The sequence below is a fragment of the Aeromonas sp. s8 genome (assembly GCF_040907785.1).
Taxonomy (GTDB): domain Bacteria; phylum Pseudomonadota; class Gammaproteobacteria; order Enterobacterales; family Aeromonadaceae; genus Aeromonas; species Aeromonas veronii.
In genome coordinates this window covers 1-57,671 of the sequence record NZ_JBFOCL010000038.1, presented here as the reverse complement: position 1 = coordinate 57,671, position 57,671 = coordinate 1, and the positions used below count along the sequence as shown (strand labels likewise).

The following is a 57,671-nucleotide window of genomic DNA, read 5'->3' as shown; positions in this document are numbered from 1 at the left end:
AGGGACTCTACGAACGGCAGGATGCCCTGCGCCTCGGTCTGCTGGCGGCCCTCAGCGGTGAGAGTGTCTTCTTGCTGGGGCCACCCGGTATCGCCAAGAGCCTGATTGCCCGCCGCCTCAAGCTGGCCTTTCACGACGCCCGCCATTTTGAATACCTGATGACCCGTTTCAGTACGCCGGAGGAGGTGTTCGGCCCCCTCTCCATTCAGGCGCTGAAAGAGGATGGCAAATATCTGCGCCTCACCACAGGCTATCTGCCGGAGGCTGAGGTGGTGTTCCTCGACGAGATCTGGAAGGCGGGCCCTGCCATCCTCAACACCCTGCTCACCGCCATCAACGAGCGGCAGTTTCGCAACGGAGACAGCCAGCACCCCATCCCGATGCGCTTGCTGGTGACTGCCTCCAACGAGCTGCCAGCGCCGGACAGCGGGCTGGAAGCGCTCTACGACCGGATGCTGGTGCGGATCTGGATGGACCGGGTGCAGGAGAAAGCCAACTTTCAATCCATGCTGGCCAGCGATGGCCACGCCCACCAGAACTTGCCGGAATCCCTGCAGATCCGGGGGGATGAGTACGAGCAGTGGCAGAGCCAGATTGAACAGGTGCGCCTGCCGGATGCCTGTTTCGAGCTCATCTATCAGCTGCGCCAGCAGCTCGACAGCCAGCTGGCCCATCGCTGCTATGTGTCGGATCGCCGCTGGAAGAAGGCGGTACGGCTCATCAAGGCGAGCGCCTTCTTCAATGGCCGCGATGAGGTCGCACCGGTAGATCTGCTGCTGTTCAAGGATTGTCTCTGGCATGACGAGGAGTCCCGCACCGCCCTGCTGGAGATGATGACCGAATTCTCCCGTCTCTACGGCTATCAGCAACTGGCGATGACCCGTCAGCTACTCGCCCTTCGGGATCAGTTCAAACAGCTCAAACAGAGCGTGGCCCAGCGCCTTTGCACAAAGGCCCGGCAACGCAAGCAGTGGTTTGGCCGGCGGGCTCGGGGCATCGAGATCCCGCTTGCCAATGCCAGACCCTTTGGCAAGCAGGTGCACTTCCATCTGCTCACCCCGGCGCCGCTGGATGGCAGCGATCCCGAACGTCTTACCCGCACCCTGGTGTTCGATCGCACCTTGCTCTCCCATTGGCATCCCACCGGTGAGGCGCTGGTGGGTTATGAGTTCGGCAACCCGAAAGAGGGGCATTACGAGCTGGTGCTGGACGATGAGCTGCGGCTGCAGGTGCTCGATATCCAGCGCCAGCAGATCCCGTTGGTGCTGATGGAGCGCAACGCCATCCCCGAGGTGGTGCTGGCGCCTTGGTTGCAGTCGCTCGACGAGCAGCTGGTTCAGGTCGGCAAGGTGATGCAGGAGCTCAAACAGCAGCGCAGCCTGTTCGAGCGTCACCAGCAGCACCTCTTTATCGCCCAGCGCTGGCTGCAGCAGGTGGAGGACAGCTTCTTCGTGCTGAACCGGGATCTCGAACTGCTGCGCAGCGAGCTGACCCAGTGGCGCGAGCGGTTGCCAAGGCTGGACGAGTAAGGAGCGCTCATGCTTGAGATCGGCATGCTGGATCTGGGGCTCCTGATTGGCGAAGGGGAGCTTGCGGGTGAGGTGGCGCTCCTGCTGGCGGCCTCGCCCAAGATTTCCGAATTTATCAAACGCTCCCCGCTACAGGGCAAGCTGCTGAAAAAGCGCCTGCATAGCTGGGGTGAGCAGCTTGGCGAGGAGATCCGTCACAAGCCGGTGCCGGTGGCGCTGGAGCAGGAGTACCTGCTCTATCAGGCACACCGGCAACTGCCGATGACCGAGCTGATTGGTCGTCTGCCAAGCCTGCTGGAGTCGCTGGAGCAGTACAGCCCCTTCGCCGGTGAGGCCAGATCCTTGGTGCGTCAGCTGACGGCCCACCCCACCGAGGGGCTGCGCCAGCTCTTTATCGACAAGTGGCGCGCCAGTCTGGTGGGGAGCCTGCTGCAACTGCAGCAGCAGATCGCAGAAGCGGAGCGGGAGAAGCAGCGTCAGGAGATTGAAGACCAGTTGCTGGCGAGCCGCACCCTGGCCGATGCCCTCGATCCCAACCAGATCTCCGCGGGCGGCCTTTGGGATCTGGCTCAGGGGCACTGGCACAAGCGCAGTCTGGTGCTGGTCAAGCAGTATGCCCGCATGTTGCAGCGCGAACCCTTGCTGGCGGAGATTGCCGGTCTGCTAGGGCGCAGCGAGCGGGATCGGCGGGCGCAGGAGCAACCTGTGCCGCCGGTTCAGGTGCTGGAGCTGGAGCCCGCTCCCAGCGACGATGTGCCGGACGATCTGGTGGGCATTCATCAGGCGAGCGATCTGATGCGGCTGCTGCCAAGCGAGGCGGTGATGCTGGGGCTACCGGAGCTGGAGCTGGAGTTCTACCGCCGCTATCTGGAGCGGCGTCTGCTCAGCTACCAGTCACGTGGCACCTTGCCGCGTCAACGCATCATGCTGCGCACTCCGGAGCAGGGGGGGCAGCAGTTGCAGCAGCGAGGCCCCTTTATCGTCTGCGTCGATACCTCCGGCTCTATGGGTGGATATCCCGAGGAGTGTGCCAAGGCGCTGTTTCTGGCGTTGCTCAAGGTGGCGATGGATGAGAAGCGCGGCTGCTACCTGATGCTCTTCTCCACCGAGGTGGCGACCCTCGAGATCACTGCAGATACCGGGCTGGACAAGGCGGAGCGCTTCCTCTCCATGAGTTTTCACGGCGGTACCGATCTGGTGCCCTGCCTGGAAAAAGCGCTGGCCAAGCTCGATGATCCCGCCTTTGCCAAGGCGGATGTGCTGGTCATCTCCGACTTTATCGCCCAGAGCCTGCCTCATCCCCTGCTCGATCAGATGAACCGCTATCGCCAGCGCCAGACCCGTTTTCACGCCGTCGCCATGTCCCGCCACGCCAAGCAGGCGCTGCTGCGTGTATTTGACAACAGCTGGCTGCTCGATTGCGGCCTGCGCGGCCGGCTGCTGCGGCGCTGGCAGCATCACTAGTGACCGGGAGGGGGAAACCCCTCTTGGTTGTTATCCCGCCTCCTCTTTTTCGCTGTGCGTCCCCGCTTTTATTCCAACACGATGATATCGCAGTAAAATGTGACTAGCCTGCCATTCGGGCTCTCTGTCCGGGTGATAGCCTTTACAACCATTGTTACAGGGGAAAAGATGATGATTTTCCGGCATCGGCTTGCCCGATGATCTTTCCCATTGATCCGGAGTATGTATGAGCCGACTTGCCTTGCTGCTGTTGCTGGCGGTGTTCGGGCTGGCAGCCAAACCCTTGTCCCCCGAGCAGTTGGAAAATGAACTGGGAGGGATGGAGCGGGTCTATCAGCCGATCGAGTTGCTGCGGGAGCGCCTTGCCCGTTTGCAGCGGGACGGCAACGCCTATCCGCCGTCGCAGCAGATGCGGATCAGTCGTCTGGCTTGCTGGGCCCAATCGGCCGATGACATGCAGGAGTCCCGAACCGCCATCGCCAATGCGGAGCGGATGCTGATCGTTGCGCGCGATCAGGGGAATGACGCCGCCGTGGCGGAGCTGACGATTTGCCGCGGCTGGTTCAATCAGCTGCTCGGCGAGGTAGCGAAGGCTCGTCACGATTACGATGAGGGGCTGCGGCTGGCAAGGGAGGCCGCCTTGCCGAAGCTGGAGGCGCTGGCGCTGGCCCGCCGGGGGGCCATGCTGTCTTTTCAGGGGGTCTCAGGCCAGGGGCTGATGGATCTCACCAAGGCGCACAATATCTATGAGCAGCTGGGGTTGCCCACCTGGTATCACCAGGCGCAGCTCGAGATTGCAGCCACATTTCGTCGTATGGGCCTCTATGCCGAAGCGCTCGCCACCCTCAACCGGTTGAGCGAACACTTTGCCAGAAGTCACGACGGGTTTGGCTCGGCAAGGCTAAGTGATCAACTGGCGATGGTCTATCTGCAGACCGGGCGTTATCAGGATGCGCTGGGCGAGCTTGAACGCAGTGCGGCCTTTTATAATCAGCCTCAATATCTGATTGAGCATGCCGAACGCATGGTGATGCAGGCTGAGGCTCTGCTCGGGCTGGATCGCCCCGCTGATGCCGGACGCTTGTTGGCACAAGCGGCGAAGGTGCTATCTCCCGACGTTGACCCCATCCTCCATGCGCATCTCGAGCTGGTGCGGGCGAGGCTGAGAGTCGAAGAGCAGGAACCGGCGCCAGCCTTGCGTGCGCTTGAGAAGATTGAGCCGATTTTGAAGGTGGAAGGGCACGTACGCTTTTTGCTCGAGCTCTACTGGGTACGCAGTCGGGCGCTCGAGTTGCAAGGCGACTATCCGGCGGCACTGGCCGCATTGCGGGAGCATCTGGTGCAGGAGCAGCGGCTCGATCAGCTGTTACGGGAACAGAGCACGGCCTGGGTTCGCGGCGAGTTCGAGCTGGCCCGTCAGGAGGGGGAGAACGAGCGACTGCGAGTCGAGCAGCAGTTGCAGCAGCAGGAGCTGGAGCAGGTCAAGGAGCGTCGTTTCTGGCTGCTGGTGGTGATGGTGCTCTGCGGGGTACTGGCGCTGCTGACGATGGGATGGCTGCTTGATCGCAACCGTCGGATGCGTCGTCTGGCCTTTACCGATGAGCTGACCGGCATCAACAATCGCCGTCGGGTGCTGCGGCAGGGCAGCGATATGTTGGCGCAGGCTCGCAGGCAGGGCTCGCCATTTTGTCTGCTGGTGTTCGATATCGATCACTTCAAGCGGATCAACGATACCCTGGGCCATCATCAAGGAGACAGGGTGCTGCAATGGGTCTCTCGGGCGGCAGATCGTCAGCTGCGGCACCAGGATCAGTTGGGGCGTACCGGCGGAGAGGAGTTCTTGATCCTGCTGCCGGATACCAGCCTTGAAGAGGCGTGCCGGGTGGCTGAGCGGATCCGTCACTCGGTCGCCAACCGGGCTCTGCCCGGCATGTCGTACCCGGTAACCATCAGTATCGGATGTGCCTCTCTGCGAGACGATGATCAGGATCTGGCGGCCTTGATCCAGCGTGCCGACAATGCGCTGTATCGTGCGAAAGAGGCGGGTCGCAACCGGGTGGAAACAGACGAGTGACGGGCTGGGTATTGTCACTCACCTGGGTGTCATCGCTATTGGGGAGCACACTGATACGGCGATGATGCTCGTCCCCTGCGCTCGTTCTTGCCTGCGATGACAGATTGGCAAGCGCGAGCGCAGAAGAGCGTCAGAAGGGCGTTATGCCCAGGCGCTGCCGCCATTGAGGTGAAGAACCTCACCATTCATGTTGTTATTGCTCATCAGGAACAGTGCGGCCTGCGCATAATCCTCTCCCTCTCCCAAGCGTTTCAACGGCAGGCTTTGCGCCACGGCAGCCACTTTTTGTGGGTCATTGCCCAGCGCTTTAAGCAACATGGGAGTGCGCATGGGGCCCGGGTTTATGACGTTGATCCGACGGGGGGTCAGCTCGGTAACCAGACTGTGAGCCAGCGTTTCAACAGCGCCAGCTGCAACGGCAGGGAGTGCTTTACCTAGTTGTGGGCGGCGCGTCACCATCCCGGACGTGAGCACGATGGAGCCGCGTTCTGACAGTTTGGGTGCTGCGGCGCGGATCGCATGAACACTTCCCCAGAATCGGCTGTCCATGTTGATTTTCAAATCCTCGATGGCAGCGGTGAGAAAGCTGCCTGGTCGCATGACGGCGGCGGTGATGACGAGATGATCCAGCGAATCCAGCTGGTTGAAAAAGTGATTGACGGAGTCGACGTCGAGAATATCCAGTTGATGGCCACTGGCATTTGCGCCCAGTTCAGCCAGTGCAGTGGCAAGCTGCTCACGGCTGGAACCGCCGATAATGACCTTGGCGCCTTGCTCGATCGCTTGGTGGGCGGTGGCCAGGCCAAGACCCGAGGTACCACCGATAATGACGATCTGTTGATTGTGCAGGGTGGAATGTTTCATGTAATGACCTCTCCATTATGTAGATACGATTTACATATTTGTAGCTGGATAGGGAAAGTCCAAGTATGAAAATTTATCAAGAGTGGTTGTTGCTGGCATGGGGAGGAGGCCAAGTCCACGTGGTCCGGATGCTGCCATCCGATTCGGAGTGTTTGATTTTCTGTTCAGTTGGAACCTGTGGAACGGCTGAGCGGCCAAATTATCATCTCTTGTCAGGCTGGGTATTTTTCACTCGCGCGGGTATAATGTCGCGCAATTTTGCTTTGACTCAGGCGAGAAGACCCATGTAACGCAACCCTCCTCCCTCTCTTCCACCAGGTTGGCAACACGCCAGCTGGCGTGGCTTTCGTTGCGTATACATGTGCCGTGAGCGGCATTCCGGATTTATTCCCACGGTGGCTGATGCCACCGCTCAATAGAAGAACGTTGAATTATGTCAGCTGAATTTCTGAGTGAAGTCTCCAAGAGACGCACTTTTGCGATCATTTCGCACCCGGATGCGGGTAAAACCACCATCACCGAGAAAGTCCTGCTGTTCGGACAGGCCATTCAGCGCGCCGGTACCGTCAAGGGCCGTGGCTCGGGCCAGCACGCCAAATCCGACTGGATGGAGATGGAGAAGCAGCGTGGTATCTCCATCACCACCTCGGTGATGCAGTTCCCCTATGCCGATTGTCTGGTCAACCTGCTCGACACCCCGGGTCACGAGGACTTCTCCGAAGATACCTACCGTACCCTGACGGCGGTCGACTGCTGCCTGATGGTCATTGACGCCGCCAAGGGTGTTGAAGACCGGACCCGCAAGCTGATGGAAGTCACCCGTCTGCGTGATACCCCCATCCTCACCTTTATGAACAAGCTGGACCGCGAAGTGCGCGATCCGATGGAAGTGATGGATGAGGTGGAGCGCGAGCTGAAGATCATGTGTGCCCCCATCACCTGGCCTATCGGCTGCGGTAAATCCTTCAAGGGTGTCTACCACCTCTACAAGGATGAGACCTATCTCTATCAGAGCGGTCAGGGCCACACCATCCAGGAGAAGCGGGTGGTCAAGGGGCTGAACAACCCGGATCTGGATGCCGCCGTCGGCGAAGATCTGGCTCAGCAACTGCGTGACGAGCTGGAGCTGGTGCAGGGCGCCTCTCCCGAGTTCGATCACGATGCCTTTATCGCTGGCGAGATGACCCCGGTCTTCTTCGGTACCGCACTGGGTAACTTCGGTGTTGACCACATGCTGGATGGCCTGACTGACTGGGCGCCGTCTCCCATGCCACGCAAGGCCGAGAGCCGCGAAGTGGTGGCGACCGAGGAGAAGTTCTCCGGTTTCGTGTTCAAGATCCAGGCAAACATGGATCCGAAACACCGCGACCGAATCGCCTTTATGCGTATCGTATCAGGCACCTACAGCAAGGGCATGAAGATGCGCCACGTGCGTATCGGCAAGGATGTGAACATCTCCGACGCCGTGACCTTTATGGCTGGTGACCGTGAGCAGGCGGAAGACGCCTTCGCCGGTGACATCATCGGTCTGCACAACCACGGCACCATCCAGATCGGTGACACCTTCACCCAGGGGGAAGATCTCAAGTTCACCGGTATCCCGAACTTTGCACCGGAACTGTTCCGCCGCATCCGCCTGCGCGACCCGCTCAAGCAGAAGCAGCTGCTCAAGGGGCTGGTCCAGCTCTCTGAAGAGGGCGCGGTGCAGGTGTTCCGTCCGCTGATCAGCAACGATCTCATCGTCGGTGCGGTCGGTGTGCTGCAGTTTGACGTGGTGGTTTCTCGTCTGAAGAGTGAGTACAACGTCGAGGCCATCTACGAGGCGGTCAACGTTTCCACCGCCCGCTGGGTGGAAGGGACCGACGTCAAGAAGTTCGAAGAGTTCAAACGCAAGAACGAGGTCAACCTGGCTCTCGATGGCGGTGACAACCTCACCTATATCGCACCGACCATGGTCAACCTGCGCCTGGCACAGGAGCGTCACCCGGACGTTGAGTTCCGCCAGACTCGCGAGCACTGATACTGCTTACCAAATCCCGCCAGATGGCGGGATTTTTTTATGCATCAAGGAGAGGTGATGGTTGAATCGATGAATCCTGCCTGCTCGGCTCTGGCTGAGGGTTATCTGTTATCCCTGCCGGTGGCTGCACGGGCTCGTCATGTCTCGGCGGACTACTTCTGTGCTGATGAACACAATGCCAACCTCTGTGCTTCGCTGGTGGTGGCAGGACGCAAGCGAGCGACCTGTAGCCTCGCTTACTGGTATCTGGAGAAGGGCAAGCGGATGCCGGAACAGGGGGACCTACTGGTGGTAACCGACTGGAGTGGTCAGCCCAAGGCGCTGGTTGAAATAGTCTCGGTCACCTTGTGCCGATTCGATGAGATTGATGCTGCGTTTGCCGCCGAGGAGGGGGAGGGCGATGGCTCTCTGGCTTGGTGGCACGAGGCGCACAAGGCCTTCTTCGAACGCGAGATGAAGGCGGAAGGGAGAGAATTTGATGAGCACGCCACGCTGGTGCTGGAGCGATTTCGGGTAGTGGCGCTGCCATAGTAAACAAAGCGGCAAGCAGGGGATACTTCTGCTTGCCGCTATCACTTTAGATCGCCAGGTCTAGCACCATACAGATCTCGCAATCCCCGTGGCCGGTGCAGCCAAGGGGGCCGGGCAGGTGTTCAAAGCCCAGTGATTCGTAGAGGCTGGTGGCTTCGCGCAGTACCTCAGTGGTCTCCAGATAGCAGCGGCGATAGCCCAAACTACGAGCGGCATCCAGTGCTTGCAACACCAACCGCTTGCCAAGGCCCAGTCCGCGCAGGGCGGGCATAAAGTACATCTTCTGCAGCTCGCAGACTCCCTCTTCTCCCGCCAATGGCGCGATACCACCACCGCCGAGGATGGAACCGTCCGGCCCTTCGATGACCCAGTAGCGACTCTTCTCCCCCTGATAGCTCTGGGAGAGGGTGTCGAGATTGGGATCGGATACCCCATACCCCTTGTCGGCGGTGAGGCCATATTCGGCCGAGACGGCGCGGATCACCAAGGCGATCTGGGCATTGTCCGCCGCCGTGATGGGGCGGATCTGGTAGCCCCGCTGGCGACGGGCGCGGGAGAGGGCGCTGCGATAGAGCCGCAGCCCTTGCCACAGCTGCTCCCGCTCGGGCAGGCTCAGCTGCGCCAGCATCTCTTCCATCGCCCCGTCCATCTCCCGGTGCAACTCCAGCAGCATCCCCTGACCGTTGACGGTGAGGCGGGCCTCCTTGCTGCGGCCGTCGGAGGGGTGCGGGTGCCAGCTGATAAGCTCCCGCTCGGCCAGGCGCGCCAGCGGACGGCTGGCGTTGGATTTGTCGATGTGCAGCTTTTCTGCCAGCTGCTGGTTGGTGGCCGGGGCGTTTTCCAGCTCGATCAGCAGGTGAGCCTCGATGGGGGTGAGGGCCAGATTGCCGCACTGCTGGGAGAGCATGCCGAGTTCGCGAACCAGATCGCGCGACAGGGCGCGCAGGGGACGGGGATCCATATCGTGGTTTCCTTTTTAGTTGTGCATGACAACTAAAATAGCGTAAAAGTTGTAATTCGCAACCTTTTGCTGTGATGACTTGCAGAATATGGGGTGAGCGGCAGCCCCGTTGATTGGGCTGCCGCAGGTGGGGCGGTCGTCAGGCGGCGGCTCTTATAGCGAGCTCCGGGCGGCGGGAGAAGCAGCGGGCGAGCAGCAACATGGTGGCGACGCCTATGGTGCCCAGCACCAGCCAGGGGAGGGCCGGTTGTCCCTGTTGCAGCGAGAAGTCATAGAGGGAGCCGCCGCCCACGTAGCCGGTCATGCCCCCCAACGCCAGTCCGAGGCGGCTGAAGCCCATGTAGCTGCCGCGGGCTGTGGGGTTGGCCAGCCGGGTCATCAGGGTCTCCCGGGCCGGTTCGCAGATGATGATCCCCAGATAGAAGCAGGCCAGCAGCACGAAGATGCCGGAGAGGGTGCTGACAAAGGCGACCAGCCCTATCCCCACCGTCATCAGCAGGATGCCTGCCATCAGTCGGCTCTCCAGCCGATAGCGCCGTTCGCTGAAACGGGCGATAGGGTAGAGCAGCGCCAGTGACAGCGCCGTTTCCAGGCTGTACATCCAGCCCACCGCCGTGGTGGTGCCGGAGAGCTGCTTGACCAGAATGGGGAAAATCAGCATCACCTGTACCCACAGCATGTAATAGCCGCTTAAGATCAGCACCAGTCGGCAGAAGGCGCGATCCGCCAGTACTTGTCCCAACCCTTCCCGCATCGGAGTCGGTTTGACCGAGAGGCGGTAGGCGGGCAGCAGGGTCCAGTTGCAGAGCGCCGCCAGGGTGAAGAGCCCGGCGCCCAGCAGGCAGACGTAGGTGAAGTCAAAGCGCAGCAGCCAGCTGCCTAGCAGGGCACCGGTGACGGCTCCCGCACTCTCCAGCATCATCAGCAGGGAGATAAAGCGGCCCCGCTCATGGGGGCGAGTAAATTTGATCACCAGTGCCGCCCGTGGCGGGTCGAACAGGCAACCGCCCAGTCCGGAGAGGAAGCAGGAGAAGATCAGCATGGCGCCGCTGTCGGCCCAGGCCAGGGTGGCAAAGCCGACGGCGCGCAGCAACATGCCGGTGACGATGAGCGGGCGGGCGCCGAAGCGGTCGGCAAGCGAGCCGCCAAAGATCCCCAGCCCCTGCTGGGTCAGCTGGCGCAGGCCGAGGGCCAGCCCCACCAGACCGGCCGCCCAGCCGAGTTGATCGACGAAGCGCAGGCTGATCATCGGCATCACCACAAAGAAACCCAGGATCACCAGTGTGGTATCCAGCGCCAGAAACCAGCGTCCCCAAAACCTCGCCCTATCGACCATAACGCCCTCTCATTCACAGATACCTTCATTCTGGAGAGGGTTTAGATATAGTGGTAGACGACAACTACCTATATTTCATATCAGGATTATTTATGTCTATGGATCTGGACGATCTGCAACTGCTGCTGGATGTGGCCGAGCTGGGCAGCTTCAGCCAGGCGGCGGCCATTCGTGGCTGGTCACAGCCGCTGGTGAGCCAGCGGATTGCCCAGCTGGAGGAGAGCCTCGGGGCACCGCTGTTTCAGCGTCATCGGCGCGGGGTGACGCCGACCCGTGCCTGCGAGGAGTTTCTGCCATCAGCCCGCTCTGCGCTGGCGATCCTGAGCGAAGGGCGGCTGGCACTGCAGGGGGCGCCTGCGCTGCCTTGTATCCGTCTCTCCAGCCTGCCATCCCTCACTTCGGTGGTGTTTGGCTCGTTATTGATGGAGCTGGTGGACGAGCCGTTCGAGATCCGCTGCACCACGGATCACTCCGGCGAGATCATGCAGTCGCTGCTGACCGGGGAGGCCGATATCGGCTTTGTACTCAAGCGTCCGCCGGTTGCGGGCCTGCAGATGGAGCTGCTCTGCTGCTCCCCCATTATCGCTATCGCCTCGCCATTGCATCCGCTGGCCGGTTGTCACGGCCTCACCTTGGAGGATATTGCCGACCAGCGGCTGGCGCCTCAGGTATGGGGGCCGGGGTGTGACGTCTTTATCCAGCAGTTGCGGCGGCTGCGGCGGGCCGCCAGCCCCCTGCATGCGGTGCAGCCGGCCAGTGCGGCGCGCGATCTGGCGCTGGAACACGGGTTTATCACCCTGATGCCGGAGCTGGCCATCAAGCGGGATCTGGAGGTGGGGCGGCTGGTCAGGCTCGATGTGCGCAATCTGCCGCAGGAACATTGGGATGTGATGATGGCGTGGCGCGGTGGCAAGCGGCCCAACCCGGCCCGGGAAACCGTGTTGGCCACCGCCCGCACGCTGGCGAAACGGTGGCGTAATGAGTAGAACGATGCGGGACAAGGCCCGCATCGGGTGGATCAGTAGCTGGCCTTGAGGGTCACGCCACTGAACGCGGAAAACCCTGACAGCTGCACATGCCAGGTGCCCGCCTTGGGATTGGTGAACGAGCAGCTTTCGTTATTGCCCCCCTTGTAGGGGCGGCAGTCGTAACTGCTGCTGGTGGGGGCGCTGCCAAAGCGGACGTAGAGGTCGGCATCTCCGGTGCCGCCACTGCTGCTGATCTGCAGCGACCTGGTGCCCGCCGGTACGTTCAGGGTGTAGTTGAGCTTGCCACCCTTGCTGGCGGCGAGGTTGCTCACCGGCACGCCGTTTTGCAGCACGTTGTCGCTTGGTGGCGGCGTGGTGCCGCAGCTGGCATCGACCCCGACGGTCTGGAAGGCCCGTGCCACATCCGCCTGACTGTAACCCAGGTCGGCGGTCGCCCGGCTGACGCCGCAGGCCCCTTGCTGGTAGTTGGTGTTGGCGCCCCAGTAGAGGCGGTTGGCCAGCAAGAAGACTTCAAATGCCTTGCGGGTGTTCCAGCCGCTGCTGGTGGCGAGCAGGTAGAAGGCGCGGTTGTAGACCCCGGAGCTGTGGTGTACATCCATCCCCTCCTGATAATCCGCGGCATGGCCGATGGATCTGCCATCCCGGGTCGGATCCTCGAAGTAGCGCAGGGAGCCGTTGCCCTTGAAGATCTGGGCGCCGACCAGCCAGTCGTTGCTCCCCTTCATGTAGAACTCGGCCGCTTCACCCGCCATATCGGAGAAGGCCTCGTTGATGCCGCCGGATTGTCCTGAATAGATCAGCCCGGAGTTCTGTTCGGTAAAGCCGTGGCTTACCTCATGGGCCGCCACATCGAGGCTTACCAGCGGGTGGAAGGTGGTAGCGCCGTCACCAAAGGTCATCTGGCTGCCATCCCAGAAGGCGTTCTCGTAATTCTTGCTGTAGTGAACCCGCATCTTCAGTTTGAAGGTGAGGGGCGCCGTGTTGTACCAGTTGCGGTACATGTCGAACACCACGTTGCCGAAGTAGTGGGCGTCGTTGAGGGGCGAGTAGGCGCCGTTGATCTCCTTGACCCGGTTCTCCGGACAGGTGAACTGGTGGATGGCCCCGCCTGAGGTGGCGTGGTTGAGGTTGATGGTATCGACGTTGGGGCTGGTCATCCGGCAGTTGTCATCGACGATGAGTGGGCCAAAATCGGTGCCGTAGAAATATTTGCCGGTCTTGATGTTGCCCCCCGGGCCGCTGGCGTCCTTGTGGTTGATCCCCTCCCAGCGTTTGAGCTCCTCACCGCTTTGGGCATCAAGAATGACGAAGGGGCGGCTTGGCTTGTCACCTTCGGCGATGAAGGAGACCTGATAAACCAGCCGGGCCAGCCCGTCCTCATCTTGCATCACGTAGAGTTTGACCTGCTCGTTGCTCCCCTTGCTGCCCGCCTTGGCCTTGCTGGCGGCATCCTGTGGCGAGAGGGCGGCGGCCGGGCTTGCCACATCCTGATCGATCTGGCGCAGCATGCGCCCGCTGGCCTGTTGCAGCTGGCCGTTCAGGCTCTTGTCAGCCACCACCACCTGACCCATTACCGGGATGCCGTTCCAGACCTGCTCGTAGCGGATCCGCTGCTGGCCGTTGGGCAGTTTGACCACCCGCACCTGACGAAACTCGCCATCTTCCAGCTGCAAGGTACCACTCGCGGCACTGAGGCCTGTCATGGCCCGGATGCCGTTTGCCGTTACGTTGATCTCTACCTCTTGCGCCGCCAGTGCGGCGCTTCCCCAGCAGGCCAGCGCAACGGCCAGATAAATTCTATTCATCTCTTCTTTCCTTAAATCGATGAGGTTGATAAACCGACCGAAGGTCGGGCGTTTTGAAGCTAGTGCCGGTGGGGGAAAGTGCCCCCTGTCAAAAGTGACAGCGCAGCACAAAGGGGGAGCAGGATCTGCCAAAGTGCCGTTTGTGGGCATTTATCGGCGTCATGTGGAGAGCATTATCCGGTTTCAGACACCCACCCTCCTCTTTTGAGGGAGGAGAGTTCGCGCGCTGTCACCCTCTGCGAAGCCTGCCGGAGGGGGCCGTAAAAGTGGCTGGCGCGGCCAGTGGCGATTGGCTACATTGGGTGCTGGTTCGCGATTTGATCACTGATTTGAAAGGAGAATCCCATGTTTTCATGGCAGTTGGACGACGAGCTTGCGCTGCTCTTCTTGCAGCCCGATATGGCGAGCGAACTGTTTGCCCTCTGCAATGACAACCGGGAGTACCTCTCCCAGTGGCTACCCTGGCCGCCACTGATCCAGCGCCCCGTCGACAGCACCCTCTTCATTCGCAGTGCCATCGAGAAGTTCGCCCGGGGCGAGGGGCTCACCACCGCCATCGAGTATCAGGGGGAGGTGGTGGGGGTCATCGGTTACAACAGCATCGATCACGACCTTGGCAAGGTGGTCATCGGTTACTGGCTGGCGGAGCGCTGGCAGGGTAACGGCATCATCACCCGGGCCTGTCAGGCCCTGATCCACCACGCCTTCGAGGAGATGGGGATGGAGAAGGTGGAGATCAGCGCTGCCACCGATAACGAGCCCAGCAGAGCCGTCTGTGAGCGGCTCGGGATGCAGCTTGAGGGGGTGACCCGGCGCGCAGAGCGGCTGGGCAACCGGATTGTGGATCACACCCACTACAGCTTGCTGCGCGATGAGTGGTTAAGGCAGAGGGAGTCCTGATGGCGCTGCCACATATCAAGACGGCCCGCACCCACCTGACCATACTGTCGCCGGATCAGGCCCCTATGATGCTCGACTTCTACCGGCGCAACCGCGACCACCTTACCCCCTGGGAGCCGCTTCGGGACGAGCACTTTTACACCCTCTCTTACTGGCATGCCCGGCTGCAGGACAGCTACAGCCAGTTCTTCAACGGCACCGGCGTCAATCTGGTGGCCCTCGATCCGGCTGGCGAGCGGGTGATCGCCACCTGCAACTTCAGCAATATCCTGATGGGGGTCTTCAAGGCGTGTCATCTGGGCTATGCCATCGACCAGCAGTACCAGGGGCAGGGGGTGATGAGAGAGGTGCTGTCAGCCGCCATTGACTACCTGTTTCGCGAGCACGATCTGCATCGCATCATGGCTTGCTATATGCCTGCCAATCAGCGCAGTGGCGCCTTGCTGGAGCGGCTCGGCTTCGAGCGAGAGGGATTCGCGCGGGCGTATCTGATGATCAATGGTCGCTGGGAGGATCACATCCTCACCTCGCTGATTAATCCGGCTCCCTGATTGTCAGATAAAAAAACGGGCCCGAAGTTGCCTTCGGACCCGTCTTCGAATGAGGTGCAGGCTTAGTTGGCCTTGGCATCGCTCACTGCAGCTTCAACCTTGGTAGCTGCTTCGGTAGCAGCTTTTTCTACGGTTGCAGTCGCTTCGGAGGTGGCCTTCTCTACGGTAGAGGTGGCTTCGCTAGCGGCTTTTTCTACAGTGGCAGCAACTTCGGCGGCCGGAGCAGCAGCAGGAGCGGCAGCTTTTTCTTCTTTCTGACCGCAAGCAGTCAACATCAGACCCAGGATACCGGCTACCAGTACTTTGTTCATGTGCATTCCCTCAAATAAATATGGAGAGATGGTCTGTGCAACCATCACAGCGCCCACCGTTGCCCGGTATTGAAACAAGAAGCCGGGAGGCAGCAGGCGGGCGCAATATAGCCCCATTAGTTACCGATGAAAACGGATATCACAATGACATTTTTTCGTGCCGTGGATAAAAAGCTCCACTGCAACGACTGATATCAATACAAGATGCCGTTAAATGACACTAATTGCACAATAAAACACCACTTTGCTGCCATCTTGTGGCGATTTAACAAGGTCAAGGTTGGTCAATAGCGGCCGATGACCCGCACCTTAGTCAGACAGCTTCTGACAGGGCAGCCGTTTTCCCTCAAGGTGGCTCTGACGGGCCAGATCCAGCAGTGCCATCACCGCCAGCGCTTCACTTGCTGGCACCGGGTTGCTTCCCTCGTCCTTGATGGCGGCGCAGACACCGCGATAGTAGGCGCCATAATCCCCCGCCTCACCCACCACGCTCTGCTGCTGTAACTGACCATCGACAATGCGGCTGAGCTGACCGGGTTCGCTATCCATGCCCCAATCCGCTGCCGGTGGCCGCAAGCCCTGCTTGAGCTGATCTTCCTGCACATCCATACCGAATTTCACGAACGAACCCTGGCTGCCGTGGACGATGAAACGCGGCATGGTGGCCGAGACCAGACAGCTGCCATGCAGAATAACCCGCAGAGCACCGTAACCCAGCACCACATGGAAGTAGTCGTCCGCTAGTGCGCCGGGGCGCTGCTCGGCCAGATCGGCCTGCAACCAGTCCGGTTGGCCGAACACCTGCAATGCCTGATCCAGCACGTGAGGGCCGAGATCGAACCAGAGGCCGGAACCCGGGCCACCCGCTTCGCGCCAGCGCTGGCGCACTTCGGGGCGATAGCGATCGAAGTGCGATTCGAACTGGGCGATCTGCCCCAGCGTCCCCTCGGCAATCAAACGGCGCACGGTAAGAAAGTCTCCGTCCCAGCGCCGGTTGTGGAAGATGGTGAGCAGCCGCTGCTGCTTTTCGGCCAGCTCGACCAGTGCTTTCGCCTCGGCCAGATCCAAAGCAAAGGGCTTGTCGATCACCACATGTTTGCCTGCCAGCAGCGCCTGGCGGGCCAGAGGATCGTGGGTGTCGTTGGGGGTGGCGATCACCACCAGATCGACGGTCTCATCGCTCAGTACCTCCTCCAGTGAACCGACCCGGCAGCCGGGCAGATCGGCCTGCACCTTGGCGGCATCGCGGCTCACCACCCAACTGAGGGACAAGCCCGGGGTGGTGGAGAGGAAGGGGGCGTGAAAGGTCTTGCCTGCAAAGCCATAGCCCACCAGGGCTGCGTTGAGAGTGTGGCTCATCGGGAGTTCTCCGCTGACATCGAGTGAGTGGGGTTGCCATCGCCGGCTCTCTGCCGGATGGCCATATGCTGTAAAGGCGATACAAACGAGAAGGGGGCCGATGGCCCCCCGAGTGTGCCCATCAGAACACAGGATTTATTGCAAACACAAGCGGCGACCGCGCCGGGTCATCAGCATCACCAGAGGCGGCAGCAGCAGCCACATATGCAGCGCCAGCTGGCTCAGCGGGTCGTGCATCAGGGCGCCGGTCAGGCCAACCAGAGCGCCGGATCCACTCATCTGGAACAGGCCGAGCAGGGCGGCGGCGGTACCGGCACAGTGGCCGAACGGTGCTAGCGCCATCCCGGCGGCCGAGCCTAGAATCATGGCAAAGCCGATGCTGGAGAGGAATACCGGCCCCATCATCGCCAGCGGATGCTCGATGTGCATGGCCAAAGTCAGGGTGATGGCCGAGAGCATCAACACCAGCAGGCCGATGCGCAGGGTGCGTCTTGGCCCTACCTTGGCGATAAAGCGCGGCGCCATAAAGCAGGCCAGAATGTTGAGCGCGGCGTTGGCGGTAAACCAGTAGCTAAAGCCGCTCATATCCAGCCCCAGTTTCACCATCAGCTGCACCGGTGCGGCGGTGACATAGGCGAGGATCACCGCCATCGCCAGCATGCACAGCGCCGCGTTGAACAGGAAGCTGGGGGAGCGCAGCACCGGGCTGTAGCGGGACCAGCTGATGAGGGCCCCTTCACTGCGGGTCTCCTCCGGGCGGGTCTCCGGCATCCGCCACATCAGCCAGCTGCCGACGATGAGCGCATAACCGGCCATAAACCAGAAGTTGGCAGACCAGCCCGCCTTGGCGGTGAGCCAGCCACCGAGCAGGGGGGCCAGCGCAGGAATAAAGCAGATGGCGCCATTGAGGTAGGAGATCATCTGACCGCTCTTTTTCGGGCCATAGCTGTCACGCACCACCGAGAAGGCGGCGACCGAAGTAGCGCAGGCGCCGAAGCCCTGCAGCACCCGGGCCAGCATCAATTCACCGAGGCTGGCGGCAAAACCGGCCCCCAGCGCGCTCAGGCCATAGAGCAGCACGCCGCCCAGCGCGATGGGCTTGCGACCGTAGCGATCGGCCAGCGGGCCAACAAGCAGTTGCCCCAGCCCCATGCTGAACAGGAACCAGGTGATGGTGCCCTGCATCAGAGTTACTTCGGCGCCCAGTTGCTCGGCCATCTGCGGAATGGCGGGCAGGTAGATGTCGATAGCCAGCGGACTGAACAGCACCAGTAGTACGAGTAAAAGTATCAATGGCATCTGTCACCTCTTTAGTCAGCCAGGTTAATGAATTGGGGCGCGAGTCTACTGACTCACAGTAATGAATAGAAATGGTATTTAATCACTTTGGTTATTCCATTATGGAAACATGTATTAAAAAGCTGGTTATTCGATGGCGGCAAATCCCCCGTAACCCCATCACAGCGGGTGTAATTGACGCTTTTACTAAACGCTTGCGCCGCATAGAATGCGCAGATTATTTTTGCGGAGGTGCTCGATGAACAAGCTTGTCCTGGCAACAGGTAACCAGAAAAAGGTGAAGGAATTGGCCGCCATGCTGGCCGATATGAAGATCCAGGTGATCCCACAGAGCGAGTTTGCGGTCTCCGATGCCGATGAGACCGGCACCACCTTCGTCGAGAATGCCATCATCAAGGCCCGCCACGCCGCCCGCATTACCGGTCTGCCCGCCGTGGCCGATGACTCCGGACTGGAAGTCGATCTGCTGCAAGGGCGCCCCGGCGTCTACTCCGCCCGCTTTGCCGGTGTGGGTGCCGGCGACAAGGCCAACATCGAGAAGCTGCTCGGCGAGCTGCAAGGTGCCCCCGAGTACCTGAAGAGCGCCCGCTTCTGGTGTGTGCTGGTCTATCTGCGCCATGCTGACGATCCCACCCCCATCATCTGTCAGGCGAGCTGGGAAGGGATGATCATCGACGAACCGCGCGGTCAGCACGGGTTCGGCTATGACCCCGTCTTCTTCGTGCCGGATCACGACTGCACCGCCGCCCAGATGCCCGCCGAGCTGAAAAACCAGCTGAGCCATCGCGGTCAGGCGCTGGCCAAGCTCAAAGCGGCGCTGGCTGCGGCGCACTGAGTCACTTCGCCACCTTGTCGGTTACACACGGTCAATCACACATAGTCATCTACAATGGGGGCCTTGAGCCCCCGTTTTATTGGAAGCCCCATGCTGCAACTGCCGCCGCTCTCTCTCTATATTCATGTGCCCTGGTGCGTCCAGAAGTGCCCTTATTGTGACTTCAACTCCCATGCCCAGAAGGGGGAGTTGCCTCACCTCGAATATGTCGCCGCTCTGCTTGAGGATCTGGATCAGGATCTGAAGTGGGCGCAGGGACGGCCGCTCTCCTCCATCTTTATCGGCGGCGGCACCCCCAGCCTGTTGACGGTGGAGGCGATGCAAGCCTTGCTGGACGGGGTACGGGCCCGTATTCCGATCACCGCAGATTGCGAGATTACCATGGAGGCCAACCCGGGCACGGTGGAAGCGGACAAGTTCGCCGGTTTCCAGCGCGCCGGCATCAACCGTATCTCCATCGGGGTGCAGAGCTTCCAGCAGGAGAAGCTGACCCGCCTCGGCCGCATTCACGGCCCGGAAGAGGCGCGCAAGGCCGCTGCACTGGCCCACGCCATCAAGTTGCCCACCTTCAATCTGGATCTGATGCACGGTCTGCCGGATCAGAGTCTGGATGACGCCCTTTATGACCTGCAGCAGGCGATCGACTGCGCCCCGCCGCACCTCTCCTGGTATCAGCTCACCATAGAGCCGAACACGGCGTTTGCCTCCAAGCCGCCCAAACTGCCGGAAGATGACACCCTGTGGGACATCTACGAGCAGGGCCACGCCATGCTCACCGCCAGCGGTTATCGCCAGTACGAGATCTCGGCTTATGCCAAAGAGGGCTACCAGTGCCATCACAACCTCAACTACTGGCGCTTTGGTGACTATCTGGGGATCGGCTGTGGCGCCCACGGCAAGGTGACCGATCTCGCGAACCAACAGATCCTGCGCACCGCCAAGGTGAAGCATCCGAAAGGGTATCTGGACAAGAGTCGCCCCTATCTGGACGAGCAGTGGCAGGTGACGGCAGACGATCTGCCGCTCGAATACTTTATGAACCGCTTCCGCCTGTTTGAACCGGCCCCCAAGGCGGAGTTCGAGGCCTATACCGGCTTGCCGCTGGAAAGGGTAGAGACGGTGCTCGCCATCGCCCAAAGCAAGGAGCTTATCGAGGATCTGGGGGATAGCTGGCAGCTCACTTCTCTCGGGCATCGCTATCTCAACGTGTTGCTCGAACTCTTTATGGATGAGTGATACCAATCACATTAAAGATTCTCTCTCAACTTGAGAGAGGATGAGGAGAGGTAACCGTAGGGTGCAATGAAATTGCACCATTATTGGAGCCGCGAGGTTGCCGGTGCAATGTGCTTCGCTTATTGCACCCTACGTCTGTCGTGAGCCAGTTTTGGCGAACCGTGTTTCGAGATAACAATCAGGGCACCTATGGTGCCCTGATTGTTTATGGTCGGTAGAAACCCGCTCAGCAGCAGACGCGGATCATCTGCTGTTGGCCGGGCTCCCACCGCTTGCCAAATTTGGCCTTGCGCTGGTAACTCCCCTTGCCCTTCTTGTTGCGCTCGACCCGGCTGCGAAACAGGGGATCGGAGAGCAGGGCGTGCAGATGGTTATCCTTTATCTCGCCGCGCTGATGGGCATAGCAGCCCCCTTGCGCATTTTCCTCACGGGGGAGGGCGGGTTGGTCTACCCGAATTTTGGCCATGATGGCTCCTCTTCTTTTCTCTTGGTGTGTTGATTCTTGTGTCTGGATGGCGGTTTTCGCTGCGGGCGCCTGTTCAGGCTAGCGCCCGGCAACCGGATGCATTAGCACCGGTTAAAAACGCGGCGATTTTGTCACCAAATCGCCGCGGGAGCAATGCATCGGGCGCGCCGAGTCAGTCACACTGAGCCAGGCACGCTCAGTCAGGCATACCATGTCAGCCGTGAACCGGGTCATGCTGGTCGTGGCTGTGATGCTCGTGATGGGCCGGGGCGCCAGATTCCAGCGTCTCGAGGATGGCGCAGTGCTCGGCCGAGCGCGGCCCGCCGCAGCAGATATTGGAGAGCTCGCGCAGGTTGTCGCGAAAGCGGGTCAGTTCGATGATCTTCTGCTCCACCTGGGCCAGCTTGGTGTCGGCCACTGCTTTCACCTCCTGACAGGTGACTTTGGCCTTGTTGGTATCGAGGTCGAGCAGCTCGCCGATATCGGCCAGCGAGAATCCCACCGACTTGGCGCGAATGATGAACTCCAGCCGCCGCTTGTCCTGTTCGCTGTAGAGGCGGTAGCCGGATTCGTTGCGGATTCCCGGTGAGATAAGCCCGTTCTTCTCGTAAAAACGCAGGGTATCTGCCTTGACCCCGCACGCCTTGGCCAGTTCACCGATCCGATACATGCTCTCTCTCCCCTTGAATGTATGCCGCCACAAAAACCGGAATCCACTATCACCCCTTTGCCCATGGATTGCCAGCCAAGGGCATAAAAGGGGCAGATAAACATCTCCTAGCGACCCTTTTTCCCATAAAACACTGAAAGTGCAAACGTTTCGAGAAAATCAAGTGGAAAACGTTTAACGCCGCGCCAAATAAGGCTTTGCTGTTTCAAAAAATCCACCACAGGTCACATTTTTTGTGTAGAATACGCGCCCATAACAGAGCGCCGCACCAAGCGGGCATTTCCTAAAACGCTTTTGCCGGATGTCGGGGCGAGAGTGGTTTGCGAAATCCCCCACTTCCATTTATTTGGGGACTCTCTGTGTTGAGCCTCGCCTCCCATGGAACGGTCCCCGTTATGTTGAGGACGATAGTGTGATGGAACAAGCTCGACCCATTCGCCGTGCACTGCTGAGTGTGTCTGACAAAACTGGCATTCTGGAATTTGCCAAGGCACTCAACGAGCGTGGTGTTGCCCTGCTCTCCACGGGCGGTACCGCCAAGCTGCTTGGCGAGGCGGGTCTGCCGGTGACCGAGGTCTCCGACTACACGGGTTTCCCTGAAATGATGGATGGCCGGGTCAAGACCCTGCATCCCAAGGTTCATGGCGGCATCCTCGGCCGTCGGGATCAGGATGACGCCATCATGGCCCAGCACGCTATCTCCCCCATCGATATGGTTGTCGTCAACCTCTACCCCTTTGCTGCCACCGTGGCCAAAGCGGGCTGCACTCTGGCTGATGCGGTCGAGAACATCGACATCGGCGGCCCGACCATGGTGCGTTCTGCCGCCAAAAACCATAAAGATGTCGCTATCGTCGTCAAAGCTGCCGACTATGATCGGGTTATTCGCGAGATGGATGCCAACGGCAACAGCCTGAAACTGGCGACCCGTTTCGATCTGGCCATCGCAGCCTTCGAGCACACCGCTGCCTACGACGGCATGATCGCCAACTACTTCGGCACCATGGTTCCTTCCTACGGTGCAAACAAGGAGGGTGACGAGGAGTCCCGCTTCCCGCGCACCTTCAACAGCCAGTTCATCAAGAAGCAGGACATGCGTTACGGCGAAAACAGCCATCAGGCTGCAGCTTTCTATGCCGAGGAGCATGCCGCGCCGGGTTCTGTCTCCAGCGCTACCCAGTTGCAGGGCAAGGCACTCTCCTACAACAACATCGCTGATACCGATGCTGCGCTGGAGTGTGTGAAGGAGTTCGACGAGCCAGCCTGCGTCATCGTCAAGCATGCCAACCCCTGCGGTGTGGCCATCGGTAGCGACCTGTTGAGTGCCTACGATCGCGCCTACCAGACCGACCCCACCTCTGCTTTCGGCGGCATCATCGCCTTTAACCGTGAGCTGGATGGCGCCACTGCCGCTGCCATCGTTGCCCGCCAGTTTGTCGAAGTGATCATCGCCCCGAGCGTTAGCCAGGAGGCCCGCGATGCGGTCGCCGCCAAGCAGAACGTGCGTCTGCTCGAATGCGGTCAGTGGACGGCTCCGGCGCAAGGGTTTGACCTCAAGCGCGTCAACGGCGGCCTGCTGGTGCAGGAGCGGGATCTCGGCATGGTGACGCTGGGCGACCTGACCGTGGTCAGCAAGCGTCAGCCGACCGAGGCCGAGCTGCAGGATCTGCTGTTCTGCTGGAAAGTGGCCAAGTTCGTCAAATCCAACGCCATCGTCTACGCCAAAGATGGCCAGACCATCGGCGTCGGCGCAGGCCAGATGAGCCGTGTTTATTCGGCCAAAATCGCCGGTATCAAGGCGGCGGACGAAGGGCTGACCGTGGCGGGCTCCGTGATGGCATCCGATGCCTTCTTCCCGTTCCGCGATGGTATCGATGCTGCCGCTCAGGCCGGTATCTCCTGCGTGATCCAGCCGGGTGGCTCGATGCGCGATCAGGAGGTAATCGACGCCGCCGACGAGCACGGTATGTGCATGGTCTTCACCAACATGCGCCATTTCCGTCATTGATGGGTCAGGGGCTGCCGATGGCGGCCCTTTTGTTGTCTCTTTTCAACTGACTATTTCCACTGACTGACGGCCAGAGAGGCCGTCCAGTGACCACAAATAGAAGCGAGCGATACGATGAAAGTACTGATCATTGGCAACGGTGGCCGCGAACACGCTCTGGCTTGGAAGGCCAAACACTCCCCACTGGTACGTCACGTTTTTGTGGCGCCGGGCAACGCAGGCACCCAGCTTGAGCCGGGTGTCGAGAACGTCGCCATCGAGGCGACCGATATCGAAGGGCTGCTGGCCTTTGCCAAAGAGAAGCAGGTCGGCCTCACCATCGTCGGGCCGGAAGCGCCGCTGGTAAAAGGGGTGGTGGATGCTTTCCGCGCCGCCGGTCAGCCGATCTTTGGCCCGACCGCTGCCGCTGCCCAGCTGGAAGGCTCCAAGGCTTTCACCAAGGATTTCCTGGCCCGTCACGCTATCCCGACCGCCGAGTACCAGAATTTCACCGAAGTGGAGCCTGCGCTCGCCTACCTGCGCGAGAAGGGCGCCCCCATCGTCATCAAGGCCGATGGTCTGGCGGCGGGCAAGGGGGTGATTGTCGCCATGACCTTGCAGGAAGCGGAAGACGCGGTGCGCGACATGCTCTCCGGCAATGCCTTTGGCGAAGCGGGCTCCCGGGTGGTGATTGAGGAGTTTCTGGAGGGTGAAGAGGCGAGCTTCATCGTCATGGTCGATGGCGAGCACGTGCTGCCGATGGCCACCAGTCAGGATCACAAGCGGGTTGGCGACGGTGATACCGGCCTCAACACCGGCGGCATGGGGGCTTACTCCCCGGCGCCGGTAGTGACCGCCGAGGTACATCGACGCGTGATGGAGCAGGTGATCATGCCGACCGTGCGAGGAATGGCGGCCGAGGGCAACGTCTACACCGGTTTCCTCTACGCCGGTCTGATGATCGACGGTGCAGGCAATCCCAAGGTGATCGAGTTCAACTGTCGTTTCGGCGATCCCGAGACCCAGCCCATCATGCTGCGGATGCAGTCCGATCTGGTGGAGCTCTGTCTGGCCGCTTGCGCAGGCAAGCTGGATCAGAAAGAGGCCATTTATGATCCCCGCGCCGCTATCGGCGTGGTGCTGGCGGCGGGAGGCTATCCTGGCGATTACAGCACCAACCACCCCATCAGCGGCTTGCCGGTGGATGAAGTGGCGGGTGAGAAGGTGTTCCATGCCGGTACCCGCCTGGAGGGCGATACCAGCCTGACTGCTGGCGGCCGCGTGTTGTGCGCCACCGCCCTCGGCCACACTGTGGCAGAAGCCCAGCAGCGTGCCTATCAGCTCGCTGGCCGCATCAAGTGGGATGGCGTCTTCTACCGCAAGGATATCGGCTGGCGCGCCATTGCTCGCGAACAGGAGTAACTGACGCACGCAAATGGCCAGCTGATTCAGACCCCGCTACGGCGGGGTTTTTTGTCCCTGTTTACCGCTTTCAACCAGCCTCATGATGCGTGTCACCTGCGTTCAATCAGTTACCAAGCGCAAACAAGCGCGGCATATCTGTCACTATTTGCCACAAAAAACAGCATTTTTCACAAACGTTTCACCATGAGTCATGGCATCATGCTGGTGATGAATTCTTGTTTGGATTCATAAGTACCCCTAACAATTCGAGCATGTCGTTATATAAGGAAATCCCATGTTGAAAACCGTCCGCCCCCTGCTGCTGCCCCTGATGTTCGGCCTGATGACCCTGCCTGCCGTGGCGGGTGATCTGGAACAGCCGATGAAGAAGATTGGCTTCAACTACAAGCAGGCCGTCAAGGCTGATGATGCAGCCACCATGGAGAAGCACATCAACGAGATGAAGGCCCAGCTGGACGTGGCCAAGCAGAAGAACATGCCGGCCGCCAAGAAAGAGAAATTTCTTGAAGGGATGAATGAGGTACAGACCGAGCTGGACGCCAGCCTGGCCGCACTCAAGGCGGGTGATGAGGCCAAGGCGCGCGAACATCTGGCCAAGGTCAACGACCTGAAGAAGGAGTACCACAAATATGCCAAGCAAAAAGGGTGAGTTCTTTCGCTGGGATCCGCTGGTTCGCCTGACCCATTGGGGCTTGGCGGCGGTCTGCATCGGCAACCTCTGGGTTAACGAAGCGGGGGAGGAGTGGCATGAGTGGCTGGGTTACGGCGCCATTGGGCTGGTCTCCTTGCGTCTGCTCTGGGGGCTTACTTTTGCCCGTGGCTACGCTCGCCTTGGTGCCCTCATCCCCAGTGGTGAGGATTTTCGCCAGCAAGCGCGCGAGATGCGTGAGCGGCAGCCTCCGGCACCGGGTCATCACGGTAGCGGCAAGCTGGCCGTGTGGGCGCTCTGGCTGGTTGTGCTGGCCACTGCTGGCAGCGGCTGGTTTCAAAATACCGAGACGGGATTTGAACTGGGTGCTGACGAGTGGCATGAGTGGTGCGTGGTGGCGCTGCAGGGACTGATTGGTCTGCACCTGCTGGCCATCGTCTTCACCTCCTGGCGTCAGCGCAGCAATCTGGTTACCCGGATGCTGCCAGCCATCGGGCGTCGCTCGTCCATCCAGAGCGGCAGCAACGAGCAAACTTGAGGCTCAGCATTAGGCTCCTTGTCTCTGAGTGAGGCGCCTGATCCGGACCCTGCCCAGACCCGCCCATGGCGGGTCTTTTCTATGACCTCATCCAGCTCATCACAGGGCATTGCCCGATCCGCAGATGCAAAAAGGCCGCTCATCATGAGCGGCCTTTTTCAATTTGGTGGCCCTGGGGTCTCTGACTTAACTCACCAACCATTTGATTTTATTCTGTTTGTGTTTTTTGTTTGAGGTGGTGGTGGTACTTATGGTGGTACATGTTGCGAAACCACCTCCGCTTAAGGGTGGCATCCAGAACATTCAACCAACTCGTATCCTTCGCCTGGACGAGGGTTCAAATCCCCCGGCTGTTTATGGCCATTTATGCACCAACACCGTTCATCCTCCCCACTGTCCCTGATAGAGATACTTCTGGAATCCGACAAAGGCGCTGCGTACAGCATCAGGGGTGCCCAACTCGGCAAAGGCATCGGCCAGTGCGTTGTTGTATTTGAGTTTGAGCAGTGGCCCCAGCTTGGTGTCATCCAGTTCGGTGACCCCTTCTTTGATGTAGTGACCCAGTACGAAGCCCAAGAAGGCTTGCTGCTTGCTGTCAAACTCTTGGCCAAGCATGGCCTCTGCTTGTGCTGCTCGTTCTTCCCGGGTCATGGGGTCATCGGCATAGGCGACATAGGCCAGGACATCAAACAGATCGCTCTGCTCTGCCTCGATTACCCTCTGCATCTCGGTCAGCTGGTCAATGCCAAATCCTTTTTCTGCCAGACCATCGAGCAGCTTCTTGCGGGTGCCCGGCTCACTCCAGATCGTGCGCAGCTCGTCTTCATCCTTGAAAAACTCGGGCAGCTTGCCAAACAAGTTCTCCATAAACTCGGCTGCAGACATGGGGGAGCCGTCAGGGTGCCAAAAGCTGGTTGCGCTCATGTGCTGGATCTTGCGGGCCTTGCCGTCAGCCAGGGCAATCTTGATCTTGTCCTTCTTCTGACAGGTACAGGGCTTGTTACCGCATACTTCACACAGATACTCGGGATCTGGCTCTTTCAGGCAGACGCAAGGGTATTGGTCGCATACCGGGCAGGGCTTAGGCAGTCCCTTCTCGCAGGAACAGGGGGAGGTGCCGCAGCTCTTACATACCTCGGGTGGCAGTGGTTCACCATCCCATTCGGGGTCGCTAAAGTGGTGATGGGCTTTTACAAAGTCATGCAGGGTGAAGTAATCCTTGCCATCACACAGTCGGGTGCCTCTACCGATGATCTGTTTAAACTCGATTATCGAGTTAACCGGGCGCATCAGCACGATATTGCGCACATTGCGGGCATCTACGCCGGTTGAGAGCTTCTGAGAGGTCGTCAGTATCGTTGGGATCGATTTCTCGTTATCCTGAAAATCGCGTAACCACTGCTCGCCCAGCGCCCCGTCGTCGGCGGTGACTCGGTGGCAATAGTCGGGGTGCTTGCCCTTTTTTATCTGATTGATGAGATCCCGGACTGCCAGCGCATGCTCCTGGGTAGCACAGAAGACAATGGCTTTCTGGCTCTGGTCTATCTCATTCATAAAAATCTCGACCCGTTTCTTCTCGCGGGCACCGATCTCGATGATGCGGTTAAAGTCTTGTTCGGTGTATACCCGCCCAAGCTCAATTTCCCCCTCGATCACATCGTCATCCGAGGTAAACACATACTCATCGAGCGTGGTGGCATGCTGGCGCACTCGAAACGGCGTCAGGTAACCATCGTTGATCCCCTCTTTGAGGGAATAGCTGTAAACCGGCTCGCCAAAGTAGGCATAGGTATCGACGTTATCGGTGCGCTTGGGTGTTGCGGTCAGTCCCAGTTGTACGGCAGGTTTGAAGTAAGTGAGGATATCCCGCCAGTTCCCCTCGTCGTTGGCACCACCCCGGTGGCACTCGTCAATGATGATGAGGTCGAAGAAATCAGTCGGGTAGTCACCAAATACCGGGGCCGGTTTGCCCTCGGCATCAGTGCCGGTCATGAAGGTTTGGAAGATGGTGAAGAAGATATTGCCATTCTTGGGGGCGCGGCCCTTCTTTCTGATCTCATCGGGTGAGATCCGCACCAAGGCATCTTCCGGGAAGGCAGAGAAACTATTGAACGCCTGATTGGCCAAAATATTGCGGTCGGCCAGAAATAGAATCCGTGGGCGGCGTGCCGGTTCACCTTCATTTTTCCAGTCACTGAGGTTCCAGCGGCTATGGAACAGCTTCCAGGCCAACTGGAAGGCGATAAAGGTTTTGCCGGTGCCGGTCGCCAGGGTCAGCAGAATGCGATCCCGCCCTTCGCTGATGGCCTTTAATACCCGCTCGATAGCGATATCCTGATAGTAACGCCCCTGCCAGTAGCCGCCTTTGTCTTCAAAGGGCACGGCGGTGAAGCGATCCCACCAGCGATTTTGCAAGGCAAAGGTGGCATTCCACAGCTCATCCGGGCTTGGGAAGGTCAGGGTTTCCCCCTCCTTGCCGGTCTCCATGTCGATGGCATAGATACCCTGGCCATTGCTCGAATAGGTAAAGCGGATAGCCAGCTTGCTGGCGTAATCCTTGGCCTGACCCACCCCGGCAGTGAACGGCTTGTCCCAGGCTTTGGCCTCGACCACTGCCAGCTTGGTATTGCGGTATTCCAGCACATAGTCAGCCGAGAGCGGTTTTCCCCGTTTACCATTGCCTTCCAATCGTCCCAGGGTGATTGGATACTCGCGGCGAATGCGGCTGCCCGGGGTGACGCCCCAGCCAGCGGCCACCAGCATGGGGTCGATGTGGTCGCTACGGGTCTCTGCTTCGTTCTTCACGCTCTCTCCCTGTCTCTGTGGCCAACTGCCGAGCAATCCTCGTTGGCTGCTGTGACGATTCAATAGGTTACAACTGCTCAAACCATGCTTTTATCTTCAAGGCCATCAATTTGCGTCGCTCTTCCAAAAACACATTGAAGTCCTTTATCTCACCGTCGAGCATGGTCTCTGGGATGCAGTTCATACGCAGATTGTTTCGCATCTCTTGTTCATCGGAGATACCTCCGTACTTCACATTGTCACCCTTGCACTGTGCTGCCAATTCAGCGAAATAGACTTTCGGCGCCGTGGAGCTTATCGCAATATTGATCTCACTCTGCGCCACCACATAGTTGGCAATCTGGTTGTAGCTGCTGGCGCTGAAGCCTTGCCCCTTGAGGTGATGGCGCGGATAGACATGATGGATGTCTGAGCGGTTCAGCAACAGATCCGTCACAGTGATGTTGGTGGAGAGGAAACCCTTATCGCCCAGTTTGCCCTGTGCAGCCTTGTAGCAGAGGAAGTAAGGGCTCTTGATAGACGAAGTCGCCATAAACTGCGGTAGCATGCCGGTCCAGAAGCTCTCCGGTAATTCGGTCGAAATGACCGTTTCGACCATGGCCTTCACGCCTTGGCTTTCTACACGGCGAATGTCAGCATCGAAAGTAGATTCCGGTGCGCCGCTGTAGCGCCCGCGCAGCACAGACATTGCAAACCAGCGCCGCACCAATTGCTCTAACTCTGCCGCAGGTACGTTCTCCTTGCGACCGCGCAGATACAGGATATAGGCGAAGTTCACCGCATTCTGGCTGCTAATCATGTCGCTGGTGATGAAACCTGCCGAGCGCAGGATCATGGTAATGCGTTTGAAGTGCGTCTGATTGACGAAGGCATGAATGCCATCTTTCAACTTGGCAAATGACTGCTCTGCAATCGCTTCCTCGAACTGCTTGGTTTCGAAATTACGGCCGGAGAGCAGCGCCACCAGATCTTGCAGCTTGCCGCGACCAAACTCGGAGGTGAACGCTACGCGCAGCATGTCGGTGTAAGTGGGATCGTAGATGTCATCATTCACATCGCATATCCACTTCATCTTGCTGTAAAACTCCGAACCCACGAAGGCTGTATCACCTTTCTCGATCTTGACCTTGAAGTCTGGAGACACGGCTAGGTGGCAGAAGTAATCGATAGCTTTGCGCAGCACATTGCCACCGTAGGTTTCATTTGCGGCAATCTTGGACATGACAAAGTCGGCTTGCGAGAGTTGAGCTCCTGCTGAATTCACGCGAATGAAGATTTCTGTCACCGTCTCGATGGCCAGGTCTTCCGCCAGTTCGATGATGCCCACATGGTTATGCACGATGCCACGTAATCGTTCGATTACCTTAAAGATCGCATCTTGTGAGCACTCTGCATTTGCCGCGCAATATTCGCTCACCAGTTGAAAAACGCTGGTTGCTGAGTTGAATACAGCTGCCACATCTGGAAGCCAGGCTGAATTCTTGCGTATGGCTGGGTTGCTCACCTCAAAGCTCTCGGTTTGAGGGTTGAAGGCAATCCGGATCTGGACTGTTTCATAGTCCTCGGTCAGCACTTCCACCCCCAGCAGTGAGGCCATCAGCGCTGTCACACGTTGCTGCCCGTCAATCAGAATGCGCTTGCCCGCTGAGGTAGAGCCATCCTTAAGTTTCACCGTCGGATTACGCCAGGCAATCAGATACCCCACCGGATAACCTTGGTATAAAGAATCCAGTAGATTACGCACCCGCGTGGCTTCCCACACAAAGGGACGCTGGATTTCGGGAATGGCTATCTCGCCAGATTTCACCCAAGTGAGTAGGGTTTCGACCGGGTGTGGGGTAACGGAGTAACGCTGGGTAGACATCGTGAAAATCCTTTTATAGGTAGCCGCTAAATGCCTGCTGCAATAACGACTGCTTTAGCTCATCCAGTGCGGCAATCTTGCGTTGATATAAGGTTTCGAGGTGCTGGGTCCTTTCTTCCAATACTTCGAGTCTATCGATAATGCATTCACGTTCGCTTGCTGGCGGCAAGGGAATAGGCATAGCACGAAGATCATTGATCGATAAATTCGGCTGCATCAGCGTATTGACCCTCTCCTTCACGTAATTCAGTACGATAGATGTGGATAGGTACGCAAAGAGATATGAAACAGATGTTTGTTCTGGCTTCGGCAGTAAAGCAGCCACGCGTTGATTGACTAAGGCACGATCATATGCCGGAGGAACAATAGCCACTTTCAACCCATCAGCGATGATCGTCCGCGTCAATGCAATGACCAGGCTACCTGCGGGAACGGCAACGGAGGCGTATTGTTCCGAAAAATTCGGAGGCAGGCCACTGTCACTGGTTTCCACAAAATCACGCACTCCAACGTTCGTGATCTTGATGCTCTTTGTGGGGCCGTTTGACGAAAAATCACCGCTTTTGAAGGCGTAGCCGTTCAGGATTGATGCAACTTCGGACAATGGCTTTTCAGTCCACCCTTCACCGCGCTGGCTAAATACCGACTGGAGGTAGCTTTCAAACAAGGCGCGGGCATTCTGGCGGTTTTGCTCGGCATTGGCTCGAGCCGCCGCGATGGCCTCAAAAGCCTCGTCGAGGATGGCCACGATGCGTTGCTGCTCGGCGAGTGGCGGCAGCGGGATGGGTACTTCCTTGAGCTTTCCGCCGGAAAGCTCTTTGAATGTGGCACCTGCTCCAAGGTCGTTCAGCAGATGAACAATGCTGCTCAGGTAGTAGTAAAGGTACTTATGATTCAGGTCATCGCTCGGTACCAGACCCTTGCAGCCTTGATTTGTGGCCATCGGTTCGGTGTTGATTACCAAATGGCCGATGGGGGCGCGTGAAGACAGAATTACCGAGAGTGGCGGAAGCAAACGTGCCGAACTGTTCTGTATTCCGGCATCGGTGATGGTTCGCTCAGTCTTCGCTACATACGGAGTGCTTCGCTTACCCATCTCTGCCGGGGTGATCCACTGATGTGCCCCATCCCAATACTCAGAAACCCCAGTCTTCGGAGTTCCGCCATTCACGACGCTGCAAACGTCCGCGATGGTTTTGGTTGTCCACCCAGCCTTCATACCAGCCCCCGAATAGTGGCCAGCAGCTCTGCGCTTTCGGCATCAAGTGCAGCAATCTCGTCCATAATGTCGCTCGGGCTGCGATGTACCACTTCTGCCACGCCGTTGGGGTGCTTGACTGAGAGGTCATAGCTGCCAGTGTCGATAGCGGCAATATCCAGGCTCCAGCTCTTATCCGAGTCAGCAAAATTGGCCTGCAGCTCGACAAACTCTTTCAGGTCGTCGTCATTGAGCGGATTTGTCTTGCCCATATTTCGGCCTGGGTCGAGCTGATAAAACCACACCTTGCGGGTCGGCTCGCCCTTGGTAAAGAACAGCACCACTGTTTTGACGCCTGCCCCCTGGAAGGTGCCGCCCGGGCAATCCAGCACTGTATGCAGATTGCAGCTCTCCAGTAGCAGCTTGCGCAGCGCCACCGAGGCATTATCGGTGTTGGAGAGGAAGGTGTTCTTGATGACGATGGCCGCACGGCCGCCCACTTTCAGCATCTTGATAAAATGCTGCAGAAACAGAAACGCCGTTTCGCCGGTGCGAATGGGGAAGTTCTGTTGCACCTCCTTGCGCTCTTTGCCGCCAAACGGCGGGTTGGCGAGGATCACCTCCATCCGGTCTTTGTCCTGAATATCGCTCAGGTTCTCGGCCAGTGTGTTGGTGTGCTGGATATTGGGCGCTTCGATGCCATGCAGGATCAGGTTCATGATGGCGATGACGTAGGCGAGGCTCTTTTTCTCCTTGCCGTAGAAGGTGCGAGTCTGCAGGGTAGCCAGATCGTCGGTGGAGAGATTCGGTGTGGCGCTCAGGTAGTCGTGGGCTTCACACAAGAAGCCAGCCGAGCCGCAGGCGCCGTCATAGATGCGCTCGCCAATGCGCGGTTTGGTCACCGCAATCATGGCGCGGATCAAGGAGCGAGGGGTGTAGTACTCGCCGCCATTGCGCCCGGCGTTGCCCATGCGCTTGATCTTCTCTTCATAGAGGGCCGACAGCTCGTGTTTTTCCACCTGGGAGCGAAAGCGCAGCTCGTCGATGGTGTCGATGATATCGCGCAGGGTATAGCCACTGCGGATCTTGTTCTTAATCTCGCCGAAGATTTCGCCAATCTTGTATTCGATGGTATCCGGCCCGCTGGCCCGCTGCTTGAAGCCTTCCAGATAGGCGAACAGGTCTTTGTCGACAAACTCCACCAGATCGTCACCTGTCATGGCCACGTTGTGGTCAATTTTTCCATCGGCATCTTTGGGGGCGGCCCAGCTCGACCAGCGATAGCGGGGCAGCAGGATCGGGGTATAGGCCTTGCCTTCCAGCAGCGCCTCGCTCTCTTTGTCCTGCTCCAGCGCGTCGAGGTACTTGAGGAACAACAGCCAGGAGGTCTGCTCGGTGTAATCCAGTTCAGAGCTGCAGCCCGACTCTTTGTGCAGGGCGTCGTCGATATTCTTGAAGGCTTGATCAAACATGAAGAGCATCCGGTAATGCATAAAGGCAACCGCTAGGGGGAGTGGGCAGTTGCCGCTAATGGATTGAGTTGGCGGCTATTCTACCGCCTTGCCCGGATGCCATAAACCTCTATGGATGCTTTTGGAGCGATATGGGATGAAGATCAAGGAGGAGCACTTTTGCTGGCTTGTTCTTGACTGACAAGCCAGTGGTACGGGGTGGATTAGCTAGATGAGATAAGCGTCGATAGCTGCCATAAACTGGGCCTTGATCGCCTGTAACTCAGCTCGCTTTGGTTGTGGGTCGAGGCACGGCCAAAATTCGATCCACATGTCGTCTGCGGTGGGGAAATCTGAGGCGACGTTTGCCTTTAGGGCCGGGGAAAACCTCTCCAGCGTAGTGTGTATCTCGAATGGAAAACCAATCGTAAAACGCTCTTTTTGCATTGTGTGCCTGCATGGTTGCATACGGATACAAGATGATAATGGTCGTTGCAGGCCAACACGAACTTTAACGGTTGATCATTGAGCAACCGAAATGATCACTTGTAACGGGACAAAGGATTTTGTGTTTTTTGTGCCTGGGTTGCTGGTGTGGGTACTAGGCCCCCACTGTTCAATCCCTTGCCACTGTTGGGTTTGCCGCTTATGAGCAGAGTGGCGGTCACATCAAAACACTTCTTCTAGGTCAGAAAAATGATCGCTTAGTGGAGAGAAAAGTGATCATCCCCATGACGATCGCTTTTGTAGGTGATTCCTTGCCTGATGTGGGTTTGGTGCCGATGAGGCATGAGAAAAACGATCCTATTTTGGCACCAGGGTAGAATTGGCAGAAAGTGATCGTTTTGTCGCATTTGGGAAGCACAGATAGGGCTACGGCCCTCGTAATCATTGGGTTGTGAGAAAATACGGTCACATTCTGTAATTAGGATCGCTTGTAACATATAAAGTGATCCTTTTAGCGATGATCACTCAGGGATTTTTTCCAACACCCAACCCCATGGTTCATTTAGAGCTCCCCTAGGGGATGAGGCGAAACGCCAACCCACCGGTTTCAATACAGTATTCAAACGGCGAAAAACCATCCTGTGATTTGAGTGATCCAAGTTGTAGAAATCTGTCAGTTCCTCATTGCTAACACCAGGGTCTGTAGCCACGATCAGAATGTGGGCATGGTGGGGGTGCCATTCCATGGCACAGACAAGGTGTGCCAAGTGATTAATCGGTCCCAGTTTGGCAATGGCCCGGTATCTTTCTGCACGTTCCAAGCTGCGCCGGTTATACTGCCCGGTTTTTCGTGCCCAGGTTTCCCAGAATGGAGTGATGAGTGCAACACTAGGGGCGGGTTTGCAAATTTTATGCAGAATTTTGCGTTGTCTTTCGGCTCTTTTTTGCTCCTGCTGCCGCAGTTTTTCTTCTTTCGCCAGCTCCTTGGCGAACATTTTATGAATCTCCGAGAGCATTCGTTTCTTCTCCAAGTTGTGGTGTGCATCCCACGCATCTAGCTATCTATCGAACTGATCGGCTGTTTTATTTCACTCTATATATGAAAAAGATGGTGACAGTGGTGACACGGTTACAATGCTCACAAATCCGCGCCACCACTGAGTTTGTCTGTCACCATCCAGTAGTAGATCGAATGGTGACTGGTGGTGACAGTGAGCGTCATCACTGTCACCACGTTGTCACCACCATCAATCGATTAAGGTGGTGACAGCACTATCCCTTTATTCATAGGGCTTACAGCGCTGTTTGGTAGTAGCGTCATCAGTGTCATCAAGGTGTTTGCGTTGCTTATTTGCGAGTACCTGAGTGCCCAAAAAGGGGAAAAACTTGGCTACCACTTACCTCTGGCTAGCCCTAATCGCTCTCCTCCGGGTCGCATGCCTCATCGGCTAATACTCGCTCTGTCAGCATGTACACCCATACCCGGCTACCCATGCCTGGCAATCGGACTTGTCGCTGTAAACGCCTCCTATCCTTGCTTGCCAGTAGATAGCCTGCATCCATGCACAGTTGTGCTGCTCGCTTTGGATCGCGCCCTTTGGTGATCTCGCCCCAGCCGGGCGGCAACACAAAGAAGCTCACCCCATCAGATCCGGCCTTACGATAGCCCACCATATTGGCAGGTCGATGATTGGCGTCGAGCCAGTCAGCAAAGCGGGTGTATTGGTGGGCAGTAACGAACCCGCGTACTTGCTCCAGGGTGGCGGCATCTTCCTTGTTGCCAAGGTGGCCCCGATCCACCAGCCACGCCTTGAGGCAAACCCGCGCCGCCCTGATCGCCTCACCCTCTGGCCAGCCCGTTACGCCAAGTCGGGTCGCCAGTTCACCTGCAGCGGCCACCAGCGCGAACCGATTGATGGCTCGCCCTACTTGGTTGCCTGCCCCCTTTGGTGTTAGCTCACTGGCAAGGTGTGTGATCTCGTTCGCCAAGCGTCCGCGGTGTGTATCCAGATCGAGGGCCAGCCCTTCCACCAGAGCACGAAAGGCGGTGCCATGTTGGCGCTCTGCGTTGGCCTTGAGGGTGTCGGCAAAGATGCGTCCGCCTTCCATGCCATGCAGCCATTCAAATGCCCCATGGTGGCCGGTGTCGCTAGGGATTTGAATGGTACGTACCTCCATCCCCGCTTGGGTTCGCTGGCCTGCACTGGCGGCATGATCTTCAAGGCTCAATTCACCAGTGGAGAGAAACAGCAAGCGCCACGCCTTGCGCTCCCTCAACTCACCATCCTGCTTGCTTCGGCCCTTGCCTTGCCCGTTCGCCAGCATATAGGCCACTTGCCCGGCCTCTTTGCCATCCAGCTCTCCCAGTTCATCCAAACAGAGCAGGGCATCATTGCGCCGACTGGCGATCCCCTCAATCGCGTTACCGGTTGCCCGCCAAGTTTGGCTATAGCGGTCAGGGTGGCCGTAGACACTGGCAGCGGCCTTCATGATGGTGGTCTTGCCGTCTGTACTCTCACCTTTGAGGTGGAAGCCTCCCCCTTCCATGCCGACTAGGGCAAGCAGGGGAGCGGCAAAGGCCAAAGAGAGGGCAAAGCAGAGGCGGGAGTTACCCACTGCCAGCGTTGCTACCCCCTGTTGCCACCCAGCCAAGGTGCCACACTCGGTAACGTCACTGGCAGCGTATCCAGCCGTTTGCAGGATTACTCCCTCGGCATCTGGCCCTATCGCCCCTTGTGGCATCACATAGGCATGACCATGCCAACCGGTACGCTCTACACAGGTGATCCGTCTCTCTGGCTGGCAAGCCATCAGGTACTCGGCTAGCTTGCGTTTGTGGCCCAACTCGATAAACGGCAAGCCCGCATCTAGTAGTGCTGTAAACACCTCTTCACCATTGCGCGGCACCAGAGAGCGGACAGGCATTGCCCACCGGCGCGTCCGTCCGGCGCTATCTTGCCATTCCAGCAGACGGCCATAGCCCCGACCATGTTCATCACTGGTTTCAGCCAATACTTGCACCGGGCTTGATATGGGCACCAACTCTTGCCGGGCATTGTCTCCCCGCCCCACTAGCTCCCACACACAAAGGCGATCCCCCTTGATCTCGAACCCAGCCGGTAGCATCTGTTCCTTAGCCTCTTCCTCGTTGTGGTGAAGTGGATGAAGCGTGACAATTGCCCCCTCTTTTCTCTGGCCAGGGTCTTGGGGGCGATTAGTGAGTGGGGTGGCGCAGGCGCTCATAATGGCCTCTTGTGTTTTGGTCAGTCCGTGGGCTTGATGGTAATCGTTCCAGTCCCCCTGAATGGGCGGCAGGGCAACCACAGCCCCCACGGCTAGGGCCGCTCCATCAGTTTGGTGTTGAGTGATCTCGTTGCGGTGGCCAGCCTCGTCTAAGTCGTAATCGCCGCAGATGATGATCTTGGCGGTTGGGTGCTGGCGGCGGGCTATCTTCGCCACGTTTAACAGGTTGCCACTATCCATTGCGCAATAGACGGTCGCCCCTGTAGCTAGGTGAACAGATAACCCGGTTGCATATCCCTCTACCACAGCCACCAGCTCCCCACCGTTGAGGCGGTGAAAAGCTTGCTGTTTCTGGCCACCGGCAAGATAGCGCTTGGTGCCGTCCTCCCGGATCAGTTGAACGTTCACCAGTTCGTTGGCCTCGTTATAGAGGGGAACGATCAGGCTAGCAGGTGGGAATTTTTCACCAGCATCGCGGATCAGGATGCGGTTCACGGCGCACAGGAACACGCCTAAGTTCTTGCGGGCCAAATAGGGCGCATGGGCCTGCTCACTGTCTTGCATGATTGCAGCGGCGCGGCGGGCTGCCTTGTGGCGGCGTAGCTCGTCCTGCCCGGCTCTGGTCTGTTGCTGCTGGTGGATGCGTTCCCGTTCAGTTGCATCTAGGCCACCAGCAGACACTCCTACCAGTGGGGCTATCAGCTCAGCCGCCTCCTTGATCGGCTTGCCAGTCACCAAGCCAACCAGCGCTAGCCCATCCCCGGCACCGCACTGATTACAAATCCAAGTGCCACGCCCTCCCTTGTTATCGAGTCGAAACCTATCTTTGCCACCACAGGTAGGGCAGGGGCCATGCTTACCACCTCGCGGGGTATCGATCCCCACCGCCGCCAGCAGATCGGGCCAGTGCCCCGTAGCCGCAGCGGCCACATCCGAGACGAATCTTGCTTTGTTCATCTCTCACTCCTGGTCTGAATTGCCACCAGCGCATTGCTGGCTCGGGCATCAAAACTCGCCCTTATCTGGAGGTCTCTGAGGCTGTGTCTTCCGATTTTTGGCAAGGCTTCGCCCTGAGCGTTATGCCCATTGATTTGCATCGTCATAGTGTTGGTTTCTAGCGGCGTTAGCTGGTGGTCGGGTTGCTGTCAGGCTGGGAGGGGGCTGACCATTCGGGGAGTCCTAGCACATAGGTCGCCATGCTCTTGTATCTGTGACCACGATACAGTACGTGTGCCTGAATATGGGTCGTGATGTTGAACCCCTTTTGCCGCAGTTCCAAAATCCGAGCTTGAGCCCTCAAGATATTGTGTTCATGTATGAACTCCAAGCTGGAGGTCGGCCCCTCTCGAAGGATGACCAGTACTTGTGCGAGTTGCCCGGTGACTGTTGGGCAAGCACATAAGGTGGAATTCTTTAGGCGTTCAAACTGGGTCGTGCCGTTCTGCGGGGCGGCCTTTTTTTTCTTCATGTTTGGCCTCTTTATTTCCCGTGGCGAGCGGCAATGCGCTCCGCAATCCAAGTGTCGATCTCGGATTCGACAAAAGCGACAGAGCGCCCCCCGGCTGGTGATAAACGAACCGGTCTTGGCAGTTGGTCACGAGCGATCAGGTCGTAAATGCTGCTCTTGCTCAAGCCGGTTTTTTGGATCACTTCCTTCATGCGGATGAGGCGAAACTGCGGGGGAGTGGATGGGGTATGTGCTTCCATAACTGTCCTCTACGGTCGTTGTTTTCGAGGAGGTTATGGAAACACAGGGACTGGGGTATTTGGGGGAGTTATGGAAAACTCACAGTGAGTTATGGAAACTCACGCCCTAACTCCAGCCCTTTGTAGCCAGTTTTTCACTGTGCTCCTGTCTACGTCAGTTAGCGTTCCTGATACACCTTGTCGTGAGATTTTTCTTTGCAAGTCAGCAATGCTTCCTTGGTAATCCTCATCTGTGAATCCAAGAGCGGTTAGTAATTCTACAATGACACGACTTTGGTTTGCGGTTGTCCGGCTTGGTGATTCTCTGGTGGTGGCAAGCATTTGCGCCATCGCACATTGTTCTTTGTCATGGCTCCAGATAGGAAAAGGCTGCCCAGTGTGAATGTGTAGATGAAGTTGTTCCAAATCTTCACGCATTAACCAAAGGTTATCTTTGAGGCTTGGGAATGATGCCGCAACTTTTACTGTTATATCTATATCAGGCACATCAAAGGCATATGCCGATGCACTAAGGTCAAAGCTTGAAAGAAGGGCTAGGTAATACTCATCGCTGTTTGAAATCCCCCCATCTTGTTCCCAATGCCAAAAATGCAGAGGAGCAATGGCCCAGAAACCATAGAGTTTTGAAACTTTAAAGTGACAATAACCGTCATTGCTCATTTCATAGCCGGGTGAGCCCATTTTTCCGACTCGTATAAAATTGAATCCCGCCCCAAATTTAAACGCACCCTCCATGGGGTCGGGGTTAATTACAAACTCGGGCGACACCTCCTTGGGGAGACGTATGCCTACAGTATTGATCCCATCCAATGCCCTCGCAGCATTGACATAGATTTTAATCGCACCGATTGCAGCCCAGTGGAAAAGATCCTCTATCTCGCATTTCAGTAGCTTGGCAGCTCGCTCTGGTCGGCAATATTCCAAAGGAAGCAAAGGGGGGATGGACAGATCTGTTTTTTCCTTAGATTTTGCTGTAGTTGTCACTGAAGGGCTTTTCCGTTCTTTGCTTGATTAGCATACTGGGCCCTCTGAGCAGGGGGCCCGTTTGGGTGATGGCATTATGCATGCTCGGCAATTGTCAGTTATGGGTTACTCGCCCACGACCTTCAATGCCTTCAAGCCGCTAGTCAGAGATAGGTTGCCTTGGCTAGCCTGTTCTATGTGGTTGCTCCACCACTCCATCATGATCTGCCGTTGTTTGAAGTAGTCAGAGCGGTTATAGGCGCGGCGGATCTCGTTTTCATCGGCGTGAGACAGTGCTGCCTCTATGGCATCTGGGTTAAAACCCTGTTCGTTCAGGGTGGTGCTGCCCAGTGAGCGCAGGCCGTGAGCCACCAGCCTCCCGCCATACCCCAACCGCCTTAAGGCCGCGTTGGCGGTCTGATCGTTGATATGGGTCATTGGATTCCGAAGGCCGGGGAAGACAAAAGGGCGGTGGCCGCTGATTGGCCTCATATGTTCTAGCAGGGCGATTGCTTGCGGGGTCAGTGGCACCCGATGGGGGCGATCCATCTTCATGCGGTCGGCAGGGATATTCCAGACTTTGGCCTCAAGGTCTATTTCATCCCAGCGAGCACCTGCAGACTCACCGGGCCGAACCAGAGTATGAAGGCTCCATTCAATCTGGCATCGAGTGGTGTGCTCTATACGGCCATTTGCGATATCAGCCATCAAAAGCGGTAGTTCATGCGGTTGAAGAGTCAGCATGTTCGTTTTGGTGGGGGTTTTGAATACTTTGCGGATATCAGTGCAAGGATTTGCTTCCAGCAGACCATGATTCACGCAATAGCTCATGATCTCGTTGATATGGCGGCAAAGGCGGTGAAGGGTATCAAGAATGCCGTATGCTTCCACTGGGCGCAGTATCTCGATCACCTTGGGGGCGCGGATCTGGTCAATGGGCATCTCGCCGATAAAGGGCAGCACATACATTTCAAGCATGCGCCAATCTTTTTGGGCTGTCTTGGGCTTTACCCGATGGCTCTTTAGCTCCATCAGCTGACGCGCCATGCGCTCAAAGGTGTTGGCAGTAGCCTCTTGCTTCGCATGAGCAATCGCCGCCTGCTCTTCTTTGTGGATTTTGGGGTCGATCCCTTCAGCCAGCAGGGCGCGGGCTTCTCGCCGTAGTTCACGGGCCGCCGCAAGGGATACTTCCGGGTAGGTGCCAAAGCCAATGTTGGTGCGTTTTTTGTCGGAAGGCCTCTGATACTTGAAGACCCAGCGCTTCCCACCGTTCGGTTTAACCCTTAACTCCAGTCCTTCGCCATCAGACAGGGTGATTTCCTGGGCGTCTGCCTTGGCACTTTTCACTTTGGGGTCAGTTAGCCAGTTTGCCCCTGTCCTGCGCGTCTTCTTGTCCATCCAATGTCCCCTAGTACCACTGAATTGAGTACCACAACGCTTGTGGTACTCATGATGGTACTAAATTAACTGGTTTCTGACGACGCTATCGGACTATTACGGACAACAAAAAACCCGCAAAGCCTTACGCTGTGCGGGTTTCTGTACTTTGTCGTTCCTGCTCGGAACTTAATTTGGTGGCCCCTGGGGGACTTGAACCCACGACCAATCGATTATGAGTCGACTGCTCTGACCAACTGAGCTAAGGGGCCAAATTGTGCGTTTAGCGGCGTGGATTATAGGGGAAGAGGAAAGGGCAGTCTATAGGCATATCAACCACTTGGCGACTAATTGTCCAGCTTGATTGAGGGTGCAAAGCGGGTCGCAAGGGGAAATGCCAGACAAAACAAAGCCCCGCATGGCGGGGCTTTGGCAGAGCAGTTTGACACAGGGTCAGGACTATTCGTCCAGGAAGCTGCGCAGCACTTCCGAGCGGCTCGGGTGGCGCAGTTTGCGCAGGGCCTTGGCTTCGATCTGACGAATACGCTCACGGGTAACGTCGAACTGTTTGCCCACTTCCTCTAGGGTGTGGTCAGTGTTCATGTCGATACCGAAACGCATCCGCAGTACCTTGGCTTCACGGGCGGTCAGGCCAGCCAGCACTTCGCGGGTGGCGTTGCGCAGGCTTTCGCTGGTCGCCGCATCCGCTGGCAGAGCCAGGGTGGTATCTTCGATAAAGTCGCCCAAGTGGGAATCTTCATCATCACCGATGGGCGTCTCCATGGAGATCGGCTCTTTGGCGATCTTCAGTACCTTGCGGATCTTGTCTTCCGGCATGCCCATGCGCATGGCCAGCTCTTCCGGGTTCGGTTCGCGCCCCATCTCCTGCAGCATCTGACGGGAGATACGGTTGAGCTTGTTGATGGTCTCGATCATGTGTACCGGGATACGGATGGTACGGGCCTGATCCGCGATGGAGCGGGTAATGGCCTGACGGATCCACCAGGTGGCATAGGTCGAGAACTTGTAGCCACGACGGTATTCAAACTTGTCTACCGCCTTCATCAGACCGATGTTGCCTTCCTGGATCAGATCCAGGAACTGCAGACCGCGGTTGGTGTACTTCTTGGCGATAGAGATAACCAGACGCAAGTTGGCCTCAACCATCTCTTTCTTCGCACGGCGGGCTTTGGCCTCACCGATGCTCATACGACGGTTGATATCCTTGATCTGGGCAATCGACAGACCGGTCTCTTCTTCAATCTGCTGCAGCTTGCCGATGGCGCGCTGGATATCCTCGTCCATTTCAACCAGACGAGGAGACCAGGCTTTGCCAGCCTGCTTCTGGTATTCGAACCAGGCAGTTTCACACTCGTTGTTGGTGAAGGCCGCGACGAAGGTTTTCTTCGGCATCTTGGCCTGCTCAACGCAGAGCTTCATGATGATGCGTTCCTGCACGCGGACGCGCTCCATCATTTCACGCATGTTGTTGACCAGGCGATCGAACTGCTTGGGCATCAGGCGGAATTGACGGAATACATCGGCCAGCTGGGCGATGGCGGCTTGGGTATCTTCGTGCGCGCGACCATTCTTCTGAATGGAGAGACGGGTCACTTCATACTGGGCACGCAGTTCACCAAACTTCTCGCGAGCGACTTCCGGATCCGGACCACCGTCACCGTCGTCGTCAGAGCTGTCGCTATCTTCGTCTTCGTCTTCTTCGTCCTCTTCATCTTCGTCGGCCAGATCGTCTTCGCCGAGCTCGGAACCGATATGCGTGGCGGTAGGCGCCATATCTTCAGTTTCGTTCGGGTCAATAAAGCCAGAGATGATGTCAGAGAGACGCAGCTGCTCGGCTTCGTACTTGTCGTACTGTTCGAGCAGGTAAGTAATTGCTTCAGGGTACTCGGCTACGGAGCTTTGTACCTGGTTGATACCGTCTTCGATCCGCTTGGCGATGTCGATTTCGCCTTCACGGGTCAGCAGTTCGACGGTACCCATTTCCCGCATGTACATGCGGACGGGATCGGTCGTGCGACCAATCTCAGATTCAACAGATGCCAGAGCCTGGGCCGCTGCTTCGGCAGCGTCCTCATCGGCGGTACCACCTTCAGCCATGATAAGGTCATCGGCATCCGGAGCGTTTTCAACCACTTGAATGCCCATATCGTTGATCATCTGAATGATGTCTTCGATCTGGTCTGAATCGACAATGTCTTGCGGGAGGTGATCGTTCACCTCGGCATAGGTCAGGTAGCCCTGTTCTTTACCTTTGGCAACGAGGAGTTTAAGCTGAGACTGCGGGGTTTGCTCCATAGAACTCATCCGGTTGGTGTTGCTAGGTTGCGCGTACAGTGCGCTGCTGCGCAAATAGCCAATTCTAATAGAAAACCGCCAGACATGCTATGTCTGGTTGCGGCGTCGGTCATGAGAAACCCCTGCCCGCAGTATTGTCGGGGCCAGGCGGTTATAAAAATTTTGCTTTTCATCCCGTCGATTCGGGCAACGCTATCCATATTGGGACTAATCACTCAAATATCAAGCCCCACTCTCATTTCTTTTCTCAATTTGCACCTCTCTGATCAGCATCATCAGCTCTTGGGTTTCTTCGGAGCTTAGTCCTTCCTGAGCCACTTTGGCCTGCAATTCTTCGATCCGCTGTTTCAGAAACTGGTTGATGAAGCCGACGAAGGTGTCCTGCAATTCTCCCAGAATATCCGGCTCCTGATCGAGTTTGATCTCCTCGAACAGGTCGTGCATCGCCAGCTGAGCAAGGATCTCTCCCTCCTTGGTACCACGCCAGTGTTCCAGCAGGATACCGGTTGTGATACCAGGTTGTGCCAGGATTTGCTGGTGCAGTTGCAGCAGGAACTTGATGCCCTGTACGCGTAGTCCGGCCAATTCCGGCATGGGGGGGAGCTCAGCCGTTACTGCCGGATATTGCACCATCAGTGCCAGCGCACGCCGCAGTGGTGTCAGCTTGGCTGCCTTGGGTTTGTTGACCTCGGTCTTGGGCTGACTGTTGCGGGCAAAGAGCTCGGCGATGCGTTGCTTGTTCTCGCCCCAACGCATCATGCTGGAGAGACGAGTGATCAGCCCTTCGCGGGTAAACCCTTCCGGTACGCGACGAATAAGCTCGGCGGCCTTGTTGGCCACTTCGAACTTGCCTGCCTCACCGGAGAGCGCCGCATCCCGGCCGAGACGCTCGAACATGAAGTCGGCGAACGGTTGGGCTTCATCGAGCAGGGCTTCAAAACCCTCCTTGCCGATCTGGCGTACCAGCGAGTCGGGATCCTCGCCATCGGGCAGGAACACGAACTTCAGCTCGCGGCCATCCTGCAGATGAGGGAGGGCATTATCCAGCGCGCGCCAGGCGGCTTCACGACCGGCGTTGTCACCGTCGTAGCAGCAGACTACCTCGGCGGTGGTGCGAAACAGGGTGTGGATATGGTCGCTGGTCGTTGCAGTACCCAGCGCCGCCACCGCATAGTCGATGTCGTACTGGCCGAGTGCCACCACATCCATGTAGCCTTCCACCACCAGGATCCGGCGTGGATCCTTGTGTGCCTGCTTCACCTCGTAGAGACCGAACAGCTCCCGCCCTTTATGGAAGATGGGGGTCTCCGGCGAGTTCAGGTATTTGGGGGTGCCATCACCCAGCACCCGGCCACCGAAACCGATGACCCGGCCACGCTTGTCACGGATCGGGAACATGATGCGATCGCGGAAACGATCATAACTCCCCGGGCCATTGTCACGGGTGATCAGCATGCCACCCGAGATAAGCAACTGCTCGTGATCCCGGCTGGCGCCAAAGCGACGGCGCACCTGATCCCAATCGCTGGGTGCATAGCCAATGTTGAATCGTTTGACCACTTCACCGGTCAGGCCGCGGCCTTTGAGGTACTCCACCGCATGGGGAGCGCTCTTGAGATTGCTCTCGTAGAAGCGGGCGATCTGGTTCATCAGCTCGAACAGATCCTTGCTGACTGCGGGCTGGCTATTGGCCGAGCCGCCGATGCTCTGCTCGCGAGGTACCTGCATGCCTTGCATGCTGGCGAGCTCTTCGATGGCATCGGGAAATTCGAGACCGTCGTACTCCATGACAAAGCCGATGGCGTTGCCGTGGGCGCCACAACCGAAACAGTGGTAGAACTGCTTCTCCTGGCTGACGGTAAAAGAGGGGCTTTTTTCGTTATGAAAAGGGCAGCAAGCCTGGTAGTTCTTACCGGCTTTTTTCAGCCGCACTCGCGAGTCGATCAGCTCGACTATGTCTGTGCGTACGAGCAGATCGTCGATAAAGGATTGGGGGATCCTGCCTGCCATAACCGTCCTGTTTCATTGCGGAGAAAATAAAAAAGCCGCGCATTCCAAGGGAAGCACGGCTTCTTCGACCAAACAAGAGAGTTGCCTGTTACGCCAAGCGGGTTTTCACCTGAGCACTGACGGCGCCGACATCGGCACGCCCCTGAATTTTCGGCTTCAAGACAGCCATGACCTTGCCCATATCAGCCATGACGGCAGCACCACTTTCAGTGATGGCTTGCTCGATCAGGGCGGCAATTTCATCTGCGGTCAGCTGTTGCGGCAGGAATTCCTGCAACACAACGATCTCGGCGGACTCTTTGTCGGCGAGATCCTGGCGACCGGCAGCTTCAAATTGGCTGATGGAATCGCGGCGCTGTTTGACCATTTTGGTCACGACAGCGAGAATATCCTCATCATTCAGCTCGATACGGGTATCGACTTCACGTTGCTTGATTTCTGCCATCAACAAGCGGATCGCTCCCAGACGTGCCTTATCTTTGGCAAGCATGGCGAGCTTTTGCTGATCCTTGAGTTGATCCTTCAGAGACACGGCAATATCTCCCGATTAGTACAGGCGGATACGACGTGCGTTTTCGCGAGACAGCTTCTTGGCGTGACGCTTGACAGCAGACGCTTTGGCGCGCTTACGAATGGTAGTCGGCTTCTCGTAGAACTCACGGCTACGAACTTCGGACAGGATACCGGCTTTTTCGCAAGAACGCTTGAAACGACGCAGAGCAACGTCAAACGGCTCATTTTCACGGACTTTGATTACTGGCATGTGCCTTTCACCTCAGTGATAAATTGTTAGCTGACCTTCAATCGATCAGCATGTCTTAAAATGGTGCGAAATTATACTCTGGACAGGGAATGAAAGTAAACCCGCAGAGATCGCTCTGGTTTAAAAAACCCGCGAAGGTTACCATAGCCGTCTCATTTTAGCAGTGAAATTTTTTAGCAATGCGTGTATTGGGCATAGAGACATCCTGTGACGAAACCGGGATCGCGATCTTCGACGATCAAAAAGGGATCCTTTCCCATCAGTTATACAGCCAGGTCAAGCTGCATGCGGACTACGGTGGCGTTGTCCCCGAGCTCGCCAGCCGGGATCATGTTCGCAAGACGATCCCGTTGATCCAGGCCGCATTGCAAGAGGCGGGACTGGGCAAAGATGACATCGACGGCATCGCGTATACCGCGGGTCCGGGTCTGGTTGGCGCCATTCTGGTGGGAGCCACTATTGGTCGTTCGCTGGCGATGGCATGGAACAAGCCTGCTATCGCCGTCCACCATATGGAAGGCCACCTGCTGGCCCCCATGCTGGAAGAGAAGGCCCCCGAGTTCCCCTTCGTAGCGCTGCTGGTCTCCGGTGGTCACTCCATGCTGGTACGGGTTGATTGCATCGGCAGTTATCAGCTGTTGGGCGAATCCATCGACGATGCCGCTGGCGAAGCGTTCGACAAGACCGCCAAGCTGATGGGGCTGGACTATCCGGGTGGCCCGCTGCTCTCCCGTCTGGCCGAGAAGGGCACTAAGGGGCGCTTCCACTTCCCCCGTCCCATGACTGATCGCCCAGGGCTCGACATGAGCTTCTCCGGCCTCAAGACCTTCACAGCCAACACCATCGCCGCCAATGGTGATGATGAACAGACCCGTGCCGATATCGCTCGGGCGTTTGAAGATGCGGTGGTTGATACCCTGGCCATCAAGTGCCGTCGTGCCTTGAAAGAGACCGGTCTCACGCGTCTGGTGGTCGCCGGTGGCGTCAGTGCCAACCGTCATCTGCGTGCCCAGCTGGCCGAGCTGATGGAGAGCCTCAAGGGCGAGGTGTTCTATCCGCGCACTGAATATTGCACCGATAACGGCGCCATGATTGCCTATGCCGGTATGCAGCGCCTGAAAGCGGGCGTGTTCGAACCGCTGGCGGTCAAAGCCGTGCCGCGCTGGCCACTGGATACCCTGGATCCGGTCTGATTCGAAGGATCCCGCCTTCTGGCGTGGTGGTGAGTACCATGGTGGCCTACAGCTCCTGCAATCCGGCAGCGGTGGTTATAGTGCCGCTGGCACGCTGTTGTGGTGTCTGCTGTCGCCGTGGTTGAGCCATCCGTATAAGAGGTCAGGTCTCGTGCTGGCAGACTACAAAGTACAGAGTAAAGAGATAAAAAAATCCCCGCCAACTGGCGGGGATTTTTGTTTGGTAATCGGCAGGCGATAGGATTACAGCAGGATGCCGCCGAAGAAGAAGCCCAGCGCCACGGCGATGGCGATGGTGGCGGTGCCCGGTACGAAGAAGGGATGGTTGAAGACCGCCTTACCGATACGGGTGGAGCCGGTGTCGTCCATCTCTACCGCGGCCAGCAGAGTCGGGTAGGTCGGCAGTACGAACAGGGCGCTCACAGCTGCGAAGGAGGCAATCGCAGTCAGCGGGCTGACACCCAGTGCCAGTGCGGCAGGCATCAGGGCCTTGGTGGTGGCGCCTTGTGAATAGAGCAGCATGGCGGCAAAGAACAGCACCACGGCCAGCAGCCAGGAGTACTGGTTCAGCAGGTCGCCAGCGATCAGCTGGATGGTGTCCATGTTGCCTTTTACGAAGACGTTACCCAGCCAGGCCACACCCAGTACGCAGATACAGGCGGACATACCGGACTTGAAAGTCGGCATGTTGGTGACCTGGGTGGCGTCCAGTTTGCACACCAGGGTCATGATGGTGGCTGCGGCCAGCATGATGCCCATGATGGCGCCGTCACGGGGGATCGGCGGGTTGGTGATCAGGCCTACTTTACCGGAGATGGCAGTGGCATAAGCCATGACAGCAACGATGGCGGCGATGAAGATCCAGACCGACAGCTTGGCGTACGGTTTGATCTCGAGCTTGGTAGTACCACGCAGTTTGATCAGGCCCTTGGCTTTACGCTCCAGATAGACTTCGTCCTGATCCAGCGGTTTGCCCATCATGTTGGCAATGAAGGCGCCCAGGATACAGGCCAGGAAGGTGGAGGGGATGCAGATGGCCAGCAGGGTCAGGTAGTCAACACCGAACGGCTCGAGCATGCCGGAGAAGGCAACCACAGCGGCAGAGATAGGGGAGGCTGTGATGGCGATCTGGGAGGCGACAACCGCGATGGAGAGCGGACGGGATGGGCGGATCCCTTGCTCTTTGGCCACTTCAGCGATCACCGGCAGGGTGGAGAAGGCGGTATGACCGGTACCGGCGAGCATGGTCATCAGGTAGGTGACCACCGGGGCGGCGAAGGTGATGTATTTGGGGTTCTTGCGCAGCGCTTTTTCTGCCAGGAAGACCAGGTAGTCCATCCCGCCAGCCAGTTGCATACAGGCGATGGCGCAAATGACGGACGCAATGATCATGATCACATCCCAAGGGATGTAGCTGACCAGTTGATCGCTCGGGATGGGCATGCCCAGACCCCACGTCAATACCAGTACCCCCAGACCACCGGCAAAGCCGATGCCGATGCTGCCTATCCGGGCCCCCAGATAGATAGCGGCGAGCACGACAAGTAACTCGATTCCAATCATAGCGATAACTCCATTTTTTAGTTTTTGGTTTTTATTTGGCAAAAAGCCAATTCCCGATCGGGCTGGGGATAAAGACCAATCGGGAACTGACTTTATGGGCCGGGAAGATCCCGGCCCACACTCGCTTATACGGCAGCTTCGCGGGTGAAACGCTTGGCTTTGTATTGCGGGTTCATCAGGTTCTCGATGGAGAGAATTTCGTCCAGCTGCTCGGCGCTCAGCAGACCGCGCTCAAGAACGACTTCACGGACGTTCTTGCCGGTCTGGGCACAGATCTTGCCGACGATATCCCCTTCGTGGTGGCCGATGAAGGGGTTCAGGTAGGTCACGATACCGATGGAGTTCAGCACGTGATTCATGCAGATTTCCGGGTTGGCGGTGATACCTTCCACGCACTTCTCGCGCAGGGAAATACAGGCTTTTTCCATCAGGCTCAGGGATTCGAACATCGCCTGACCAATCACCGGCTCCATAACGTTCAGCTGCAGCTGACCGGCTTCGGCGGCGAAGGTGATAGTGATGTCGTTACCGAATACCTTGAAGCAGGATTGGTTGACCACTTCCGGGATAACCGGGTTGACCTTGGCCGGCATGATGGAGGAACCCGCCTGCATTTCCGGCAGGTTGATCTCTTTCAGTGCAGTGCGCGGGCCGGAGGAGAGCAGACGCAGGTCATTACAGATCTTGGACAGCTTCATGGCCAGACGCTTGATGGCGCCGTGCAGCATGACGTAGGCGCCACAGTCGGAGGTGGCTTCGATCAGGTCTTCTGCCGGCACATAGGCACGACCGGTGATCTCGGCCAGACGCTTGATAGCCAGTGCAGAGTACTCGGGCGGAGTGTTCAGACCGGTACCGATGGCGGTCGCGCCCAGGTTCACTTCCAGCAGCAGCTCCTGGCAACGCTTGATGGACTTGATCTCTTCACGCAGGGTCACGGCGAACGCGTGGAACTCCTGACCCAGGGTCATCGGAACCGCATCTTGCAGCTGGGTACGACCCATCTTCAGGATGTTTTTGAACTCTTTCGCTTTGGCATCGAATGCCGCGATCAGGTGCTCCAGCGCATGCAGGGTCACGTCAGTGCTGTTGACGACGGCTACGCGGAAACCGGTCGGGTAGGCATCGTTGGTGGACTGGCACTTGTTGACGTGGTCGTTCGGGTTGACGACGTCGTAACGGCCTTTCTCCAGACCCATGATTTCCAGGGCGATGTTGGCCAGTACTTCGTTGGTGTTCATGTTGACGGAGGTGCCGGCACCACCCTGGTAAACGTCGACCGGGAACTGGTCGAAGCATTTGCCGGTGTTCAGCATCAGGTCGCAGGCTTCTACGATCTTGTCAGCAATTTCAGGACGGATGGTACCCAATTCACCGTTTGCCAGCGCAGCGGCCTTCTTGGTCAGCACCATACCGCGGACGAATTCCGGAACGTCAGAAATCTTCTGAGAGCTGATCTTGAAGTTCTCGACAGCGCGCAGGGTGTGCACACCGTAGTAGAGATCATTGGAAACTTCTTTGGTGCCCAGCAGGTCTTCTTCAATGCGGACGTTCTTGATGTCGCTCATTGTAATGCCTCAGAAATCAGATAAATGGAAAAATCCTCACCGAGTGGTCGCGAGTTCCTTGCGCACAGCTCATCCTGAAGCACCACACATCGAGTGGGGCAGTTGGGAGAATGACCTCCCGAAAAACTAATCAATATACTACTCCAATTGAGGTATCGGTTATTAGAGGTGGATCACTAAATTTGCGACATTTTCAAATTACTTTGAGGAAAGTACACATATGTTATGAAGTTTTTATCATGATGATTTTTATAAGTTTTTGTGACTTTTTGCTGGTTTTTTAGATTGCTGATGAGATAGGAGTCAGTTGACCAACTTGAAAAGAGGGGGGCTGCCCCCATTTATTCAGGGCAGAAAGTGGTGATGACGGGGCGGCAAAATCGCCTCTGACCATCGTTGGATGGGCGCCACTTTTTCTCAATTTACCGGTGCTGGAGTGGATATGGGCAAGTTGTTTTTGTTGTTGGTGGGTCTGGTTGTGCTGGAGCTCACCGTGATGATCGAGGTCGGCTCGGTAATCGGGGCGCTGCCGACTGTCGGCTTGCTCATCCTGACTGCGGTATTGGGCTCCTCGCTGGTGCGCAGTGAAGGGATCAAGACCCTGTTCAGCGCCCAGCAAAAGATGCAGATGGGCGAGATGCCGGGCCGCGAGGTGATGGGGGGCATGATGCTGGCGTTGGCCGGTCTGCTGCTGATCATTCCGGGTTTTGTCACCGACTTTTTCGGGATCCTGCTGCTGCAGCCCTGGCTGCGCAACAAACTGGCCGACAAGCTGATCGGCAGCAACCAGTTCCGGATGCAGATGGGCGGTTTCCAGCGTACTCAATCGCCGTTTGGCAACGCACCGTCCGATGATCATCTGGGGAACGCCAAGCAGGGCGGCACCACTATCGAAGGCGAATTTGAGCGTAAAGAGTAATCGACGAAACGAAAACCCGAGGCGAGTGACTGAATCAGGGTTTGCCCTGATGGCACAAGGCCTCGAAGCGGTGTCGGGCATACCACCATGCGAGGGTGCCCGCCGCCAGATTGGCCAGCAGTATTCCCAGATATATCCCCTGTTCTCCCCCCAGCTTTGCCCCCAGCCAGGCTCCTGGCAACAGAAAACCAAACAGTCGCAGTCCGTTGAACAAGAACGAAATACTGGATGCTCGCACGCCATTTAGCGCCGAGGCCAGCAGCATCACCATGCCCTGAAAGCCATAACCGATCGGCACTAGATGCAGATAGAGAACAATCAGGCGAATGACCTGCGGATGATCGCTGAACAGGTTGGCGATGAGTGGCGCCAGTAGCCAGGTCAGGCCATAGATGGCGAGTTGGAACAGCAACGCAAACCTCATGCAGCTCTGCAGTGCAGCTTTGGCCCGGGCCGGATTGCCAGCGCCGCAGTTTTGCGAGATGAAAGGGGCCAGTACGGAGGCGAGGGCCATCATCACAATCAGCAGCAGCGCCTCGACCCGCGACGCGGCGCCGTAAGCGGCCACCACCTCGGTACCCAGTCCTGCAAAGATCGTCATCAGCACCGCATTGGCCAAGGGGTTGAGCATATTGGTAAAAGAGGCGGGGACGGCGACATGGAGTAACGCCCGCCAGTGGGACAGCAACCGGGCCCGCGGCGAGAGGCGCCACAGCAGCAAGCCCTCCCGATGACGCAGGATATAGAGGCTGACCAGCATCGCCATCAACCAGGAGATAGAGGTCGCGATGGCGGCCCCGCGGATCCCCCACTCGGGAAAGGGGCCGATACCGAAGATTAACAGAGGATCCAGTACCCCGTTGACCAGCCCGGCTACTGCCATCACCAGACTGGGGGTTTTGGTATCGCCGGTCGCCCGGATGGCGGCATTGCCCACCATGGGCAGCACCAGCATGGGGACGGTGAGATACCAGATCAGCATGTAGTCATGGATGAGGGAGATAAGCTCGGCACTGGCGCCCAACAGGGTAAACAGAGGCTTGATGGTGAGAGCGCCCCCCGCGGAGAGCAGGGCCACCATGATCACCGCCAGAAACAGGCTGTCGGTGGCGAGATGGGCTGCCTCATCGTGTTTGCCCTGCCCCAGAGTATGACCGATCACCGCTGACAATCCGGCGCCCAATCCCATCGCCAGCGAGGTAACCACAAAAGTGACAGGAAAGGTAAAACTGATGGCGGCCAGAGCTTCGGTGCCCAGCATACCGATAAAAAAGGTATCGACCAGATTGAAGGCAAGAATGGCGATGATGCCGAAGATCATGGGGCCCGTCATCTGGCGCAGTACGACCGGAATAGGGGCTGTCAGCATGGGGTTGGTGCGGGTCAAGGGCTCGTCTCTACAGCTGGCTTTGAAGGTTCTGGCATCGAAAACGGGCGGCTTGAACCGACCTTGCACCAGGGTGCGGACATGGCTGAACCATCGAAGATGTTTATAGTACGTGAAAAAATTTTTTTTGTATTTGCCCTTGAAGGGTTCGCAACTCTGCCCCACATCAGGGACATATCTAATTTGGCCTGGAACGGCCATTCCTCAAAGCAACAATGAGACTCATTTTGGGAGAGTTATCGATGAAAATTCGTCCACTGCACGACCGCGTCATCATCAAGCGCATCGAAGCTGAAGCCAAATCTGCCGGCGGTATCGTCTTGACTGGTACTGCGGCCCAGAAGTCCACCCGTGGTGAAGTGCTTGCCGTGGGGACTGGTCGCATCCTGGATAATGGCGAAGTCAAAGCGCTGGCCGTGAAGGTTGGTGACAAGGTGATCTTCAACGAAGGCTACGGTGTGAAGACCGAGAAGCTGGATGGTCAGGACGTCCTGATCCTCTCCGAAACCGACATCCTGGCGATTGTCGAAGAGTAATCCATCCTCCTTTTCCCCGAATTGATTTAAGGATTGAAGAAAAATGGCAGCTAAAGACGTTAAGTTTGGTAACGAAGCCCGCATCAAGATGCTGGAAGGCGTAAACATCCTGGCTGATGCCGTCAAGGTGACTCTGGGCCCGAAAGGCCGCAACGTGGTGCTGGACAAGTCCTTCGGCGCCCCGACCATTACTAAAGATGGTGTGTCTGTTGCGCGCGAAATCGAGCTGGAAGACAAGTTCCAGAACATGGGCGCCCAGATGGTCAAGGAAGTGGCTTCCAAGGCGAACGATGCCGCCGGTGACGGTACCACTACTGCAACCGTTCTGGCTCAGGCCATCGTCAACGAAGGTCTGAAAGCCGTTGCCGCCGGTATGAACCCGATGGATCTGAAGCGCGGTATCGACAAGGCCGTTGTGGCTGCTGTTGCCGAGCTGCAAGCACTGTCCCAGCCGTGCGCCGACAGTAATGCCATCGCTCAGGTGGGCACCATCTCCGCCAACTCCGACGAGAAAGTGGGCAAGCTGATTGCTGAAGCCATGGACAAAGTGGGTCGCGATGGCGTCATCACCGTTGAAGATGGTCAGGGTCTGGAAGATGAGCTGGCAGTTGTCGAAGGTATGCAGTTCGATCGCGGCTACCTGTCCCCCTACTTCATCAACAAGCAAGAGACTGGTTCCGTTGAACTGGACGACCCGTTCATCCTGCTGGTTGACAAGAAAGTCTCCAACATCCGCGAAATGCTGCCGGTGCTGGAAGGTGTTGCCAAAGCTGGCAAGCCGCTGCTGATTGTTGCTGAAGACGTGGAAGGCGAAGCCCTGGCGACTCTGGTGGTTAACACCATGCGCGGTATCGTGAAAGTGGCTGCCGTCAAGGCGCCTGGCTTCGGTGACCGTCGCAAGGCCATGCTGCAGGATATCGCTGTACTGACTGGCGGTACCGTCATCTCCGAAGAAGTTGGCATGGAGCTGGAAAAAGCGACTCTGGAAGATCTGGGTCGTGCCAAGCGCATCGTCATCACCAAAGAGAACACCACCATCATCGATGGCGTGGGTGATGCCGGTGTGATCGAAGGTCGTGTTGCCCAGATCCGTCAGCAGATCGAAGAGACCTCTTCCGACTACGATCGTGAGAAGCTGCAAGAGCGCGTAGCCAAGCTGGCTGGCGGTGTTGCCGTGATCAAGGTTGGCGCAGCCACCGAAGTCGAGATGAAAGAGAAGAAAGCACGCGTTGAAGATGCCCTGCACGCTACCCGCGCCGCGGTTGAAGAAGGTGTGGTTGCCGGTGGTGGTGTTGCGCTGGTTCGCGTTGCAGCCAAACTGGCTGGTCTGCGTGGTGACAACGAAGACCAGAACGTCGGTATCAAGGTTGCCCTGCGCGCCATGGAAGCCCCGCTGCGTCAAATCGTTATCAACGCCGGTGAAGAAGCTTCCGTCATTGCCAATGCAGTGAAGAACGGCGAAGGCAACTTCGGTTACAACGCTTACAGCGAACAGTATGGCGACATGCTGGCCATGGGCATCCTGGATCCGACCAAGGTAACCCGTTCCGCCCTGCAGTTTGCCTCTTCCATCGCCGGTCTGATGATCACCACCGAGTGCATGGTCACCGAACTGCCTAAGAAAGATACCCCTGCTATGCCTGACATGGGCGGCATGGGTGGCATGGGCATGATGTAATCATCCCCTTGTTCTGTTTGACAAACGGCTCGCTCAAGGCGAGCCGTTTTTTTATATCTGGCTAAACTGAGTCTGTTGAGACAGCAAATCTGGGGGGCGATATGAAAATGTTTGGTTGGCTGACACTACTGTGTTCATTGGTCATCATGCCGGTGATGGCTGCTGAGGCGCTGACTGGGCCGGTGATCCTGAAAGTCGGTGGCAATATCAGGTCGGCAGACGAAGTTGATGGCAAGGTGTTGTTTGATCTGGCAAAACTACAGGCTCTGCCGCAACATGAGATAGTGACCGGCAACCCGTGGGTGGATAAGCCGCACACCTACAGAGGCCCAAAACTGGCCGATGTATTGGCTGCAGTCGGTGCGGATGGCAAGACCATTACGTTGACGGCACTGAACAGTTTCCAGATCCGCATTGAATGGGACAAGGTTGCCAAATACGAGCCCATCCTCGCATGGGAAGACAATGGTGCTGTCATGCGTGTGCGTGACAAGGGGCCGGTCTGGTTTATGCTGCCTCTTGATCAATATCCGGAATTGAAGCGATCCGAATATACCGACATGATGATCTGGCAGCTGGATTTGATAGACATTCAGCACTGATAAAAACAGCACGGGAGCATGGGGTGAAAGGAAAGACCAGGGCGTGGCCACTGCTCGTCATTCTGTATGTATCCATCCTGTTGTTTACCGGGAGCACCCTCTATTGCCTGATGCAAATCCAGAATGCGACCAGAGCGATGGAGAAATACACCTATGATGTCTCCTGGGCGCTGATGCAGTTGCAGCTGGAGCTCGGTCGTTTCCTCAATGCGGTAGAGGTCTATCACTATGGCGGGATTGATCATGACGCCTTGATGTTGCGTTATGACATTCTTTGGAGCAGAACGCCCATCCTGTTGAGCGGCCAGCTGCGCAAGAGCATGCAGGACAAGCAGAAAACCTTGCGTCTGGTGCAGCTGATTGAAACCAATATTCGCCAAATAGAGCCCGACATCACCAAGTTGCAAAGCGGGGCATCTGACTATCAGCAGATCATGATGCGCCTTGCCCCGCTGCAAGAGCCGCTCTCTTACTCCCTCGCTTCTGTGATGCAGAAGAACATCAACGTCTATTCCGAGAACGATCGCCATTTTGGCCAATTGCGCAATGCCTTGTTGCTGATGGTCTCCGGTCTGGTCATGTCAGTGCTGCTGCTCAGCATGCTGCTTATATATGAAGGGCGTCGCCATTTCAGAGCGGCCAGACGGGATCCGCTGACCGGGTTGTCCAATCGGGTTGCTTTGCTGGAGCGAATGGAGCTGTACGCCACACAGGAAGTGCCGTTTGGGCTGGTGCTGGTCGACATCAACGACTTCAGGGATATCAACAGTAAGTTTGGCTATGACACCGGTGATTATCTGCTTTGTGAGTTTGCTACCCGGATCAGAGTACTCTGTGAAGAGGGGGAGTGGAGTGGACGTCTGGGGGGAGATCAATTTGCCATTATTCAGCGTGGCAGCAGCGATCTGCGTCAGGTCAGGGAGCTGGTAGCGCGATTGCTGCATGCTCTGAAGCAAGATATCGTCTATGACAACTATCCCTTCCGGCTCGAAGTCGGGATCGGCATTGCCTTCTATCCGATGGACAGCGACAAGACTCAGGAGTTGTTGAGTCGTGCGGAACAGGCCCTGTTCCATAGTCGCAAGACCCATGTCCCCTATGTGATTTACGATAACTCCCTGCTCAACGAGACGGCGCGGCGCAAGCATCTGGCGTCGGACATGATCATGGCGCTGGAACACAATGCGTTGGAACTCTATTACCAACCCATTGTCAATCTCGAAAGTGGCCGCTGCGAAGCTGTCGAGGCTCTGCTGCGCTGGCGGCACCCTGAGCTCGGTTTCATTCCGCCAAACGAAGTGATCATGGTGGCTGAGGAATTCCAGCTTGCCGAACGGGTTGGCAGCTGGGTGCTGAACACCGCTTGCGAGCAGCTCTATCAGTGGCACCAGCTTGGTATGGTTGATCTGCAAATGTGTGTGAATATCTCGCCTGGCATGTACCAGCGTAATTTGCTCAAACTGGTGGCCAAGGCATTGATGGAGCACCACCTGCCTGCCCGTAGCCTGGTCCTGGAGGTCACGGAAGATACCACCATGCGCGAAGTGAAGAACTCGCTGCAACTGATGCAGGATCTCAATCAGCAGGGGGTACTGCTGGCATTAGACGATTTTGGGACTGGTTATTCATCTTTGAGTTATCTGCAAAAGTTACCGGTCAGCAAGGTGAAGATCGACCGCTCCTTTATACAAGGCATTGACACCTCAATGGAGGCATCCGAACTGGTCGCCAATATTTGTCGGATGGGATCCATGCTGGGCAAGAGTCTGGTGTGTGAAGGTATTGAGACACAGGCTCAGTTGGATGTACTGCGATCTCTGACCGACATCCACTTGTATGGGCAGGGCTATCTGTTCAGCCGACCAGAGCAGGCGGAGAAAATCTATCAAACCTTGTTGGAGATGGAGGAGCTTTGGCTGGCGCGTCAACAATCCGAAATGGCTTATATGAGTTGAGAGGGGGCTTGCCTGTCATCTGCCTCCAGAATGTGTGATTTAGCTCGAACTTTCTTCTTTTTGTTTGTTGTTTGAACGGTTGTGCGGTTTTATCAAAAAAACATGGAATTTAGCCTTGCCAGAAAGAATCTGTTCCCTATAATGCGCCTCCATCGACAGGGCAAGCGGCAACGCAAACAACCTCGTCGATGACCTCGAAAAGCCTTTGAAAATAAGGCTTGACTCGAGAAGGCGGTTGAGTAGAATTCCACTCCCGCAGCAACACACTGTTGCGTCGCTCTTTAACAATTTGAATCAAGCAATCTGTGTGGGCACTCACAGCATCGA

The 57,671-nt window shown here is 57.4% G+C and carries 47 protein-coding genes and 1 tRNA gene (1 of these 48 running past the window's edge); 20 read left to right on the top strand and 28 right to left on the bottom strand.

Annotation, left to right across the window (positions count from 1 at the left end; translation table 11 throughout):
- The 3 genes from AB5Y86_RS11365 to AB5Y86_RS11355 form a co-directional block, all read left to right on the top strand.
- Nucleotides 1–1,529, top strand: the 3' portion of a protein-coding gene (locus AB5Y86_RS11365; protein WP_106843917.1) for an ATPase RavA domain-containing protein. Its footprint begins 85 nt before the window's first position; the window shows 1,529 of its 1,614 coding nt (coding positions 86–1,614); its start codon lies beyond the left edge, outside the window; its stop codon occupies nt 1,527–1,529.
- Nucleotides 1,530–1,538: 9 nt separating this feature from the next.
- Nucleotides 1,539–2,993: an ATPase RavA stimulator ViaA gene (gene viaA / locus AB5Y86_RS11360; protein ID WP_201975408.1), complete on the top strand. Its 1,455-nt coding sequence runs from the start codon at nt 1,539–1,541 to the stop codon at nt 2,991–2,993.
- A gap of 226 nt (nt 2,994–3,219) precedes the next feature.
- Nucleotides 3,220–5,067: a diguanylate cyclase gene (locus AB5Y86_RS11355; RefSeq protein WP_368192890.1), complete on the top strand. Its 1,848-nt coding sequence runs from the start codon at nt 3,220–3,222 to the stop codon at nt 5,065–5,067.
- Between the two features lie 141 nt (nt 5,068–5,208).
- Here AB5Y86_RS11355 and AB5Y86_RS11350 read toward each other — a convergent pair whose 3' ends face one another.
- Nucleotides 5,209–5,931, bottom strand: a complete 723-nt coding sequence (locus AB5Y86_RS11350; RefSeq protein WP_368192889.1) for an SDR family oxidoreductase — start codon at nt 5,929–5,931, stop codon at nt 5,209–5,211.
- Between the two features lie 430 nt (nt 5,932–6,361).
- On the opposite strand from AB5Y86_RS11350, the gene prfC reads away from it, so the two are divergent.
- The gene (gene prfC / locus AB5Y86_RS11345) at nt 6,362–7,951 is read left to right on the top strand and encodes a peptide chain release factor 3 (protein ID WP_085942998.1); all 1,590 of its coding nucleotides are present in this window, start codon (nt 6,362–6,364) and stop codon (nt 7,949–7,951) included.
- Between the two features lie 57 nt (nt 7,952–8,008).
- Nucleotides 8,009–8,482: an ASCH domain-containing protein gene (locus AB5Y86_RS11340; protein WP_368192888.1), complete on the top strand. Its 474-nt coding sequence runs from the start codon at nt 8,009–8,011 to the stop codon at nt 8,480–8,482.
- 46 nt (nt 8,483–8,528) lie between these two features.
- Here the strand turns inward: AB5Y86_RS11340 and AB5Y86_RS11335 are convergent, their stop codons facing one another.
- Both AB5Y86_RS11335 and mdtH read right to left on the bottom strand, forming a co-directional pair.
- Entirely contained in the window at nt 8,529–9,443 is a 915-nt protein-coding gene (locus AB5Y86_RS11335) for a bifunctional helix-turn-helix transcriptional regulator/GNAT family N-acetyltransferase (protein WP_111900998.1), read from the bottom strand.
- A 139-nt stretch (nt 9,444–9,582) separates the two neighbouring features.
- Nucleotides 9,583–10,779 carry a multidrug efflux MFS transporter MdtH gene (gene mdtH, locus AB5Y86_RS11330; protein WP_005340523.1) on the bottom strand — a complete coding sequence of 399 codons (1,197 nt, stop codon included), beginning with the start codon at nt 10,777–10,779 and terminating at the stop codon, nt 9,583–9,585.
- 92 nt (nt 10,780–10,871) lie between these two features.
- Between mdtH and AB5Y86_RS11325 the strand changes: the two genes are divergently transcribed.
- Nucleotides 10,872–11,765 (top strand): LysR family transcriptional regulator, encoded by an 894-nt coding sequence (locus AB5Y86_RS11325; RefSeq protein ID WP_005349020.1) that lies wholly within the window; start codon nt 10,872–10,874, stop codon nt 11,763–11,765.
- Between the two features lie 32 nt (nt 11,766–11,797).
- Here the strand turns inward: AB5Y86_RS11325 and AB5Y86_RS11320 are convergent, their stop codons facing one another.
- Nucleotides 11,798–13,573 carry a M4 family metallopeptidase gene (locus AB5Y86_RS11320; RefSeq protein WP_368192887.1) on the bottom strand — a complete coding sequence of 592 codons (1,776 nt, stop codon included), beginning with the start codon at nt 13,571–13,573 and terminating at the stop codon, nt 11,798–11,800.
- A gap of 345 nt (nt 13,574–13,918) precedes the next feature.
- On the opposite strand from AB5Y86_RS11320, the gene AB5Y86_RS11315 reads away from it, so the two are divergent.
- On the top strand, nt 13,919–14,473 hold the full coding sequence (locus AB5Y86_RS11315) for a GNAT family N-acetyltransferase (protein ID WP_368192886.1): 555 nt from the start codon (nt 13,919–13,921) through the stop codon (nt 14,471–14,473).
- Nucleotides 14,473–15,024, top strand: coding sequence for a ribosomal protein S5-alanine N-acetyltransferase (rimJ, locus tag AB5Y86_RS11310; protein WP_368192885.1), 552 nt, complete (start codon nt 14,473–14,475; stop codon nt 15,022–15,024). Before AB5Y86_RS11315 ends, rimJ begins: the two co-directional genes overlap by 1 nt.
- 62 nt (nt 15,025–15,086) lie before the next feature.
- Here the strand turns inward: rimJ and AB5Y86_RS11305 are convergent, their stop codons facing one another.
- The 3 genes from AB5Y86_RS11305 to AB5Y86_RS11295 form a co-directional block, all read right to left on the bottom strand.
- Nucleotides 15,087–15,335 carry a hypothetical protein gene (locus AB5Y86_RS11305; protein ID WP_005340533.1) on the bottom strand — a complete coding sequence of 83 codons (249 nt, stop codon included), beginning with the start codon at nt 15,333–15,335 and terminating at the stop codon, nt 15,087–15,089.
- Nucleotides 15,336–15,644: 309 nt separating this feature from the next.
- Nucleotides 15,645–16,694, bottom strand: a complete 1,050-nt coding sequence (locus AB5Y86_RS11300) for an oxidoreductase (RefSeq protein WP_368192884.1) — start codon at nt 16,692–16,694, stop codon at nt 15,645–15,647.
- Nucleotides 16,695–16,829: 135 nt separating this feature from the next.
- Complete coding sequence (locus AB5Y86_RS11295) at nt 16,830–17,993, bottom strand: multidrug effflux MFS transporter (RefSeq protein WP_005340537.1); 1,164 nt, start codon at nt 17,991–17,993, stop codon at nt 16,830–16,832.
- 238 nt (nt 17,994–18,231) lie between these two features.
- Here AB5Y86_RS11295 and rdgB point away from each other — a divergent pair, with 238 nt between their 5' ends.
- Nucleotides 18,232–18,828, top strand: coding sequence for an RdgB/HAM1 family non-canonical purine NTP pyrophosphatase (rdgB, locus tag AB5Y86_RS11290; RefSeq protein ID WP_257686793.1), 597 nt, complete (start codon nt 18,232–18,234; stop codon nt 18,826–18,828).
- A gap of 90 nt (nt 18,829–18,918) precedes the next feature.
- On the top strand, nt 18,919–20,064 hold the full coding sequence (gene hemW / locus AB5Y86_RS11285; RefSeq protein WP_368192883.1) for a radical SAM family heme chaperone HemW: 1,146 nt from the start codon (nt 18,919–18,921) through the stop codon (nt 20,062–20,064).
- A gap of 226 nt (nt 20,065–20,290) precedes the next feature.
- Here hemW and AB5Y86_RS11280 read toward each other — a convergent pair whose 3' ends face one another.
- Nucleotides 20,291–20,530, bottom strand: coding sequence for an alternative ribosome-rescue factor A (locus tag AB5Y86_RS11280; protein WP_019444977.1), 240 nt, complete (start codon nt 20,528–20,530; stop codon nt 20,291–20,293).
- A gap of 214 nt (nt 20,531–20,744) precedes the next feature.
- Complete coding sequence (gene zntR, locus AB5Y86_RS11275) at nt 20,745–21,200, bottom strand: Zn(2+)-responsive transcriptional regulator (RefSeq protein ID WP_005341244.1); 456 nt, start codon at nt 21,198–21,200, stop codon at nt 20,745–20,747.
- Nucleotides 21,201–21,615: 415 nt separating this feature from the next.
- On the opposite strand from zntR, the gene purH reads away from it, so the two are divergent.
- The 4 genes from purH (at nt 21,616) to AB5Y86_RS11255 (ending at nt 25,799) form a co-directional block, all read left to right on the top strand.
- A complete protein-coding gene (gene purH / locus AB5Y86_RS11270) occupies nt 21,616–23,208 on the top strand; it encodes a bifunctional phosphoribosylaminoimidazolecarboxamide formyltransferase/IMP cyclohydrolase (protein WP_368192882.1) in 1,593 nt (530 codons plus the stop codon).
- 114 nt (nt 23,209–23,322) lie between these two features.
- Nucleotides 23,323–24,609: a phosphoribosylamine--glycine ligase gene (gene purD / locus AB5Y86_RS11265; RefSeq protein WP_005341242.1), complete on the top strand. Its 1,287-nt coding sequence runs from the start codon at nt 23,323–23,325 to the stop codon at nt 24,607–24,609.
- 277 nt (nt 24,610–24,886) lie between these two features.
- Nucleotides 24,887–25,261 (top strand): cytochrome b562, encoded by a 375-nt coding sequence (locus AB5Y86_RS11260; RefSeq protein WP_005349056.1) that lies wholly within the window; start codon nt 24,887–24,889, stop codon nt 25,259–25,261.
- Nucleotides 25,242–25,799 (top strand): cytochrome b/b6 domain-containing protein, encoded by a 558-nt coding sequence (locus tag AB5Y86_RS11255; RefSeq protein ID WP_368192881.1) that lies wholly within the window; start codon nt 25,242–25,244, stop codon nt 25,797–25,799. The genes AB5Y86_RS11260 and AB5Y86_RS11255 overlap by 20 nt, the downstream gene beginning before the upstream one ends.
- A gap of 381 nt (nt 25,800–26,180) precedes the next feature.
- Here the strand turns inward: AB5Y86_RS11255 and hsdR are convergent, their stop codons facing one another.
- The 15 genes from hsdR to rpsU all read right to left on the bottom strand — a co-directional run bounded on the left by hsdR (nt 26,181) and on the right by rpsU (nt 45,943).
- A complete protein-coding gene (gene hsdR / locus AB5Y86_RS11250; RefSeq protein WP_290037354.1) occupies nt 26,181–28,604 on the bottom strand; it encodes an EcoAI/FtnUII family type I restriction enzme subunit R in 2,424 nt (807 codons plus the stop codon).
- Between the two features lie 67 nt (nt 28,605–28,671).
- Complete coding sequence (locus AB5Y86_RS11245; RefSeq protein ID WP_290037355.1) at nt 28,672–30,468, bottom strand: DUF262 domain-containing protein; 1,797 nt, start codon at nt 30,466–30,468, stop codon at nt 28,672–28,674.
- Between the two features lie 13 nt (nt 30,469–30,481).
- A complete protein-coding gene (locus tag AB5Y86_RS11240) occupies nt 30,482–31,687 on the bottom strand; it encodes a restriction endonuclease subunit S (protein WP_290037356.1) in 1,206 nt (401 codons plus the stop codon).
- The gene (locus tag AB5Y86_RS11235) at nt 31,684–33,138 is read right to left on the bottom strand and encodes a type I restriction-modification system subunit M (protein WP_290037357.1); all 1,455 of its coding nucleotides are present in this window, start codon (nt 33,136–33,138) and stop codon (nt 31,684–31,686) included. Before AB5Y86_RS11235 ends, AB5Y86_RS11240 begins: the two co-directional genes overlap by 4 nt.
- 947 nt (nt 33,139–34,085) lie before the next feature.
- Nucleotides 34,086–34,580 carry a hypothetical protein gene (locus AB5Y86_RS11230; protein ID WP_201923115.1) on the bottom strand — a complete coding sequence of 165 codons (495 nt, stop codon included), beginning with the start codon at nt 34,578–34,580 and terminating at the stop codon, nt 34,086–34,088.
- Nucleotides 34,581–34,977: 397 nt separating this feature from the next.
- On the bottom strand, nt 34,978–37,764 hold the full coding sequence (locus tag AB5Y86_RS11225) for a DUF927 domain-containing protein (protein ID WP_290037359.1): 2,787 nt from the start codon (nt 37,762–37,764) through the stop codon (nt 34,978–34,980).
- Nucleotides 37,765–37,930: 166 nt separating this feature from the next.
- Nucleotides 37,931–38,275, bottom strand: a complete 345-nt coding sequence (locus AB5Y86_RS11220; RefSeq protein WP_200164212.1) for a helix-turn-helix domain-containing protein — start codon at nt 38,273–38,275, stop codon at nt 37,931–37,933.
- 11 nt (nt 38,276–38,286) lie between these two features.
- Complete coding sequence (locus AB5Y86_RS11215; protein ID WP_200164213.1) at nt 38,287–38,514, bottom strand: AlpA family transcriptional regulator; 228 nt, start codon at nt 38,512–38,514, stop codon at nt 38,287–38,289.
- Nucleotides 38,515–38,613: 99 nt separating this feature from the next.
- On the bottom strand, nt 38,614–39,498 hold the full coding sequence (locus AB5Y86_RS11210; protein WP_200164214.1) for a hypothetical protein: 885 nt from the start codon (nt 39,496–39,498) through the stop codon (nt 38,614–38,616).
- A 105-nt stretch (nt 39,499–39,603) separates the two neighbouring features.
- Nucleotides 39,604–40,875 carry an integrase domain-containing protein gene (locus AB5Y86_RS11205; protein ID WP_201922354.1) on the bottom strand — a complete coding sequence of 424 codons (1,272 nt, stop codon included), beginning with the start codon at nt 40,873–40,875 and terminating at the stop codon, nt 39,604–39,606.
- 174 nt (nt 40,876–41,049) lie between these two features.
- Nucleotides 41,050–41,126 (bottom strand) — tRNA-Ile (locus tag AB5Y86_RS11200).
- Nucleotides 41,127–41,313: 187 nt separating this feature from the next.
- Entirely contained in the window at nt 41,314–43,209 is a 1,896-nt protein-coding gene (gene rpoD / locus AB5Y86_RS11195) for an RNA polymerase sigma factor RpoD (protein ID WP_323896516.1), read from the bottom strand.
- A 183-nt stretch (nt 43,210–43,392) separates the two neighbouring features.
- Complete coding sequence (gene dnaG / locus AB5Y86_RS11190; protein ID WP_368192880.1) at nt 43,393–45,180, bottom strand: DNA primase; 1,788 nt, start codon at nt 45,178–45,180, stop codon at nt 43,393–43,395.
- Between the two features lie 88 nt (nt 45,181–45,268).
- On the bottom strand, nt 45,269–45,712 hold the full coding sequence (locus AB5Y86_RS11185) for a GatB/YqeY domain-containing protein (protein WP_005349081.1): 444 nt from the start codon (nt 45,710–45,712) through the stop codon (nt 45,269–45,271).
- 15 nt (nt 45,713–45,727) lie between these two features.
- Nucleotides 45,728–45,943 carry a 30S ribosomal protein S21 gene (rpsU, locus tag AB5Y86_RS11180; RefSeq protein WP_005309452.1) on the bottom strand — a complete coding sequence of 72 codons (216 nt, stop codon included), beginning with the start codon at nt 45,941–45,943 and terminating at the stop codon, nt 45,728–45,730.
- 179 nt (nt 45,944–46,122) lie between these two features.
- On the opposite strand from rpsU, the gene tsaD reads away from it, so the two are divergent.
- Nucleotides 46,123–47,136 (top strand): tRNA (adenosine(37)-N6)-threonylcarbamoyltransferase complex transferase subunit TsaD, encoded by a 1,014-nt coding sequence (tsaD, locus tag AB5Y86_RS11175; RefSeq protein ID WP_368192879.1) that lies wholly within the window; start codon nt 46,123–46,125, stop codon nt 47,134–47,136.
- 243 nt (nt 47,137–47,379) lie between these two features.
- On the opposite strand, the gene AB5Y86_RS11170 is transcribed toward tsaD, so the two are convergent.
- Together AB5Y86_RS11170 and aspA are read right to left on the bottom strand one after the other, a co-directional pair.
- Entirely contained in the window at nt 47,380–48,699 is a 1,320-nt protein-coding gene (locus AB5Y86_RS11170) for an anaerobic C4-dicarboxylate transporter (protein WP_042052808.1), read from the bottom strand.
- 125 nt (nt 48,700–48,824) lie between these two features.
- Entirely contained in the window at nt 48,825–50,267 is a 1,443-nt protein-coding gene (gene aspA, locus AB5Y86_RS11165) for an aspartate ammonia-lyase (protein ID WP_021229056.1), read from the bottom strand.
- A gap of 442 nt (nt 50,268–50,709) precedes the next feature.
- Between aspA and AB5Y86_RS11160 the strand changes: the two genes are divergently transcribed.
- A complete protein-coding gene (locus AB5Y86_RS11160) occupies nt 50,710–51,186 on the top strand; it encodes an FxsA family protein (RefSeq protein WP_101531596.1) in 477 nt (158 codons plus the stop codon).
- Nucleotides 51,187–51,220: 34 nt separating this feature from the next.
- On the opposite strand, the gene AB5Y86_RS11155 is transcribed toward AB5Y86_RS11160, so the two are convergent.
- Complete coding sequence (locus tag AB5Y86_RS11155) at nt 51,221–52,555, bottom strand: MATE family efflux transporter (protein WP_368192923.1); 1,335 nt, start codon at nt 52,553–52,555, stop codon at nt 51,221–51,223.
- Between the two features lie 260 nt (nt 52,556–52,815).
- On the opposite strand from AB5Y86_RS11155, the gene AB5Y86_RS11150 reads away from it, so the two are divergent.
- The 4 genes from AB5Y86_RS11150 (at nt 52,816) to AB5Y86_RS11135 (ending at nt 57,344) form a co-directional block, all read left to right on the top strand.
- Complete coding sequence (locus tag AB5Y86_RS11150) at nt 52,816–53,109, top strand: co-chaperone GroES (protein ID WP_005340573.1); 294 nt, start codon at nt 52,816–52,818, stop codon at nt 53,107–53,109.
- Nucleotides 53,110–53,152: 43 nt separating this feature from the next.
- Nucleotides 53,153–54,787 carry a chaperonin GroEL gene (gene groL / locus AB5Y86_RS11145; protein ID WP_005340575.1) on the top strand — a complete coding sequence of 545 codons (1,635 nt, stop codon included), beginning with the start codon at nt 53,153–53,155 and terminating at the stop codon, nt 54,785–54,787.
- A 101-nt stretch (nt 54,788–54,888) separates the two neighbouring features.
- Entirely contained in the window at nt 54,889–55,389 is a 501-nt protein-coding gene (locus AB5Y86_RS11140) for a molybdopterin-binding oxidoreductase (RefSeq protein ID WP_005349099.1), read from the top strand.
- Between the two features lie 23 nt (nt 55,390–55,412).
- On the top strand, nt 55,413–57,344 hold the full coding sequence (locus AB5Y86_RS11135; RefSeq protein ID WP_139443029.1) for a bifunctional diguanylate cyclase/phosphodiesterase: 1,932 nt from the start codon (nt 55,413–55,415) through the stop codon (nt 57,342–57,344).
- A 136-nt stretch (nt 57,345–57,480) separates the two neighbouring features.
- On the opposite strand, the gene AB5Y86_RS11130 is transcribed toward AB5Y86_RS11135, so the two are convergent.
- A partial coding sequence (locus tag AB5Y86_RS11130) for a hypothetical protein (protein WP_219297124.1) occupies nt 57,481–57,671 on the bottom strand: 191 nt, incomplete at its 5' end.

Excerpts from the sequence above, each read along its gene's own strand:
- viaA (WP_201975408.1), top strand. The coding sequence starts at position 1,539 with ATGCTTGAGATCGGCATGCTGGATCTGGGGCTCCTGATTGGCGAAGGG.
- AB5Y86_RS11355 (WP_368192890.1), top strand. The coding sequence starts at position 3,220 with ATGAGCCGACTTGCCTTGCTGCTGTTGCTGGCGGTGTTCGGGCTGGCA.
- AB5Y86_RS11350 (WP_368192889.1), bottom strand. The coding sequence starts at position 5,931 with ATGAAACATTCCACCCTGCACAATCAACAGATCGTCATTATCGGTGGT.
- AB5Y86_RS11340 (WP_368192888.1), top strand. The coding sequence starts at position 8,009 with ATGGTTGAATCGATGAATCCTGCCTGCTCGGCTCTGGCTGAGGGTTAT.
- AB5Y86_RS11335 (WP_111900998.1), bottom strand. The coding sequence starts at position 9,443 with ATGGATCCCCGTCCCCTGCGCGCCCTGTCGCGCGATCTGGTTCGCGAA.
- mdtH (WP_005340523.1), bottom strand. The coding sequence starts at position 10,779 with ATGGTCGATAGGGCGAGGTTTTGGGGACGCTGGTTTCTGGCGCTGGAT.
- AB5Y86_RS11325 (WP_005349020.1), top strand. The coding sequence starts at position 10,872 with ATGTCTATGGATCTGGACGATCTGCAACTGCTGCTGGATGTGGCCGAG.
- AB5Y86_RS11320 (WP_368192887.1), bottom strand. The coding sequence starts at position 13,573 with ATGAATAGAATTTATCTGGCCGTTGCGCTGGCCTGCTGGGGAAGCGCC.
- AB5Y86_RS11315 (WP_368192886.1), top strand. The coding sequence starts at position 13,919 with ATGTTTTCATGGCAGTTGGACGACGAGCTTGCGCTGCTCTTCTTGCAG.
- rimJ (WP_368192885.1), top strand. The coding sequence starts at position 14,473 with ATGGCGCTGCCACATATCAAGACGGCCCGCACCCACCTGACCATACTG.
- AB5Y86_RS11305 (WP_005340533.1), bottom strand. The coding sequence starts at position 15,335 with ATGAACAAAGTACTGGTAGCCGGTATCCTGGGTCTGATGTTGACTGCT.
- AB5Y86_RS11300 (WP_368192884.1), bottom strand. The coding sequence starts at position 16,694 with ATGAGCCACACTCTCAACGCAGCCCTGGTGGGCTATGGCTTTGCAGGC.
- AB5Y86_RS11295 (WP_005340537.1), bottom strand. The coding sequence starts at position 17,993 with ATGCCATTGATACTTTTACTCGTACTACTGGTGCTGTTCAGTCCGCTG.
- rdgB (WP_257686793.1), top strand. The coding sequence starts at position 18,232 with ATGAACAAGCTTGTCCTGGCAACAGGTAACCAGAAAAAGGTGAAGGAA.
- hemW (WP_368192883.1), top strand. The coding sequence starts at position 18,919 with ATGCTGCAACTGCCGCCGCTCTCTCTCTATATTCATGTGCCCTGGTGC.
- AB5Y86_RS11280 (WP_019444977.1), bottom strand. The coding sequence starts at position 20,530 with ATGGCCAAAATTCGGGTAGACCAACCCGCCCTCCCCCGTGAGGAAAAT.
- zntR (WP_005341244.1), bottom strand. The coding sequence starts at position 21,200 with ATGTATCGGATCGGTGAACTGGCCAAGGCGTGCGGGGTCAAGGCAGAT.
- purH (WP_368192882.1), top strand. The coding sequence starts at position 21,616 with ATGGAACAAGCTCGACCCATTCGCCGTGCACTGCTGAGTGTGTCTGAC.
- purD (WP_005341242.1), top strand. The coding sequence starts at position 23,323 with ATGAAAGTACTGATCATTGGCAACGGTGGCCGCGAACACGCTCTGGCT.
- AB5Y86_RS11260 (WP_005349056.1), top strand. The coding sequence starts at position 24,887 with ATGTTGAAAACCGTCCGCCCCCTGCTGCTGCCCCTGATGTTCGGCCTG.
- AB5Y86_RS11255 (WP_368192881.1), top strand. The coding sequence starts at position 25,242 with ATGCCAAGCAAAAAGGGTGAGTTCTTTCGCTGGGATCCGCTGGTTCGC.
- AB5Y86_RS11245 (WP_290037355.1), bottom strand. The coding sequence starts at position 30,468 with ATGTCTACCCAGCGTTACTCCGTTACCCCACACCCGGTCGAAACCCTA.
- AB5Y86_RS11240 (WP_290037356.1), bottom strand. The coding sequence starts at position 31,687 with ATGAAGGCTGGGTGGACAACCAAAACCATCGCGGACGTTTGCAGCGTC.
- AB5Y86_RS11235 (WP_290037357.1), bottom strand. The coding sequence starts at position 33,138 with ATGTTTGATCAAGCCTTCAAGAATATCGACGACGCCCTGCACAAAGAG.
- AB5Y86_RS11230 (WP_201923115.1), bottom strand. The coding sequence starts at position 34,580 with ATGCTCTCGGAGATTCATAAAATGTTCGCCAAGGAGCTGGCGAAAGAA.
- AB5Y86_RS11225 (WP_290037359.1), bottom strand. The coding sequence starts at position 37,764 with ATGAACAAAGCAAGATTCGTCTCGGATGTGGCCGCTGCGGCTACGGGG.
- AB5Y86_RS11220 (WP_200164212.1), bottom strand. The coding sequence starts at position 38,275 with ATGAAGAAAAAAAAGGCCGCCCCGCAGAACGGCACGACCCAGTTTGAA.
- AB5Y86_RS11215 (WP_200164213.1), bottom strand. The coding sequence starts at position 38,514 with ATGGAAGCACATACCCCATCCACTCCCCCGCAGTTTCGCCTCATCCGC.
- AB5Y86_RS11205 (WP_201922354.1), bottom strand. The coding sequence starts at position 40,875 with ATGGACAAGAAGACGCGCAGGACAGGGGCAAACTGGCTAACTGACCCC.
- dnaG (WP_368192880.1), bottom strand. The coding sequence starts at position 45,180 with ATGGCAGGCAGGATCCCCCAATCCTTTATCGACGATCTGCTCGTACGC.
- rpsU (WP_005309452.1), bottom strand. The coding sequence starts at position 45,943 with ATGCCAGTAATCAAAGTCCGTGAAAATGAGCCGTTTGACGTTGCTCTG.
- tsaD (WP_368192879.1), top strand. The coding sequence starts at position 46,123 with ATGCGTGTATTGGGCATAGAGACATCCTGTGACGAAACCGGGATCGCG.
- AB5Y86_RS11170 (WP_042052808.1), bottom strand. The coding sequence starts at position 48,699 with ATGATTGGAATCGAGTTACTTGTCGTGCTCGCCGCTATCTATCTGGGG.
- aspA (WP_021229056.1), bottom strand. The coding sequence starts at position 50,267 with ATGAGCGACATCAAGAACGTCCGCATTGAAGAAGACCTGCTGGGCACC.
- AB5Y86_RS11160 (WP_101531596.1), top strand. The coding sequence starts at position 50,710 with ATGGGCAAGTTGTTTTTGTTGTTGGTGGGTCTGGTTGTGCTGGAGCTC.
- AB5Y86_RS11155 (WP_368192923.1), bottom strand. The coding sequence starts at position 52,555 with ATGCTGACAGCCCCTATTCCGGTCGTACTGCGCCAGATGACGGGCCCC.
- AB5Y86_RS11150 (WP_005340573.1), top strand. The coding sequence starts at position 52,816 with ATGAAAATTCGTCCACTGCACGACCGCGTCATCATCAAGCGCATCGAA.
- groL (WP_005340575.1), top strand. The coding sequence starts at position 53,153 with ATGGCAGCTAAAGACGTTAAGTTTGGTAACGAAGCCCGCATCAAGATG.
- AB5Y86_RS11140 (WP_005349099.1), top strand. The coding sequence starts at position 54,889 with ATGAAAATGTTTGGTTGGCTGACACTACTGTGTTCATTGGTCATCATG.